At 70.2% G+C, this 55,848-nt stretch carries 51 protein-coding genes and 1 pseudogene (1 of these 52 only partly in view); 24 read left to right on the top strand and 28 right to left on the bottom strand.

What is annotated here, in order from left to right; all coding sequences use genetic code 11:
• Positions 1 to 886, bottom strand: the 5' portion of a protein-coding gene (locus O9280_RS13790) for a HAMP domain-containing sensor histidine kinase (RefSeq protein WP_298343915.1). The gene continues 422 nt to the left of window position 1, outside the view; only the first 886 of its 1,308 coding nucleotides appear in the window; the start codon lies at positions 884 to 886; the stop codon falls past the left edge of the window.
• Positions 883 to 1,596 (bottom strand): response regulator transcription factor, encoded by a 714-nt coding sequence (locus tag O9280_RS13785; RefSeq protein WP_298343912.1) that lies wholly within the window; start codon positions 1,594 to 1,596, stop codon positions 883 to 885. The genes O9280_RS13790 and O9280_RS13785 overlap by 4 nt, the downstream gene beginning before the upstream one ends.
• A 141-nt stretch (positions 1,597 to 1,737) precedes the next feature.
• Here O9280_RS13785 and O9280_RS13780 point away from each other — a divergent pair, with 141 nt between their 5' ends.
• Positions 1,738 to 2,076, top strand: a complete 339-nt coding sequence (locus tag O9280_RS13780) for a DMT family protein (protein ID WP_298343909.1) — start codon at positions 1,738 to 1,740, stop codon at positions 2,074 to 2,076.
• Between the two features lie 9 nt (positions 2,077 to 2,085).
• On the opposite strand, the gene O9280_RS13775 is transcribed toward O9280_RS13780, so the two are convergent.
• Together O9280_RS13775 and O9280_RS13770 are read right to left on the bottom strand one after the other, a co-directional pair.
• Positions 2,086 to 3,444 carry an MATE family efflux transporter gene (locus O9280_RS13775; RefSeq protein WP_298343906.1) on the bottom strand — a complete coding sequence of 453 codons (1,359 nt, stop codon included), beginning with the start codon at positions 3,442 to 3,444 and terminating at the stop codon, positions 2,086 to 2,088.
• A complete protein-coding gene (locus O9280_RS13770; protein ID WP_298343903.1) occupies positions 3,441 to 4,139 on the bottom strand; it encodes an SDR family NAD(P)-dependent oxidoreductase in 699 nt (232 codons plus the stop codon). The genes O9280_RS13775 and O9280_RS13770 overlap by 4 nt, the downstream gene beginning before the upstream one ends.
• Before the next feature lie 58 nt (positions 4,140 to 4,197).
• On the opposite strand from O9280_RS13770, the gene O9280_RS13765 reads away from it, so the two are divergent.
• Positions 4,198 to 4,779, top strand: coding sequence for a TetR/AcrR family transcriptional regulator (locus tag O9280_RS13765; RefSeq protein ID WP_298343900.1), 582 nt, complete (start codon positions 4,198 to 4,200; stop codon positions 4,777 to 4,779).
• Between the two features lie 6 nt (positions 4,780 to 4,785).
• Here O9280_RS13765 and O9280_RS13760 read toward each other — a convergent pair whose 3' ends face one another.
• From O9280_RS13760 to nudE, 5 genes are all read right to left on the bottom strand, one after another.
• The gene (locus O9280_RS13760) at positions 4,786 to 5,103 is read right to left on the bottom strand and encodes a DUF962 domain-containing protein (RefSeq protein ID WP_298343898.1); all 318 of its coding nucleotides are present in this window, start codon (positions 5,101 to 5,103) and stop codon (positions 4,786 to 4,788) included.
• A 64-nt stretch (positions 5,104 to 5,167) separates the two neighbouring features.
• The gene (locus O9280_RS13755) at positions 5,168 to 5,806 is read right to left on the bottom strand and encodes an HAD-IB family hydrolase (protein WP_298343895.1); all 639 of its coding nucleotides are present in this window, start codon (positions 5,804 to 5,806) and stop codon (positions 5,168 to 5,170) included.
• Complete coding sequence (mazG, locus tag O9280_RS13750; protein WP_298343999.1) at positions 5,803 to 6,630, bottom strand: nucleoside triphosphate pyrophosphohydrolase; 828 nt, start codon at positions 6,628 to 6,630, stop codon at positions 5,803 to 5,805. The genes O9280_RS13755 and mazG overlap by 4 nt, the downstream gene beginning before the upstream one ends.
• 1 nt (position 6,631) lies before the next feature.
• Positions 6,632 to 7,471: a 3'(2'),5'-bisphosphate nucleotidase CysQ gene (cysQ, locus tag O9280_RS13745; RefSeq protein WP_298343892.1), complete on the bottom strand. Its 840-nt coding sequence runs from the start codon at positions 7,469 to 7,471 to the stop codon at positions 6,632 to 6,634.
• Positions 7,468 to 8,025, bottom strand: coding sequence for an ADP compounds hydrolase NudE (gene nudE / locus O9280_RS13740; protein ID WP_298343889.1), 558 nt, complete (start codon positions 8,023 to 8,025; stop codon positions 7,468 to 7,470). The genes cysQ and nudE overlap by 4 nt, the downstream gene beginning before the upstream one ends.
• A 78-nt stretch (positions 8,026 to 8,103) precedes the next feature.
• Between nudE and O9280_RS13735 the strand changes: the two genes are divergently transcribed.
• Together O9280_RS13735 and O9280_RS13730 are read left to right on the top strand one after the other, a co-directional pair.
• Positions 8,104 to 9,486, top strand: a complete 1,383-nt coding sequence (locus O9280_RS13735) for an adenosylmethionine--8-amino-7-oxononanoate transaminase (protein WP_298343996.1) — start codon at positions 8,104 to 8,106, stop codon at positions 9,484 to 9,486.
• Entirely contained in the window at positions 9,477 to 10,214 is a 738-nt protein-coding gene (locus tag O9280_RS13730) for a 16S rRNA (uracil(1498)-N(3))-methyltransferase (RefSeq protein ID WP_298343884.1), read from the top strand. Before O9280_RS13735 ends, O9280_RS13730 begins: the two co-directional genes overlap by 10 nt.
• A 63-nt stretch (positions 10,215 to 10,277) precedes the next feature.
• Here the strand turns inward: O9280_RS13730 and O9280_RS13725 are convergent.
• Positions 10,278 to 11,357: pseudogene (locus O9280_RS13725) on the bottom strand (5-(carboxyamino)imidazole ribonucleotide synthase); the annotation flags it as partial.
• Entirely contained in the window at positions 11,354 to 11,869 is a 516-nt protein-coding gene (gene purE, locus O9280_RS13720; RefSeq protein WP_298343875.1) for a 5-(carboxyamino)imidazole ribonucleotide mutase, read from the bottom strand. The gene purE and the pseudogene O9280_RS13725, both read right to left, overlap by 4 nt.
• A 66-nt stretch (positions 11,870 to 11,935) precedes the next feature.
• Between purE and O9280_RS13715 the strand changes: the two genes are divergently transcribed.
• Together O9280_RS13715 and nadC are read left to right on the top strand one after the other, a co-directional pair.
• The gene (locus O9280_RS13715; protein WP_298343872.1) at positions 11,936 to 12,205 is read left to right on the top strand and encodes a Trm112 family protein; all 270 of its coding nucleotides are present in this window, start codon (positions 11,936 to 11,938) and stop codon (positions 12,203 to 12,205) included.
• Positions 12,205 to 13,068, top strand: coding sequence for a carboxylating nicotinate-nucleotide diphosphorylase (nadC, locus tag O9280_RS13710; protein ID WP_298343869.1), 864 nt, complete (start codon positions 12,205 to 12,207; stop codon positions 13,066 to 13,068). Before O9280_RS13715 ends, nadC begins: the two co-directional genes overlap by 1 nt.
• Here the strand turns inward: nadC and O9280_RS13705 are convergent.
• Entirely contained in the window at positions 13,040 to 13,867 is an 828-nt protein-coding gene (locus O9280_RS13705; RefSeq protein WP_298343866.1) for an FHA domain-containing protein, read from the bottom strand. The two genes, nadC and O9280_RS13705, sit on opposite strands and share 29 nt — an antisense overlap.
• Before the next feature lie 134 nt (positions 13,868 to 14,001).
• On the opposite strand from O9280_RS13705, the gene O9280_RS13700 reads away from it, so the two are divergent.
• A complete protein-coding gene (locus O9280_RS13700) occupies positions 14,002 to 14,340 on the top strand; it encodes a DUF3301 domain-containing protein (protein WP_298343863.1) in 339 nt (112 codons plus the stop codon).
• 19 nt (positions 14,341 to 14,359) lie between these two features.
• Here O9280_RS13700 and O9280_RS13695 read toward each other — a convergent pair whose 3' ends face one another.
• The 6 genes from O9280_RS13695 to O9280_RS13670 all read right to left on the bottom strand — a co-directional run bounded on the left by O9280_RS13695 (position 14,360) and on the right by O9280_RS13670 (position 19,313).
• Positions 14,360 to 14,761 (bottom strand): ClpXP protease specificity-enhancing factor, encoded by a 402-nt coding sequence (locus tag O9280_RS13695; RefSeq protein WP_297867129.1) that lies wholly within the window; start codon positions 14,759 to 14,761, stop codon positions 14,360 to 14,362.
• Between the two features lie 23 nt (positions 14,762 to 14,784).
• Positions 14,785 to 15,423 (bottom strand): glutathione S-transferase N-terminal domain-containing protein, encoded by a 639-nt coding sequence (locus O9280_RS13690; RefSeq protein ID WP_297867100.1) that lies wholly within the window; start codon positions 15,421 to 15,423, stop codon positions 14,785 to 14,787.
• A gap of 216 nt (positions 15,424 to 15,639) precedes the next feature.
• Positions 15,640 to 16,362, bottom strand: coding sequence for a cytochrome c1 (locus tag O9280_RS13685; RefSeq protein WP_298343859.1), 723 nt, complete (start codon positions 16,360 to 16,362; stop codon positions 15,640 to 15,642).
• Positions 16,355 to 17,605, bottom strand: a complete 1,251-nt coding sequence (locus tag O9280_RS13680) for a cytochrome bc complex cytochrome b subunit (protein WP_298343993.1) — start codon at positions 17,603 to 17,605, stop codon at positions 16,355 to 16,357. The genes O9280_RS13685 and O9280_RS13680 overlap by 8 nt, the downstream gene beginning before the upstream one ends.
• Positions 17,602 to 18,213 carry a ubiquinol-cytochrome c reductase iron-sulfur subunit gene (gene petA / locus O9280_RS13675; RefSeq protein WP_298343856.1) on the bottom strand — a complete coding sequence of 204 codons (612 nt, stop codon included), beginning with the start codon at positions 18,211 to 18,213 and terminating at the stop codon, positions 17,602 to 17,604. Before petA ends, O9280_RS13680 begins: the two co-directional genes overlap by 4 nt.
• Positions 18,214 to 18,335: 122 nt before the next feature.
• Positions 18,336 to 19,313, bottom strand: coding sequence for a lytic transglycosylase domain-containing protein (locus O9280_RS13670; RefSeq protein ID WP_298343853.1), 978 nt, complete (start codon positions 19,311 to 19,313; stop codon positions 18,336 to 18,338).
• Positions 19,314 to 19,385: 72 nt separating this feature from the next.
• On the opposite strand from O9280_RS13670, the gene miaB reads away from it, so the two are divergent.
• The 7 genes from miaB (at position 19,386) to corA (ending at position 26,028) form a co-directional block, all read left to right on the top strand.
• The gene (gene miaB, locus O9280_RS13665; RefSeq protein WP_298343850.1) at positions 19,386 to 20,729 is read left to right on the top strand and encodes a tRNA (N6-isopentenyl adenosine(37)-C2)-methylthiotransferase MiaB; all 1,344 of its coding nucleotides are present in this window, start codon (positions 19,386 to 19,388) and stop codon (positions 20,727 to 20,729) included.
• Positions 20,729 to 21,706, top strand: a complete 978-nt coding sequence (locus tag O9280_RS13660; protein WP_298343848.1) for a PhoH family protein — start codon at positions 20,729 to 20,731, stop codon at positions 21,704 to 21,706. Before miaB ends, O9280_RS13660 begins: the two co-directional genes overlap by 1 nt.
• The gene (locus tag O9280_RS13655) at positions 21,693 to 22,358 is read left to right on the top strand and encodes a haloacid dehalogenase-like hydrolase (RefSeq protein ID WP_298343845.1); all 666 of its coding nucleotides are present in this window, start codon (positions 21,693 to 21,695) and stop codon (positions 22,356 to 22,358) included. The genes O9280_RS13660 and O9280_RS13655 overlap by 14 nt, the downstream gene beginning before the upstream one ends.
• Positions 22,359 to 22,375: 17 nt before the next feature.
• Complete coding sequence (ybeY, locus tag O9280_RS13650) at positions 22,376 to 22,837, top strand: rRNA maturation RNase YbeY (RefSeq protein WP_298343841.1); 462 nt, start codon at positions 22,376 to 22,378, stop codon at positions 22,835 to 22,837.
• Positions 22,838 to 22,927: 90 nt separating this feature from the next.
• Positions 22,928 to 23,782 carry a transporter associated domain-containing protein gene (locus O9280_RS13645; RefSeq protein WP_298343838.1) on the top strand — a complete coding sequence of 285 codons (855 nt, stop codon included), beginning with the start codon at positions 22,928 to 22,930 and terminating at the stop codon, positions 23,780 to 23,782.
• Positions 23,766 to 25,007: a DUF4105 domain-containing protein gene (locus O9280_RS13640; protein ID WP_298343835.1), complete on the top strand. Its 1,242-nt coding sequence runs from the start codon at positions 23,766 to 23,768 to the stop codon at positions 25,005 to 25,007. The genes O9280_RS13645 and O9280_RS13640 overlap by 17 nt, the downstream gene beginning before the upstream one ends.
• Positions 25,008 to 25,014: 7 nt before the next feature.
• Positions 25,015 to 26,028, top strand: a complete 1,014-nt coding sequence (gene corA / locus O9280_RS13635) for a magnesium/cobalt transporter CorA (protein ID WP_298343833.1) — start codon at positions 25,015 to 25,017, stop codon at positions 26,026 to 26,028.
• 31 nt (positions 26,029 to 26,059) lie between these two features.
• Here corA and sufT read toward each other — a convergent pair whose 3' ends face one another.
• Positions 26,060 to 26,611 (bottom strand): putative Fe-S cluster assembly protein SufT, encoded by a 552-nt coding sequence (gene sufT / locus O9280_RS13630; protein WP_298343830.1) that lies wholly within the window; start codon positions 26,609 to 26,611, stop codon positions 26,060 to 26,062.
• 134 nt (positions 26,612 to 26,745) lie between these two features.
• Here sufT and O9280_RS13625 point away from each other — a divergent pair, with 134 nt between their 5' ends.
• Positions 26,746 to 27,177: a hypothetical protein gene (locus O9280_RS13625; protein WP_298343827.1), complete on the top strand. Its 432-nt coding sequence runs from the start codon at positions 26,746 to 26,748 to the stop codon at positions 27,175 to 27,177.
• Between the two features lie 19 nt (positions 27,178 to 27,196).
• On the opposite strand, the gene O9280_RS13620 is transcribed toward O9280_RS13625, so the two are convergent.
• Both O9280_RS13620 and O9280_RS13615 read right to left on the bottom strand, forming a co-directional pair.
• Positions 27,197 to 28,648 (bottom strand): NAD(P)(+) transhydrogenase (Re/Si-specific) subunit beta, encoded by a 1,452-nt coding sequence (locus O9280_RS13620; RefSeq protein WP_298343825.1) that lies wholly within the window; start codon positions 28,646 to 28,648, stop codon positions 27,197 to 27,199.
• Positions 28,648 to 28,935, bottom strand: coding sequence for an NAD(P) transhydrogenase subunit alpha (locus O9280_RS13615; protein ID WP_297867085.1), 288 nt, complete (start codon positions 28,933 to 28,935; stop codon positions 28,648 to 28,650). Before O9280_RS13615 ends, O9280_RS13620 begins: the two co-directional genes overlap by 1 nt.
• Before the next feature lie 348 nt (positions 28,936 to 29,283).
• On the opposite strand from O9280_RS13615, the gene O9280_RS13610 reads away from it, so the two are divergent.
• From O9280_RS13610 to O9280_RS13600, 3 genes are read left to right on the top strand one after another with little or no spacing between them, the layout of a single operon-like run.
• Positions 29,284 to 29,829: an RNA polymerase sigma factor gene (locus tag O9280_RS13610; protein ID WP_298343823.1), complete on the top strand. Its 546-nt coding sequence runs from the start codon at positions 29,284 to 29,286 to the stop codon at positions 29,827 to 29,829.
• A complete protein-coding gene (locus O9280_RS13605) occupies positions 29,826 to 30,302 on the top strand; it encodes a hypothetical protein (RefSeq protein WP_298343820.1) in 477 nt (158 codons plus the stop codon). Before O9280_RS13610 ends, O9280_RS13605 begins: the two co-directional genes overlap by 4 nt.
• The gene (locus tag O9280_RS13600; RefSeq protein WP_298343818.1) at positions 30,299 to 30,748 is read left to right on the top strand and encodes a DUF3106 domain-containing protein; all 450 of its coding nucleotides are present in this window, start codon (positions 30,299 to 30,301) and stop codon (positions 30,746 to 30,748) included. Before O9280_RS13605 ends, O9280_RS13600 begins: the two co-directional genes overlap by 4 nt.
• Positions 30,749 to 30,770: 22 nt before the next feature.
• Here O9280_RS13600 and O9280_RS13595 read toward each other — a convergent pair whose 3' ends face one another.
• Complete coding sequence (locus tag O9280_RS13595) at positions 30,771 to 31,868, bottom strand: NAD(P) transhydrogenase subunit alpha (RefSeq protein WP_298343815.1); 1,098 nt, start codon at positions 31,866 to 31,868, stop codon at positions 30,771 to 30,773.
• A gap of 59 nt (positions 31,869 to 31,927) precedes the next feature.
• Complete coding sequence (locus O9280_RS13590) at positions 31,928 to 34,180, bottom strand: DUF1631 family protein (RefSeq protein ID WP_298343812.1); 2,253 nt, start codon at positions 34,178 to 34,180, stop codon at positions 31,928 to 31,930.
• Positions 34,181 to 34,302: 122 nt separating this feature from the next.
• Between O9280_RS13590 and O9280_RS13585 the strand changes: the two genes are divergently transcribed.
• From O9280_RS13585 to O9280_RS13575, 3 genes are read left to right on the top strand one after another with little or no spacing between them, the layout of a single operon-like run.
• Positions 34,303 to 34,869 (top strand): nitroreductase, encoded by a 567-nt coding sequence (locus O9280_RS13585; RefSeq protein WP_298343809.1) that lies wholly within the window; start codon positions 34,303 to 34,305, stop codon positions 34,867 to 34,869.
• Positions 34,866 to 35,774 (top strand): 5'-3' exonuclease H3TH domain-containing protein, encoded by a 909-nt coding sequence (locus O9280_RS13580; RefSeq protein ID WP_298343806.1) that lies wholly within the window; start codon positions 34,866 to 34,868, stop codon positions 35,772 to 35,774. Before O9280_RS13585 ends, O9280_RS13580 begins: the two co-directional genes overlap by 4 nt.
• A gap of 10 nt (positions 35,775 to 35,784) precedes the next feature.
• Positions 35,785 to 36,339, top strand: coding sequence for an NUDIX hydrolase (locus tag O9280_RS13575; protein ID WP_298343803.1), 555 nt, complete (start codon positions 35,785 to 35,787; stop codon positions 36,337 to 36,339).
• 18 nt (positions 36,340 to 36,357) lie between these two features.
• Here the strand turns inward: O9280_RS13575 and pip are convergent, their stop codons facing one another.
• Positions 36,358 to 37,299: a prolyl aminopeptidase gene (gene pip, locus O9280_RS13570; RefSeq protein ID WP_298343800.1), complete on the bottom strand. Its 942-nt coding sequence runs from the start codon at positions 37,297 to 37,299 to the stop codon at positions 36,358 to 36,360.
• A gap of 126 nt (positions 37,300 to 37,425) precedes the next feature.
• Here pip and O9280_RS13565 point away from each other — a divergent pair, with 126 nt between their 5' ends.
• Complete coding sequence (locus O9280_RS13565; protein WP_298343990.1) at positions 37,426 to 38,049, top strand: HNH endonuclease; 624 nt, start codon at positions 37,426 to 37,428, stop codon at positions 38,047 to 38,049.
• Here O9280_RS13565 and O9280_RS13560 read toward each other — a convergent pair whose 3' ends face one another.
• The 3 genes from O9280_RS13560 to O9280_RS13550 are packed head-to-tail and all read right to left on the bottom strand — an operon-like array spanning position 38,050 to position 51,289.
• Positions 38,050 to 39,072: an OmpA family protein gene (locus O9280_RS13560; protein ID WP_298343796.1), complete on the bottom strand. Its 1,023-nt coding sequence runs from the start codon at positions 39,070 to 39,072 to the stop codon at positions 38,050 to 38,052.
• Positions 39,073 to 39,086: 14 nt separating this feature from the next.
• On the bottom strand, positions 39,087 to 42,434 hold the full coding sequence (locus O9280_RS13555; protein WP_298343793.1) for a hypothetical protein: 3,348 nt from the start codon (positions 42,432 to 42,434) through the stop codon (positions 39,087 to 39,089).
• A gap of 32 nt (positions 42,435 to 42,466) precedes the next feature.
• Positions 42,467 to 51,289 (bottom strand): SdrD B-like domain-containing protein, encoded by an 8,823-nt coding sequence (locus O9280_RS13550; protein WP_298343790.1) that lies wholly within the window; start codon positions 51,287 to 51,289, stop codon positions 42,467 to 42,469.
• Between the two features lie 198 nt (positions 51,290 to 51,487).
• Here O9280_RS13550 and O9280_RS13545 point away from each other — a divergent pair, with 198 nt between their 5' ends.
• Both O9280_RS13545 and dxs read left to right on the top strand, forming a co-directional pair.
• Positions 51,488 to 52,399 carry a hypothetical protein gene (locus tag O9280_RS13545; RefSeq protein WP_298343788.1) on the top strand — a complete coding sequence of 304 codons (912 nt, stop codon included), beginning with the start codon at positions 51,488 to 51,490 and terminating at the stop codon, positions 52,397 to 52,399.
• 130 nt (positions 52,400 to 52,529) lie between these two features.
• Entirely contained in the window at positions 52,530 to 54,431 is a 1,902-nt protein-coding gene (gene dxs, locus O9280_RS13540) for a 1-deoxy-D-xylulose-5-phosphate synthase (RefSeq protein WP_298343987.1), read from the top strand.
• A 19-nt stretch (positions 54,432 to 54,450) separates the two neighbouring features.
• Here dxs and O9280_RS13535 read toward each other — a convergent pair whose 3' ends face one another.
• The gene (locus O9280_RS13535; RefSeq protein ID WP_298343784.1) at positions 54,451 to 55,674 is read right to left on the bottom strand and encodes a cation:proton antiporter; all 1,224 of its coding nucleotides are present in this window, start codon (positions 55,672 to 55,674) and stop codon (positions 54,451 to 54,453) included.
• Positions 55,675 to 55,848 lie beyond the last annotated feature (174 nt).

Here is a 55,848-nt window from a genome sequence, read left to right as displayed (position 1 = left end):
CGATCTCGGAGGCCAGCAGCGGCTCCGGCGGCAGTCCGGTATCGCCGTCGCGGGCGAGGATCAGGAAGGCCTCGATCAGCGTCTCCATGTCGCGCACGGCGCCCTGGATGCGGTTCAGCGCCTTCTGCTGCCGCGGCGAGCAGATCGGGTCGGTCTGCATCATCTCGCTGGCCATGCGGATCACCGCCAGCGGCGTGCGCAGCTCATGCGAGGCGTCGCGGGTGAAGTTGCGCTCGCGATGCACCAGTTCCTCGATGCGCATGCCGAAATCATGCAGTGAGGAAGCCAGCACGAGGCTTTCGCCCTCCACGTCCACCGGCAGGTTCTCGGGCTTCAGCGCGCTGACTTCCGGATGCTTCGGGTCCCAGCGCTGCACCTGCGAGGCCAGCCAGATCACCGGCGACACCGCCCGCTTCGAGGCCCGATAGGTGCTCCACGCGATCACATAGACGACCACCAGCACCAGCGCCAGCGGCACCACGCCGAACCAGAACGCCAGCGCATCGACCTGCTCCTGCTTGAACAGCAGGTACAGGGTTCGGCCCTCGTGCTTTTCGACCAGCACCAGCGCGCCGCCCTGCGAGCGCGGCAGGCTGTGGTAGCCCTGCGGCAGCCCGTGCAGCGGCGCGGGCAGATCGGCCTTCGGACCGTCAGCATCGACGACGAAGCCGGTCATGTTGAAGGTGTCCGGCACCGCCGCGGCCGGATTGGCCTCGCTGCGCTTCCAGAAGTGCGAGGCCTCCTCGGTGAGCGCGCGCTGGATCAGCAGGTGCTTGAGCACCGCCGAGGCGCCGTACACACCGAGGACCGCCGCGAAGCTGATCGCGGCGGCCTGCAGGATGAAGGCGATCCAGATTTTTCGGCGGAGGCCGGTGGTGTCGGTCATGCCGCCGGTGCGGTGTCGAGGTCGGCGATACGGTAGCCGGCCGTCTGCACGGTGTGCAGCAGCTGCTTGTCGAACGGACGGTCGATGGCCTTGCGCAGGTTGTATAGGTGGCTGCGCAGGGTGTCGGAATCCGGCAGGCCGTCGCCCCAGATCTCGCGCTCGATGTCGCGGCGGGTCACCACGCGCGGCGATTCGCGCATCAGGATGGTGAGCAGGCGCAGGCCGATCGGCGAGAGCTGGATCTCCTTGCCGCCGCGGGTCACGCGCAGCGAGGCGGTGTCGAGGATCAGGTCGGCCACCTTCAGTACCTCGGCGCTCACCTGGCGGCGGTCGCGGCGGATCAGGGCGCGCAGGCGGGCCTCGAGCTCCTGGATGGCGAAGGGCTTGACGAGGTAGTCGTCGGCGCCGGCGTCGAGGCCGATCACCTTGTCCTGCAGGGTGTCGCGCGCGGTCAGCATCAGCACCGGGGTGCTCTTCTTCGCCTCGTTGCGCAGCTTGCGGCACAGCTCGATGCCGTCCATGCGGGGCAGCATCAGGTCGAGGACGATGACGTCGTAGCTGTTGTCGACGGCGAGGCGGTAGCCGTCGTGGCCGTCGCCGGCGTAGTCGACGCCGAAGCCGCGGGCTTCGAGGTACTCGCCCATCATCTCGGAAAGGTTGCGGTTGTCCTCGACGACGAGGATCAGTCCGGCGGGGTCGTCACGGCGCATGGTGGGCTCCTTCAGGAATGTGAAAGCTGTGTGTTCAGCTTTGTGAATTCACGCTGCCATTGAGCGCCCATGCGGGTGAGACGGGTGTGAACGGGGCGAGGGCGGCACACTCCTGCTTCGCCTGCCCGCCCGGAGTCCCCGATGTGGACCTACCTCGCCCCCATCCTGCTGCTGCTCGCCTCGAACGTGTTCATGACGATCGCTTGGTACGGGCACCTGAAGTTCAAGACCACCCCGTTGCTCACGGTGATCCTCGTCAGCTGGGGCATCGCCTTCTTCGAGTACTGCCTGCAGGTGCCGGCCAATCGCCTGGGCCACCAGGTCTACTCGGCGGCGCAGCTCAAGGGCCTGCAGGAAATCCTGACCCTGTCCGTCTTCGCCGCGTTCTCCATCAGCTATCTCGGCGAGGCGATCAAATGGAACCACATCGCCGCCTTCGTGCTGATCATCGCGGCGGCGTTCCTGCTGTTCCTGGAATGAGTCAGCCGCTCAGCCTGCCGCGTCGATGGTCGCCGGCGGCACCTTCGCGCGGCTGAGCCGGAAAAAGCGCCAGACCAGCGCCACGGCCGCCAAGGCGAGCCCCACGCCGAAGCCGGCCCAGATACCTGGCGCGCCCAGGTCGAACCCGAAGCCGAACAGGGCCGACAACGGGAGCGCGATCAGCCAGTAAGCCACCAGCGAGACGCGCGTCGGGAAGTCGTTGTCGAGCATGCCGCGCAGCGCCCCGAGGCTCACCGACTGCACGCCGTCCATCAGCTGGGTGAAGCCGAAGACGAAGAAGATCGCCGCGGCCGCGGCAATGACGGCGGGATCGTCGACGAACAGCCCGCCGATCCAGGCGCCCGCGAACAGGAACAGCAGGGCGAAACCGCCCATCCAGCCCGTCACCACCAGCAGCCCGGCCTGCCCGATCGCCGCCACGCGTGGCCATTGGCCGGCACCGATCACCTGCGCGATGCGGATGGTGACCGCACCCGCGACACCGAGCGGCAGCATGTAGAGCGTGCTGCCGACGGAAAGCGCGATCTGGTTGCCGGCCAGTGCCACCGCACCGAACAGGCCGATCAGCACGCCGGCCACGGCCACCGCGGCCCCTTCTAGGAAGAGCTGCACGGTCATCGGCCGACCTTCATTCCACTGCCGCGCCAGTTCGGCACGCTCGAAGCGACGCGGCCCCCACCAGGCGCGGAGCGACGGCAGATGGCGCACCACCACCCAACCGACCACCGCACCGATCGCCTGCGCCGCGAGGCTGGCGATGCCCGCGCCCGTCAACCCGAGGCGCGGAAAGCCCCAGTGGCCGTAGATGAGCAGCCAATTGAAGAACACGTTGAGCAGCGCAGGCAGCACGGTCACGGCCACGCTCAGCCACGGTCGGCCTGCCGCGTCGAGCAGGTTCTTGACGACCATCGCGTGCGTGAATGCGAGCATCGACGCGCTGAGGCACAGCCAATAGGGCCCGATCACGGCCAGCACCTCGTCCGGCTGCCCGGCGAAGGGCAGCACCAGCAGGCCCGCGGCCATCAGCAGCGCGCCCACGAGGCCACCAAGGCTGGCCAGCAGCGCGCCATGCCGAGCGATGTGTCCGATATCGCCGAGGTCGCCGCTGCCGAAACAGCGACCTGCGAACAGGCCGACCGGGCCGGCGAATCCGTAAAGGCCGGCATAGAAAATGATCGCCACCGAGGTGGTCAGCGAGACCGCCGCCAACGGCGTTGCGCCGAGCGGCCCAAGCATCGCGGTGTCGACCAGCGTGACTCCCGTCGATGCGACGAGGCCGGCAACCATCGGCGCGGCGAGCGCCGCGAGGGGGCCGATCTCAGCGAGCGCGCGACGCAGCGTGCTCATGCGCGTGCTGCCGGCTGCCGCTGGGCGAGCACGAGGCGAGCCGGCACGGTGTCGTGCGACAGCGCCAGCACGTAGTCAATCGTGCGGCAGACGTCGGCGAGCGGGATGGGCCGCTGCTTACCAAAGCGCCCTTCAACGATGTCCGCCTCGACCTCGTCGGTGCCGACGTTGGCCGGGTCGATGACGGTCACGCCGATTCCGAAGCGCGCCAGCGACGCGTCCATCGCCCGCGCAGCGCCATGGAAGCCCGCCTTCGACGCGGCGTTGGCAACCTCCGGATAGGCCCCCGGCGGGTCCAACCACGCCCCGAGCAGCACCACGCGCGGGGCGGGCGCACGCGACAGCGCCGGGGCGAGGGCTTGGGCCAGCAGGATCGGCGCGACGAGGTTGATGCCGATGACCGTGCGCGTTTCCTCGCGCGGCGAGGCCATGAAGTCGTAGTCGGCGGTGAACGCTCCCTGCTCCCACGCGCCGCCGAGGTACAGCAGGGCGTCGATCGCCCCCCCGCCGACGGCGCGCACGACGGCCTCGAGGCCCGCGTCCTCGAGCAAATCGGCGGCCACCCACTCGCCCGCCGCGGCCCGCCCACGCGAGACGGCCAGCACCCGATGGCCCTGCCACTCGAGATGGGCGGCCACCGCCGCACCGATACCCCGGCTGCCACCCACGACGACGATCGTATTTGTTCGCTCCACGACGACGCTCTCCGACTAACATACACATCGTATGCAAATACATGCATGGTGTATGTGAATGAGCCGCAACGCCGACCGCATCGCCCGGACCACCCGGGCCCTGCTCGACTCCGCCCGCCGCAGCTTCGCCACGCAGGGTTACGCGACGACTTCGATGGAGGCGCTGTGCGCCGAAGTCGGCCTGACGCGCGGTGCGCTGTACCACCACTTCGGCGGCAAGGAAGGGCTGCTGGAGGCCGTGGTCCGGGAGATCGACGTCGAGACGAACGCCCGTCTCGATGCGGCGTATGAGGCGGGACCGGGCGGATGGGCCGGCTTCCGCGAGTGCTGCCAGGCCTACCTCGACCTCGCCCTGGAGCCGGAGTACCAGCGGGTGATGCTGCGCGACGCGCCGGCTGTTCTCGGACAGCGCCATCGCGACATCGATGCCGCGGGCTCGCTGCAGCCGATCATCGATGGGTTGGCCGAGCTGATGGACGAAGGCGCCCTGCGCCGGACCGACCCCGAGGCGCTGGCGCGGATGCTCAACGGCGCGATGATCGACGCCGCGCTCTGGATCGCGACCCACGTCGACCCTCCTGCGGCACGGCAACGGGCCCGTGGGGTGCTCGACCGGCTGCTCGACGGCCTGCAGAACTGAGCGCGGTCAGAACGGGATCTTCCCGGTCAGCACGTCCTTGTACATGACCCAGTCGCCCATCAGCGAGTAGAGCGGGTGCTTGAACGTGGCCGGTTTGTTGTGCTCGAAGAAGAAGTGCCCCACCCATGCGAATCCATAGCCGCAGACGGGCACGGCGAACAACCACCACGGCGAGAGCACCTGAGCCAGCACGAGGCCGATCAGCACGAGGACAACGGTCGAGCCGATGACGTGCAGGCGTCGCGAGGTTCGATTGCTGTGCTCGCCGAGGTAGAACGGATAGAACTCGCGGAAGCTGGCGAAACCGGTCGTGGGTGTGGTCATGTCAGGTCTTGTCGGGAGGCGGCGCGCCGTCGAGGCTAAGGGTGGCGCGTCGAGGCGGCATGAATCAGCGCACTGCGTCGCCGTTCGGCCATGGTGCGCCGCGGTAGGTGGCGGTCGTCGCCATCGCCAGCATCGGCAGGTCTTCGACGGTGTCGCCATGCGCCTCGATGCCTTCGTGCGGCCACTCACCGACGAGGGCGCGGATGCGTTCCACCTTCGCTTCACCGGCGCACTGCGGCCCGGCGTATCGCCCAGTCAATCGGCCGGCGCGGCATTCGAGCGCCGAGGCCAGCAATTCGACGCCTTCGACCTCGCACCATGGCCGAAGCAGCGCGTCGAAGTTTCCGGAAACGACGATGACGCGATCGCCAGCGGCCCGGTGGGCCCGGAATATCGCCAGCATGTCGGGCCGCATCAGCACCGGGAACCGCTCGGCGGCAAAGGCATGGGCGAGCGCCTCGAAGTGGTCACGTGCCATACCGGAGAACGCGACGCGCACGATGGCAGCGCGCACCACGACGCCCGAGATCCAACCCACACGGTAGGCGAGCACCAACGGTGCGAGCAGCAGCCCGCCAAGACGAACGCGCCAAGGCGGTGCCGCGAAACGCACGAAGAGCGGGAAGGTCTCGACCGTGGTCAGCGTGCCATCGAAGTCGAACAGCACCAGCCGCGGCAGCGACGCGGCATCGCCCTCACTCACCCGCCGCGCTCGATGCGCTTGGCCTCGTTCCAAAGCGCACTCTGCTCCTCCAGCGACAGCGCACTGAACTCGCGGCCCTGCGCACGCGCCAGCGCTTCCATCTGGCGGAATCGGCGCTCGTACTTGGCATTCGCGCGGCGCAGCGCCGTACCCGGATCGACCTTGGCCTTGCGCGCGAGGTTCATCGCGACGAACAGCAGGTCGCCGATCTCGTCTTCCACCGCGTCCTGACGTTCCGGCGAAGGCGGCATCGCGAGCGCCTCGCGCACTTCCTCGAGCTCTTCCTCGAGCTTGGCGATCACCGGCGTGGCGTCCGGCCAGTCGTAGCCGACGTTGGCGCCGCGCTTCTGCAATTTGAGCGCGCGCTGCCATTCCGGCAGGGCCTTGGGCACGTCATCGAGCGCCGAGGGCGGCGCATGCATGTCACGCCGTTTCGCGGCGCGCTCCGCGGCCTTCATTTTTTCCCATGCCGCGGTCTGCGCATCGGCATCCTCGACGGAGGCGTCGCCGAACACGTGCGGGTGGCGGCGGATCATCTTGTCGTTGATGGCCGCGACAACGTCGGCGAAGCCGAAGGCACCGTGTTCGTTCGCCATCTGGGCATGGAAGACCACCTGCAGCAGCAGGTCGCCGAGTTCGTCCTTGAGGTCGCCGAGGTCGCCGCGATCGATGGCTTCCGCCACCTCGTAGGCTTCCTCGATGGTGTAGGTCGCGATGCTGGCGAAATCCTGCTTCACGTCCCAAGGGCAGCCGCGCTCGGGGTCGCGCAGCCGCGCCATCACCGCCAGCAGGGTCTCGATGCGCTCGCGCGGTGCGTCGCTCAGGTCACTCAAGCCAATCCCTCCAGGCCAGCCGCGCATCGGCCACCGCGATGAAGTCGCCGTTCAACAGGGTGTCGCGCTGGTTGTAGCGCAGCGCCCGGCCCTCGAGGTCGAGCACGGCACCCCCGACCGCCTCCACGAGGCACTGGCCCGCGGCGGTATCCCATTCGGAGGTGGGGCCGAAGCGCGGGTAGAGGTCGAGCCGGCCTTCGGCGAGCAGCCCGAACTTCAGCGCCGAGCCCATCGGCACGCGCTCCGCCTCCGGCAGGCGTTCCAGCAGGGCGGCGGTGCGCGGGTCGAGGTGCGAACGGCTGGCGGCAACGCGGAGCCCCACGCCGGCCTTCGCTTCAGGCGACGGCACGCGCGCTGCGAGCGCGATGTCATCGCCGCCGGCCTCCCGGCGCCACGCCCCCTGCCCCGCCAACGCCGACCAGGTCACGCCGGTCACCGGCGCATGCACGAGGCCGAGCACCGGCACGCCGTGTTCGACCAGGGCGATGCAGACGCAGAACTCGCCGTTCTTCTTGACGAACTCGCGGGTGCCGTCGAGCGGATCGACCAGCCACAGCCGCGGCCACGCGCGGCGCTCGGCCGGGTCCAGCGCGGCGGATTCCTCCGACAGCACCGGAATGTCCGGCGTCAGCGATTCAAGCCCGGCGACCAGCAAGCGATGTGAGGCGAGATCCGCCTCGGTCAGCGGCGAACGGTCGTCCTTGGCTTCGACGGCGAAATCACGCGCGTAGACGGCCATGATCGCGCGGCCCGCGGCCTCGGCCAGCGCGATGGCCGGTTCACGCAGCGCGGCGTAGCGCGCGGCTGCGCCCTCTCCGGCGGCCGCGCTCACGGCGCGGGCCTGCCACGGGCCAACCACTCGCGCACGAGGAACAGCGCGGCGATCGAGCGGCCCTCCGAGAACTCCTCGCGCAGCATCAGCTCGTGCAGGCGGTCGAAACGCCAGGGCACGACCTCCAGCGGCTCGGGCTCGTCGCCCTCGAGCTTTTCGGGGAACAGGCCTTCTGCGACCACCAGTTGGATCTCGTGGCTCATGTAGGTGGGCGCCAGCGTGATCGACTTCAGGTGCGTGAGCAGCTCGGCGCCGAAGCCGATCTCTTCGCGCATCTCGCGGGCGGCGGCCTCAAGCCCGCTCTCGCCGGCATCGATCTTGCCCTTGGGCAGGCCGAGCTCGTAGCGGTGCGTGCCGGTCCCGTACTCGCGGATGAGCAACACGGTCTCGGGGTCGGGGAGCGCGGCGATCATCACCGCGCCATGACCCTTCGATTTCAGCCGGTCGAAGCGGCGGCGTTCGCCGTTGCTGAACTCGAGGTCGACGCGTTCCAGGCGGTAGGCGCCGACATCGACCTCCTCGCGCCCGTGGATGGTGGGCAGGGGGCGGCTCATGGCCGGCCTCGCGCATGGACAGACTGGCGGCGGGTCACCATCATTCGCGGCATGACGCAGAACATTTCCATCGCGCCGATGCTAGCAGAGGCCGATGTCGAGGCCTTCCTCACCCGCGACCTCGCCGTCGTCTGGCACCCTTGCACGCAGATGCGCGAGCATCGCGGCGAACTGCCCCTGCTGCCGATCCGCCGCGGCCGCGGCGCCTGGCTGGAGGGCCTGGACGGGCAGCGCTGGCTGGACGGCATCTCCAGCTGGTGGACCAACCTGTTCGGCCACGCGCATCCGCACATCGCGCAGGCCATCGGCGCGCAAGCGGCCGAACTCGAGCACGTGATCTACGCCGGCTTCGCCCACGAACCCGGCCTGCGCCTCGCCGAGCGCCTGGTGGGCATCGCCCCGCGCAGCGCCACGCACGCGCCGCTCTCCCGCGTGTTCTACGGCGAGAACGGCAGCGCAGCGATCGAGATCGCGCTGAAGATGAGCTTCCACGCGCACCAGAACCGCGGCGACGGCCAGCGCACGCGCTTCGTCGCGCTGCAGAACGGCTACCACGGCGAGACGCTCGGCGCGCTGGCGATGAGCGACATCCCGCTCTACCGCCGCATCTACGCGCCCTTGCTGCTCGAACCGGTGTTCGCGCCTTCGCCCGACGCCTACCACGCCGAACCCGGAGAGTCGGCCGAGGCCTGCGCGCGACGCGCGGCCGCGGCCCTCGCGGTGTTGTTCGAGCGTGACGGGGCGACGATCAGCGCGCTGGTGCTGGAGCCGCTGGTGCAATGCGCCGGCGGCATGCGCATGCACCACCCGGCCTACCTTGCCGAGGCGCGCCGACTCTGCGACGCGCACGGCATCCACCTCATCGCCGACGAGATCGCGGTGGGCTTCGGCCGCACCGGCACGCTGTTCGCCTGCGAGCAGGCCGGCATCACCCCGGATTTCCTCTGCCTCTCCAAGGGCCTCTCGGGCGGCGCGCTGCCGCTGTCCGCGGTGCTCACCCACGACGGCATCTATGGGGCGTTCTGGAGCGAGGACCGCACCCGCGCCTTCCTGCATTCGCACAGCTTCGCCGGCAACCCGGTGGCCTGCGCCGCCGCCAACGCCACGCTCGATCTGTTCGAGAGCACCGGCGCCATCGCCGCCAACCGCGATACGGCCGCGAAGCTCGCCGCTGCCGCCTCGCGCTTCGCCGACCACCCGGCCGTGGGCGACCTGCGCCAGACCGGGATGATCCTCGCCTTCGAGCTGGTCGAGGATCGCGCCACCCGCCGCGAATACACCGACCATCCGCGCCAGCGCGCGCTGGCCGCCTACCGCGCCGGTCTCGACGCCGGCGCCGTGCTGCGCCCCTTGGGCAACGTGCTGTACTGGATGCCGCCCTACTGCATCGACGACGAGGCCATCGCCGTGCTCGACCGCGCCACCGCCGCCGCCATCGAGGCCTACGTCCGATGCGCGTGATCCGCTGCCACGTCGATGCTCCCCTGGCGGCGGATGCCGTGCTGCGGCTGCCCGAAGAGAAGAGCCTGCACCTGCTGCGCGTGCTCCGGCTTCGCGAGGGCGATGCAGTGACGCTGTTCAACGGCGACGGCCACGACTACGCCGCGCGCATCACCGGCAGCGAGAAGAGGGCGGTCGAGGTCACGGTCGGCGCGGTCGAGGCACGCCACAACGAATCACCGCTGGCCATCACCCTGCTTCAGGGCGTGGCCCGCGGCGACAAGATGGACATGATCCTGCAGAAGGCCACCGAACTCGGTGTTCAGGCCATCCAGCCGGTGATGACCGAACGCACCGAGGTGAAGCTCGATGCCGATCGCGCCGAACGCCGCATCGCGCACTGGCGTGGCGTGGTCGCCGCGGCCTGCGAGCAGAGCGGCCGGGCGCGCGTCCCCACCGTCGCCGAGCCGCGCGCGCTGCACGAGGCGCTGGCCGACCTGCCGGCCAACGCGCGGAAACTGATCCTCGATCCGCACCAGGGCCGCGCCCTGAAGGCCCTCGACCTGCAGCCGGCGCAGCCCGTCGTGCTGGTGATCGGCCCGGAAGGCGGGCTCGGCGAACGCGACCACCGCCTGCTGACGAAGGGCGGCTTCGAGGGCGTGCAGCTCGGCCCGCGCGTGCTGCGCACGGAAACCGCCGGGCTGGCCGTGCTGGCCGCCCTGCAGGCGCTTTACGGTGATTGGGCCTGAGGCCTAGCCGAGGCGGGAGATCGCGCCGCTGAATTCCTCGCGGCGCGAGAGCGCTTCGACGGCGCTCTCCAGTTCGCGTCGCAGCGTCGCGCGATCATCGGCGCGCAGCGTCGCGTGGCCGACCTTGCGGCCGTCGCGCGAGGTCTTGCCGTAGTCGTGCCAGTGCCCGGCAGGGCTGCGCAGCACCGGCGCGGCCTCCGGCATGGCACCGATCCAGTTCAGCATGACGCTGTGGCCCACGGCAGCCGTGCTGCCCAGCGGCAGGCCCAGCACGGCGCGCAGATGGTTCTCGAACTGCGAGGTCTCGGCGCCTTCGATGGTCCAATGGCCGGAGTTGTGCACGCGCGGCGCCATCTCGTTGGCGAGCAACTGCCCGTCGCGCACGAACAACTCCAGCGCGAACACGCCCACGTAGTCGAGCGCCTCGGCGACCTTCCGCGCGTAGGCCACCGCCTGCGGCTCCAGCGCAGCGCCCTCGGCGCAGGGCGCCATCGAGGCCGAGAGGATGCCGTCGCGGTGCCAGTTCTCGGTCAACGGCCAGGCGCGGAATTCGCCGTCGCGGCCGCGCACGGCGACCACCGAGACTTCGCGCTCGAAGGGCACGAAGGCTTCGAGGATCAGTCCCACTGTCGGCGCCTGCGGCCCCAGCGCGGCCCAAGCCGCCTCGAGATCCGCCGGCGTCTTCAGGCGGAACTGGCCCTTGCCGTCGTAGCCGAGGCGGCGCGTCTTCAGGATGCAGGGCAGGCCGATGCGCGCCACGGCCTCGTCGAGCCCGGAGCGCGTGTCGACGGCCGCGAAAGCCGGCGTGCCGATGCCGAGCTCGTTGAACAGGGTCTTTTCGGCGAGGCGGTCCTGCGCGATGCGCAACGCCCGCGGCGCCGGGAACACCGGGATGCGCGCGGCCAACCACTCCGCACTTTCAGCCGGGACGTTCTCGAAATCGAAGGTCGCCACGTCGACGCGCGAGGCGAACTCGGCGAGGGCTTTCTCGTCGCGCCAATCGCCGACCACCATGGGCACGAACTGGCCGGCGCAGGCGTCGGCGCTGGTGTCCATCGCGAGGAAGCGCAGGCCGAGCGGCGCGCCGGCCAGCGCCATCATCCGCGCCAATTGCCCGCCGCCGAGGATGCCGACCGTGGTCATGCGCGCGGGTCCGGCTTGGCCAGCACGGCCTCGGTCTGCTCGCGGCGGAAGCGTTCCAGCGCGGCGGCGACGTCGGCGTGGTCATGCGCGAGCATCGCCGCAGCGAACAGCGCGGCGTTCGCCGCACCGGCCTGGCCGATGGCGAAGGTGGCGACGGGAATGCCCGCCGGCATCTGCACGATCGACAGCAGGGAATCCAAGCCGTTGAGGGCCTTGCTCTGCACCGGCACGCCCAGCACCGGCACGGCGGTCTTCGCGGCGAGCATGCCGGGCAGATGGGCCGCGCCACCGGCGCCGGCGATGATCGCGCGCAGGCCGCGCGCTGCCGCGGTTTCGGCGTACTGGAACAGGAGATCCGGGGTGCGGTGCGCGCTCACCACCTGCACCTCGTGCGGCACGCCGAGACGGGTCAGGCGGTCGGCGGCGTGCTGCATCGTGTCCCAATCGGACGTCGAGCCCATCACGATGCCCACCTTCACGGCGGTTTCCCCCTGACCTGCACCCGTCGCCATGGCGAGCCTCTCCGGCAAAACCGTATTCTAGACGCATCTTCCGCAACCCTCAGCGCCCCGCCGCCCATGGATCGCAAGCTCCTCGACCTTCTGGTGTGCCCGGCCTCCCACCAGCCGCTGCATCGCCTCGAGTCCCCCCAGCGCGACGCGCTGAACGCCGCGATCACCCGCGGTGAACTGCTTCGCGGCGACGGCCGCACCGAAACGCGGTCCCTCGCCGATGCCCTCGCCAGCCGCGATGGCAAGCAGGTCTACCGCATCGACGACGGCATCCCGGTGCTGCTGGTCGAGGAGGCGCTGCAGACCGCCGGGGTCGACGGCCTCGCCGCGCGCTGATGGCGGCCGATCTCGCGCTGCCGCCACCGGAGGCCATCGAGGCCGCGGTGCGGGTCGCCCTCACCGAAGACCTTGGCGACGGTGACGCCACGGCGCAGCTGCTCGAGGATGTCCCGGCCACGGCGCACGTCGTCTGCAAGGAATCGGCGGTCATCGCCGGGGGGCCTTGGTTCGACGCCTGTTTCCGCGCGCTCGATCCGGCGATCCGCATCACCTGGCACGTCGGCGAAGGCCAGCGCGTCGAACCGGGCACCGTGCTCTGCACCCTCGAGGGCCGATCGCGCGCCATCGTCAGCGCGGAACGCAGCGCGCTGAACTTCCTGCAGACCCTCTCCGCGACCGCCACCACCACGGCGGCCTATGCGGCAGCGCTGGCGGGCACGCGCACGCGGGTGCTCGACACCCGCAAGACGCTGCCCGGACTGCGGCTGGCGCAGAAGTACGCGGTGCGTGCCGGGGGCGGCGTGAACCACCGCATCGGGCTGTTCGACGCGGTGATGCTCAAGGAGAACCACATCGCCGCGGCGGGCTCCATCGCGGCGGCCGTCGAGCGTGCCCGCACCCTGCATCCCACGCTGCCGCTGATCGTCGAGGTCGAATCGCTGGACGAGCTCGACCAGGCGCTGGCCACCGGCTGCACCCGCATCCTGATCGATGATTTCGACGACGCGATGATGCGCGAGGCCGTGCGTCGCGCCGCCGGCCGCATTCCGCTGGAGGTCTCGGGCAGCGTTTCGCTCGAACGGCTGCCGGCCATTGCCGCGACCGGCGTCGACTATGTGTCGGTCGGGGCGCTCACGAAGCACGTGCGCGCCGTCGACCTCTCGCTGCGGCTCAGCGCCCCAGCACCAGCCAGGCGATAACGGCCAGCGAAGCGACGATCACCACGCCGGCGATCGCCTTCATCAGCCCGGCATTGCCGCCGGGCGATGCGGCTTCCGCCGACGGCGGGGCCTTCTGCTGCATCTGCTGGATCTCCATGCCCGGCGCCACGAGGATCAGCCGCACCTGGTCGAGGCGCAGTTCGTCGCCCGGGTTCAACTGGCCGGCCTGCACCCGCTTGTTGTTGATGAAGGTGCCGTTCGACGAGCCGAGGTCTTCGACCTGCAGGCCCGAGGCATTCGGCTTCACCAGCGCATGGCGGCGCGAGATCTCCTCCACCGGGATCGCGATGTCGCACTCGGCGGAGCGGCCGATGGTCATCGGGCCGGTGACGCCGTACATCTTGCCGAAGGTGTTGCCGGAGACGCCGCGCAGCACGAACTTGGGCGCGGCCGCACGCACGCGCGTGGCACCGCTGTCCCCGTCGAGCGCCATCGCCTGTGCCGCCGCGACCACCGAAGGCGGCAACGGCGAGCTGCCGGCCACGGTCTTCGTGGGCTCGGTGGCGACGAACTTCGCCACCACCGCGCCGAAACCCACCTGGTCGCCGGTGCGAAGGGCCATCAGCTCCTTCACCGGCTTGCCGTTCACGGTGACGGCGCCTGCGCCTTCCGGCAGCTGCAGGTTGGCGCCGGTGCTGGTGATGTGGATCTCGAGGTGCCGGGGCAGGATGCCCGGCCCGCCGATCACCACGGCGCCTTCCGGATCACTGCCGATGCGGTTCACGCCCGTCGCCAGCAAGGCCGTGGCGTGCTCGCCGTTAGGAAAAACCAGCTTCATCCCTCTCCCCCGTGATTGGCTGGGACCGTGAAGGCACGGTCGCGGCGGACAGTGTGCGCGAGCGGGAAGGGCTTCGTCACCCTCCCCCGCCGGTCCGCCTTGCGTCGCGGCCGGTCCACCACCACATTGCGCGGATGGACCTGCTCAGCTTCGCCTTCCTCCTCACCGCCGTCGCCCTTGCCTGGAACTGGTGGGCCGACCGCCGCGCCGCCGATGCCGCCACCCGCGTCGCCCAGCGCGCCTGCCAACAGGCCGGCGTGATCTGGCTCGACCAGAACGTGCAGCGGGTGCGGAAGCGCCTCGCTCGCAACGATGAAGGCCGCCTAGGCTGGCAGCGCGACTTCGACTTCGAGTTCTCGGCGAGCGGCCAGGAGCGCCAGCTGGGCCGCGTGAGCCTGCTGGGCGAGCGTGTCGTCGGCCTGATCGGCCCGGACCGTCCGCCCCTCGTCTACGTGGGGCCCGGCGGCGTCTGAGCCCGAAGGGGCCGTCGCCCTACTTGATGATCCGCAGGTGGCCACCGCGCTTCGGCGGCTCGGGCGCAGGTCCGGACCCGTCGGTCGCGTCCTGCGGCGGCGCCACCTCGCCCTCGTCGGGCGGGAGGCCCATGCCCTGGCCGGTTTCCTGGGCGTAGACGGCGAGTACCGCCGACACCGGCACGATGACCGAATGGCTCACGCCACCGAAGCGCGCCATGAAGCTCACCTCGCGGTTGCCCAGCTGCAGGTGGGCCACGGCACGGCCGGCGACATTCAGCACCACGCGGCCGTCCTTCACGGCCGAGGGGGGCACCTGCAATCCGTCGTGCTGCGCATCCACCAGTAGGTAAGGCGTCATGCCGTTGTCGACGATCCACTCGTGCATCGCCCGCAGCAGGTAGGGGCGATTCGAGGTCATCAACGCCGGCGTGCCGCCCTCAGTCATGCGGGGATCTCGCGCAGCGCCTTTTCTTCCGGCGTGAGGCTCCGGATGAAGCCGGGGTTCCGGAAGATGCGCTGGCCGTAATCATCGATCGGCTTGGCTTCCTTCGGCAGCACGATCCCGAGCGACGGCAGGCGCCAGATGATCGGGGCCATCGCGCAGTCGGCGAGGCTCATTTCCGGGTTCAGGAAGAACTTCGAGGCCTTGAACAGCGGCAGGGCGGCCAGGACGAGGTCGCGCAGCTGCTTGCGGGCGTTGTCCGCCTGCGCCTTGCTGCCGGCCTGCTGGGCCGCCTGCACGTGCGGCACCCATTCGTGCTCGAGGCGAAGCATCGCCAGGCGCAACCGGGCCCGCGACAGCGGGTCGATCGGCATCAGCGGCGGGTGCGGGTAGCGCTCGTCGAGGTACTCGGTGACCACCGAGGCCGAATACAGCACCAGCTCGCGTTCCACCAAGGTGGGCACGGAGTGGTAAGGATTCAGGTCGATGAGGTCCTCCGGCGGATGTGCCGGATCGACGGGGACGAGGTCGTAATTGACCCCTTTCGCGGCCAGCACGAGTCGGACGCGGTGGCAGAGGACGCAATCCCTTGCGGAGAACAGGGTCAAGGTGTTGCGCAAACGCGGGCTTGCAGCCATCGGCACTTCCCTTCGACGCGGCCCTCGACCCCTCGCCGACGGCCCAACAATCCCTAACGTGCCGTAAATGGCCGGCGAACCGCAAGGGCCCGGGCCGCCCGCCCGGCCGGCGGCGCCCCCCCGCTCCCCGAAACGCAAAGGCCGCCCCGGGGGGCGGCCTTCACTCCGGCACCGGGCCGAGGCGCCATCACGCGGCGGCCCCGGACGGGTGGGACGTCAGTGCACGTCCTTCCAGTATTCCTGCTTCAGCAGGTAGGCGAGCAGCGTGAAGAACGACAGGAACAGGATCACCCACACGCCGAGGCTTTCGCGCTGGAGGCGCGCGGGCTCGCCGACGTAGGTCAGGAAGGCGGAGATATCGAGGATGGCCCGGTCGTACTCGGCCTCCGAGAGACGGCCGCGCTCGTGCTCCTGGATGACGAAACCTTCCTCGGTCTTGCGCTGCTTGCCCTGCAGCTCCCACAACACGTTCGGCATGCTGGCGTTGGCCAACACGGTGTTGTTCCAGCCCATGGGCCGGGCCTCGTCGACGTAGAAGGACTTCAGGAAGGTGTAGATCCAGTCTTCCTGGCCGATCTTGCCGCGGGCCGTGGTCGAGAGGTCCGGCGGGGCCTTGCCGAACCAGGCCTGGCCGTCGCCTTTGGCGAGGCCGGTCTTCATCACCTCGCCGATCTTGGCGTCGCCCTTGATCAGGAACTGCTCGACCTGCTCCGGGGTCAGCTCGAGGTCCTCGGCCAGCCGCGAATAGCGCATGTACTGCAGCGAATGGCAGGCGGCGCAGTAGTTCATGAACAGGCCGGCGCCACGCTGCAGCGAGGCCTTGTCCTGCAGGTCGATCTGGGCGTCCTCGAGGTGGACGTCGCCGGCGGCCGACACGAAGGCCGGGGCCACGAGCAGGACAGCCGCGGCGAAGAGGGCGGAAATGCGCGACTTAAGCATGCGAGGTCACCCGCTCCGGAACCGGCTTGGTTTTGTCGATGGAGGTCCAGATCGGCATCGTGAAGAAGAAGCCGAAGTAGAAGATCGTGCAGATGCGCGCGATGATCGTCTGCGTCTCGGAACCCGACTGCAGGCCCAGCCAGCCCAGCGTCACGAAGCAGATCGCGAAGAGCGAGATCATCATCTTGCTGATCCAGCCGCGGTAGCGGAAGGAACGGACCTTGCTGCGGTCCAGCCACGGCAGGAGGAAGAAGATGGTCGTGGCGCCGCCCATCACGATCACGCCGGCCAGGGTGTCCGGGATGGCGCGGAGCATCGCGTAGTAGGGCGTGAAGTACCACACCGGCTTGATGTGCGCCGGGGTGACCAGCGGGTTCGCTTCGTTGAAGTTGTCGAACTCCAGGAAGAGATCGCCGAAGGTCGGGGCGAAGAACAGGATGAAGCTGGCGATGATCAGGAAGACGCCGGCGCCCACCAGGTCCTTCACCGTGTAGTACGGGTGGAAGGGGATGCCGTCGAGCGGCTTGCCCGTGGCCTTGTCCTTCACCTTCTTGATGTCGACGCCGTCCGGGTTGTTCGAGCCGACCTCGTGAAGGGCGCCGAGGTGCAGCACCACCAGCAGCAGGATGACCAGCGGCAGGGCGATGACGTGCAGGGCGAAGAAGCGGTTCAGCGTCGCGTCGGAGACGAGGAAGTCACCGCGGATCAACTCCGTCAGGTCGCCGCCGATCACCGGGATCGCCGAGAACAGGTTGATGATCACCTGCGCACCCCAGTACGACATCTGGCCCCACGGCAGCACGTAGCCCAGGAAGGCTTCGGCCATCAGCGTGAGGAAGATCAACATGCCGAGCACCCAGACCAGCTCGCGCGGCTTCTGGTAAGAGCCGTAGATCATGGCCCGGAACATGTGCAGGTAGACGACGACGAAGAACAGCGAGGCGCCGGTGCTGTGCATGTAGCGCACCAGCCAGCCCCACTCCACGTCGCGCATGATGTACTCGACCGAGGCGAAGGCTTCCGTCGCGCTCGGCTTGTAGTGCATCGTCAGGAAGATGCCGGTGACGATCTGGTTGACCAGCACCAGCAGCGCCAGCGAACCAAAGAAGTACCAGAAGTTGAAGTTCTTCGGAGCGTAGTACTCCGACATGTGCTTCTTGTAGAACGGGATCAGGCTAGGGGTGCGCTGGTTGAACCAGTCCACCGCGCCGTTGAAAGCGCTCTCGATCTTGGCGTTCATCAGGCGGCTTCCTCCGGCGCGATGCCGACCACGACGCGGTTGGCATTGGCCTTGTCGAAATGGTACGGCGGCACTTCGAGGTTCGACGGGGCCGGGACGCCCGAGAAGACGCGGCCGGCGAGGTCGAAGCGCGAGTTGTGGCAGGGGCAGTAGAAGCCGCCCTTCCACTCGCTGTCGAAGGCCTGCGGCTGCAGCTCGGGCACGAACAGCGGCGAGCAGCCGAGGTGGGTGCAGATGCCGACGAGCACGCCGATCTCGGGCTTGATGGCCCGGGTCTCGTTCTTGGCGAAAGCCGGGGTCTGGTCGACGTTGTCCGACTTCGGATCGGCCAGGCGGTCGTCCAGCGTCGGCAGCGCGCTCAACTGCTCGCCGTTGCGCTTGAAGATCCAGACCGGCTTGCCGCGCCATTGGACGATCATGCGGGCACCCGGCTCGAGGTCGAGCTTGCTGATGTCCACTTCGACCGGCGCACCGGCCCCTTGCGCGCGAGCGCTGGGCTTCCAGGTGCTGAGGAAGGCATAACCGCCGGCGGCGGCGCCTGCGGCACCGACCACGGCGGTGGTCGCGGTCAGGAACCGACGACGCCCGTTGTTGACCCCTTCGTTGGCCATTCGGCTCTCCGAACTTCGCTGTACGTGAGGATGCGAAGGGCCCGATCGAGCCCTCGCAGCAAGGCCGAAGTGTAGCCGAACGCCCATTTGACCGACAACGCCGCCGGACGACGGCGCGAGGCCTAGGGGGCGCCTGCACCCGACATCGGAACCGCGACCGACCCGGCCGCCCCGAGGGCATCGCGATAGCGGGCGTGAAGGGTGGCCACGCGGCCCACGTAGCGCTGGGTCTCGTCGAAGGGCGGCACCCCGCCGTAGCGGTCGACATTGCCTTCACCGGCGTTGTAGCCGGCGGCTGCCAACGTGATGTTGTCGTCGAAGCGGTCGAGCAGCCAGGCCAGGTACTGCACGCCGCCGGCGATGTTCTGGGCCGGGTCGAAGGGGTCGGACACGTCGAAGCGGTCCGCCGTGGCGGGGATCAGCTGCATCAGACCCTGCGCCCCCTTGTGCGAGACGGCATTGGGGTTGAAGGCCGACTCGGCGTGGACGATGGCCCGCACCAGGGCTTCATCGACACCGAAGCGCGCCGCGGCAGCCCGGATCTCGGCCGCGTAAGCCGCGGTGTTCAGGCGGACGTTGGAGAAATCGACGCCCGGCAGGGTGCTGCAGGCGTAGCAGGTCTCCACGTAGGTGAAGAGCGTGCGCACCGAGGCCCCCGCGTTCTGCGGGCGCACGTTGGTGTAATGGGTGACGCCATCCTTCATGTAGGTGTAGACGGCGCCGCGGGTGACCCGCGCGCCGCGGGTGCTTCCGGCCGCGGGCGCCGGTGCGGCCCCCGGGCTGGCCAGGAACTCGACGCGGCGGGCCGGGTTGGCCGCGGGAGCGGGAGCGTCTGGGCCCGGCGAAGCAGCCGCCGGCGTGGGCGTGGGTCTGGGCGCGATGGCGGGACGGGGATCCGGGCGGTAGTTGGCGGCCACCGTGCAGGTCATCCCGGACTGCCGGCGGCTGCCGTAGTGGGAGATGCCGTCCGGGCCAACGCAACGGTAGAGCGTTCCGGCCTGCGCTTCGGGCGCACCGCCCCCGGCGATCGCCAGCGCAAGCGCCACCCACCCGGCAAGGGCGGCGGTCGATGCGGGCTTCAGGACGCGGCGGGGACGCATGGCGCGCAGTGTCCCCCAGCAGGGCCGGGCGTACAATCCGCGCCCCATCCACCGGAACGGAGTACCCACCGTATGCCCGGCAAGCTCTTCATCAAGACCCACGGCTGCCAGATGAACGAGTACGACTCGACCAAGATGGTCGACGTGCTCGCCGCCGAACACGGCCTCGAACTGACCGAGAACGAGGCGGAAGCCGACGTCATCCTGGTCAACACCTGCTCGATCCGCGAGAAGGCGCAGGAAAAGGTGTTCTCCCAGCTCGGCCGCTGGAAGGAGCTGAAGAAGAACAACCCGAACCTCGTGATCGGCGTCGGCGGCTGCGTGGCCTCGCAGGAAGGCGAGGCGATCATCAAGCGCGCGCCCTTCGTGGATGTGGTGTTCGGCCCGCAGACCCTGCACCGGCTGCCCGAGCTGATCGACGCCAAGCGCGAGACCGGCAAGCCGCAGGTGGACATCTCGTTCCCGGAGATCGAGAAGTTCGACAAGCTGCCCGAGCCGCGCGCCGACGGCCCGACCGCCTTCGTCTCGATCATGGAAGGCTGCAGCAAGTACTGCGCCTTCTGCGTGGTGCCCTACACACGCGGCGAGGAAGTGAGCCGGCCGTTCGAGGACGTGCTGGTGGAAGTGGCCCAGCTCGCCGACCAGGGCGTGCGCGAAGTCACCCTGCTCGGCCAGAACGTCAACGCCTACCGCGGCGCGACGGACGACGGCGGCACCGCCGACCTCGCCGACCTGATCCGCGCCATCGCCGAATTCGAGGGCATCGGCCGCATCCGCTTCACCACGTCGCATCCGATGGAGTTCACCGATTCGCTGGTGGAGGCCTACCGCGACGTGCCGAAGCTGGCCTCCTTCCTGCACCTGCCGGTGCAGTCGGGCTCAGACCGCGTGCTCACCGCGATGAAGCGCAACCACACGGTGCTGGAGTTCAAGGCCAAGATCCGCAAGCTGCGCGAGGCGCGGCCCGACATCTGCCTGAGCTCGGACTTCATCGTCGGCTTCCCCGGCGAGACCGACCGCGACTTCGAGCAGACGATGAAGCTGATCGAGGACATCGGTTTCGACCAGAGCTTCTCCTTCATTTACAGCAAGCGCCCTGGTACGCCGGCGGCGAACCTGCCGGACGACACGAGCTCGGAGGTGAAGAGCGCGCGCCTGACCCGGCTGCAGGAAACGATCACCGCCAACGCACGGAAGATCTCGCATGCCATGGTCGGCAGCGTGCAGACGGTGCTGGTGGAAGGCCCGTCGAAGAAGAATCCGAATGAAGTGACGGGCCGCACCGAGAACATGCGCTTCGTGAACTTCGCCGGCCCGCAGCGCTTGGTTGGCCAATTCGTGGACGTGGAAATCACCGAGGCGCTGAGCAACTCGCTGCGCGGCCGCATCGTCACCCGCGAGACGGTGGCCGCCTGATGGCCGACGCCGCTGCGCCGCGCGACTTCACGCTCGAACCCGAGGACGGCGAGCGGCTGGCCAACCTCGCCGGTCCGCTCGACGCGCACTTGCGGCAGATCGAGCTGCGGCTGGGCGTGCAGGTGGCCAACCGCGGCGGCGTGTTCCGCGTGACGGGGCCGGAGAAAGCCACCACCGTCGCCGAGCGCCTGCTGCGCCAGCTCTGGGCGGATACCGAGACCGAAGTGCTGACGCCGGAAGCCATCCACCTGCGCCTCGGCGCGGATGAGGAATCGGCCGTCGAACGCGACCTCGGCTTCGCGCCGCAGGACGTAGCCATCAAGGTCAAGCGCGGGACGATCCGGGGCCGCGGTGCCAACCAGGCGGCCTACCTGCACGCGATCGCCACGCACGACATCAACTTCGGCATCGGCCCGGCCGGTACCGGCAAGACCTACCTCGCCGTGGCCAGCGCCGTCGAAGCGCTCAGCGATTCGCGCGTGCAGCGCATCCTGCTGGTGCGCCCGGCGGTGGAGGCCGGCGAGAAGCTCGGCTTCCTGCCGGGTGATCTCTCGCAAAAGGTCGATCCCTACCTGCGCCCGCTCTACGACGCGCTGTACGAGATGCTCGGCACCGAGAAGGTGGCCAAGCTGATGGAGCGCAACGTCATCGAGGTCGCACCGCTGGCCTACATGCGCGGCCGCACGCTCAACGACGCCTTCGTGATCCTCGACGAGGCGCAGAACACCACCGTCGAACAAATGAAGATGTTCCTGACCCGCATCGGCTTCGGCACGACCGCGGTGATCACGGGCGACCTCTCGCAGATCGACCTGCCCAAGCACCAGAAGAGCGGCCTGCGCGACGCGGTCGAGGTGCTGAAGGGCGTGGAGGGCATCAGCTTCCAGTTCTTCGAAGCGAAGGACGTGGTGCGCCATCCGCTGGTGGCCAAGATCGTCCGCGCCTACGACCGCCGCGACGCCGATGCCGCCGGCTGAGGTCGTCGTTTACGACTTCGACGGCACCCTCGTCGAAGGCGACATCGGCGCGGCCTTCATCCACCACCTGCTGCAAGGCTGGCGGCGTGCGCTGGTGCTGCCGTTCGCGCCCTTGGGCTTCGTGCTGATGCGCTTCGAGGCGACGCGACGCGCTGGTGTTTCGCTGTTCCTGTTCTTCGGGGCGCTGGGGCGGAACGTCGGCACCATCGAAGCGCTGGCCGAGCGCTTCGCCGAAACGCGCCCGATGCGTCCCCGCGAACGCGAGCTCGCGTGGGTGCGCGCGGATGTCCGGGACGGGCATCGGGTGGTCGTGGCGACGGGCGCGTTCGAGCCGCTGGCGCGGGTGGCCCTGCGACGCCTCGGCGTCTATCCCGGCGTGACCCTCGTCGCCTCGCGACTGCGCCCGCGTTGGGGCAGCGCCGGCGTGGCACGCCATTGCACCGGCGAAGCGAAACTGCGCGCCCTCGCCGAAGAGGGCTTTCCTCCGCCCTACGTCCGCGCCGTCTCCGATGCCGCGATCGACCTGCCCCTGCTGCGCGCCGCCCATGAGGCGGTGCTGGTGAACGCCTCCGCCCGCTGCCGCTCGATCGTCCGCCAGGCGCTGGGTGCGCGCCTCGTCGATGCCGATCTGACCGCCTTGCCCCTGCCCTGAAGACTTCCGAGGCCGCCATGCCCGCCACGACCGTCCATGTCAGCTACGCCCTCCCGCGCAAGGGCCTGCCCGCCGCCGCCAGCGTCCGCCGCTGGGTCGAGGCCGCGCTGGCCGGCCAGCGCCGGGCCATCGAGCTGGCGGTGCGCTATGTCGATTCCGACGAGGGCCGCGCGCTGAACCGCGACTACCGCGGCAAGGACTACGCGACCAACGTGCTGAGTTTCCCGGTCGAGCTGCCGCCGGGCGTGCGCTCGCCGCTGCTTGGCGACCTCGTCATCTGCGCGCCGGTCGTCGCGCTGGAGGCCCTCGGGCAGGACAAGCCCCTCGCCCACCACCATGCCCACCTCGTGGTGCATGGCGTGCTGCACCTGCTCGGCATGGACCACGAGCACTCCGAGGCCGACGCCGAGGCCATGGAAGCCCGCGAGCGCACCATCCTCGGCCGCCTCGGCATCCCCGACCCCTACGCCGAGCGCTGAGGGGGCCGGCGGCCCTCGACCGGGCCCGTCACGGCCATCGGCTACACTCCGGTGTTCGCGCTCCCCGTCGGGGGCAATGCACCGAAACGAATGTCCGAGGACGACTCCAGTCCCCTGCCCGAGAAGCGCTCCTGGCTCGAACGCCTGTCGCATGCCTTCTCGGGTGAACCCGAAACCCGCGAGGACCTCCTGGAGATCCTCCGCGACGCCCGCAGCAACCGGCTGATCGAAGGCGACACGCTGAGCATGCTGGAAGGCGCGCTCAGCGTTTCGACGATGACCGTGGCCGACGTCATGGTGCCCCGCGCCCAGATGGTCTCGCTGCCGGTCGACGGCAAGCTTCTCGACCTGATGAAGCACGTCGTCGAGAGCGGCCATTCCCGCTTCCCGGTGCACGGCGAGGACCGCGACGAGATCCTCGGCATCCTGCTCGCCAAGGACCTGCTGCGCGGCATCGTCGCCGACAACGCCGTGCAGGACGTCCGCGAACTGCTGCGCCCGGCCCTGCTGATCCCCGACAGCAAGCGGCTGAACGTGCTGCTGCGGGAGTTCCGCGCTTCGCGCAACCACATGGCGATCGTGGTGGATGAACATGGCGGTGTCGCGGGACTCATCACCATCGAGGACGTGCTCGAGGAGATCGTCGGCGAGATCGACGACGAGCACGATGACGCGGCGGACGCCTCGACCAGCATCGCCGCCGAGTCGGACGGCCAGTTCGTCGTCGAGGCGCTGACGCCGATCGACGAGTTCAACGAGCGCTTCGGTGCCGAGTTCCCGGACGACGAGTTCGACACCATCGGCGGCCTCGTCGTTGCCGGCATCGGCCACCTGCCGGAGCCGGGCGAAGCTTTCGAGAGCGGCCGCTTCCACTTCACCGTGGTCGATGCCGACCAGCGCCGCGTGCACAGCCTGCGCGTGAGGCTCCATGACGGCATCCACTGAGGCCCGCTCCGCGGCCACGCCGCTCACGCGGCGCTTGGCGGCTCGGAGCGTCGTGGCCTGGGTGCTCGTGGTGCTTGCCCTGTTCGCCGGCGCCGCCCTCGGCGCCCCGCGTGTCGGCGTGCTGACGATGGCGCCCGGCGAGGTGTTCTTCGAGCGCTTCGGCCACAACGCCATCGTCATCGATCCGCAGGACGGCCGCGAACCCACCAGCTACAACTTCGGCTACTTCGACCCGGGCGAGCCGGATTTCCTCGCCCGCTTCGTCGCCGGCACGATGCGCTACCGCCTCGTCGCCCTTCCGCTCGAGGCCGACCTCGCGCAGTACCGCGCGAGCGGCCGCGGCGTCTCGGTGCAGTGGCTCGATCTCGACGCCACGGAAGCCGGCGCGCTGGCAGCGATGCTCGAAGTGAACGCGCGGCCCGAGAACGCCGTTTACGACTACCGCTACTTCACCGACAACTGTTCGACGCGCGTGCGCGATGCGCTCGACGCCGCGCTGGGCGGCCTGCTGAAGCGCACGCTCACGGCCAGCTCCGAGGGCAACTCGCATCGCAGCGAGGCCGTGCGCCTGGCCTCGCCGGCAGCGTGGATGGGCACGGGCTTCCACCTTGGACTCGCCGCGAAGGCCGACCGCCCGCTGTCGCGCTGGGACGAAGCCTTCATCCCCATGCGGCTCGCCGACAGCCTGCGCACGTTGAAGCGCGCCGACGGCCGCGCGATCGTGGCCTTGGAAGCCGAGGTGTTGCCGCATCGCCTCGCGCCAGAACCGGCCGAGATGCCGCAGCTGGGTTTCGAAGCGGCGGTGGCGGGGTTCGCGTTGGCCTTCGGCCTGCTGTGGCTCGGCCGGCGTGCGCCGCGTGCGGTGGCCGCCTTCGCCGGCGGCTTCTGGCTGTTGGCGGGCCTGGCCGGCACGACGATGCTGTTCCTGTGGTTCGGCAGCGGCCACGACTTCGCCTGGGGCAACGAGAACCTGTTCCTGCTCTCGCCGCTGGCGTGGCTGCTGCTGCCCGGCGCGGTCCGCGCGATGCGCGGCCGACCGCCGGGCCGGTTGTTCGGGGTGGTCATCGTTCTGGTGTTGGCTTTGGCGGCCGCCGGCGCCTTCCTCAAGCTGATGCCCTTCATGAAGCAGGCGAACGTCGAGTGGGTGGTGCTGCTGCTGCCGCTGCACTGGGCGCTGGCACGGCATTTCCGCCAGCTTGCCGCCACGGCGACGGCGGGCCGATGATGCGGGCATGAGCCCCGTCATCCCCGTTCATCCGCAAACGCGCGCCGACATGGTGCGCGCCTGCATCCACTACCGCGACGGCCGCAAGGTCGCCGACCTTGAGCTGGATGCGATCTCCGACGTGCTCGAGGTCGATGACGGCAGCTTCGTCTGGGTGGGGCTCTACGAGCCCGACGAGGAGCTGCTGCACAAGCTGCAGGAGGAGTTCAGCCTCCACCCGCTGGCGGTCGAGGACGCCCTGAAGGCGCACCAGCGACCGAAGATCGAGCCCTACGGCGATGCGCTGTTCATCGTCATGCACACTGCGCAGGCAAGCGCGAATTGCGACATCGGCGTCGGCGAGACCCACGTGTTCTTCGGGCCGCGCTACCTGATCACGGTGCGCCACGGTGCCTCCCTGCCCTACGCCGCGGCGCGCGAACGCGCCGAGCAGAACCCGGAGCTGTTCCGCCTTGGGCCCGGCTACGGGCTGTATGCGGTGCTCGACTACGCCGTCGACAACTACTTCCCGATCGTCGAGCAGTACCGCCAGGAGCTGGAGACGATCGAGGCCGACATCTTCGACCAGCATTTCAAGCGCGACACCATCCGCCGGCTCTACGACCTGAAGCGCGACCTGACGACGCTGCGCCTTGCCGTTTCGCCGCTGAACGACGTGTTGGCCCAACTGACGCGCTTCTACCCGCACCTGGTGCGCGACGAACTGCAGGTCTACTTCCGCGATGTGCAGGACCACGTGGCCCGCGTGGCGGAAGCCACCGACACCATGCGCGAGATGCTCACCGCGGCGATGTCGGTGAACCTGTCGCTGGTGGCCGCCGAGCAGGGCGAAGTGGTGAAGCGCCTCGCCGGCTGGGCCGCGCTGCTGGCCGTGCCCACCCTGGTCGCCAGCTGGTATGGCATGAACTTCGATTTCATGCCGGAGACGAAGGCGCGTTTCGGCTACCCGATCCTCGTCGGCGGCCTCGTCATCGCCGTACTGGTGCTTTACCGAGTGCTGAAGAAGGCGCGCTGGCTGTAGTCGGCGGTTCGAGCCACCCGCAGGCCGTGCGTCACAGCATCCCGGTTTCGAGCTTCGCGGCTTCCGACATCATCGACTGGTTCCACGGCGGGTCGAACACGAGTTCGACATCGGCCTCGGCCACCGTGGGGATGCGCTCGACCTTGCTGCGCACGTCGTCGACGAGGATGTCGCCCATGCCGCAGGCGGGCGCCGTCAGCGTCATGCGCACGTCGACCTTGCGTTCACCGTCGTCGCGACGGCCGAGCTCCACCGTGTAGACGAGACCGAGTTCAACGATATTCACCGGGATCTCGGGGTCGAAGCAGGTCCGCAGTTGCTCCCACACGAGCTTCTCGACCTCGTCGTCGCCGGCATCCTCGGACAGCGCGAGGGCTTCCGGAGCTTCCTTGCCGATCGCATCGGCATCCTCACCGGCGATGCGGAACAGGTTGCCTTCGACGAACACCGTGAACGAGCCGCCGAGCGCCTGCGTGATGTAGCCGACGCTGCCTGCCGGCAAAGTGACGCGCTCGCCCTGGGGCACCAGAACAACGGTGCAATCACGGGAGAAGCTGACGGGTTCGCTGGAGCGGCTGTACATCGGCGGGAATCAGGACCAAATCGGGGCTAATTCTACCGGGCCGGCGGGAATCGGCGCGAGGGCACCGCGAAGACACGGCGCGACCCCTGCCATGCCGCTACGCTGCGCGGCCCTGCCCTCTCCGGTCGTCCCGCTTGAACACCGCTGCTGCCCGCACGCCCCGCCCCCTGCCCAGCCGCCACGGATGGGCGGGCCTCGCCCTCGCGCTGGCCTTGCCGCTGATGGTGGCGCTGTGGGGCGCGGCGGCGCTTTGGCTGGACGCGCCCGCCGCGTGGATGGCCGTGATCGTGGCGGCGGATGCCAGCGTGCTGCTGTCCTTGCTGCGGGTGCCGGCCGGCCGGGGGCGCGCCGCGTGGGCACTGGCCTTCCTCGCCCTCGCCACCGCCGCCAGCCTGTGGCTGATGGCCGCCGGCGTGGTCGGCCCGGCCTTCGGCCTGCTGCCCTGGGAGTCGGCACTGCGCTTGGGGCCGGTGCTGTTCGGCGTGATCGCCGAGCCCTGGATGGGGCTCGGCAACCTCGCGTGGCTGGCCGCTGCCGTGGCGCTGACGCTGTGGTGCAACCGCTGATCGCGCGCGACGCGGCGGCTCAATGGCCGCCGTCGAGTTCCTTCATGCCGCCGATCAGCTTGGCGATCGCACCGCTCGCATCGCCGTAAAGCATGCGCGCGTTGTCGGCGTAGAACAGGGCGTTCTCGATGCCAGCGAAGCCGGTGCCCTTGCCGCGCTTCACGACGATCACGTTGCGCGCCAGCGAGACGTCGAGGATCGGCATGCCGTAGATCGGCGAAGCCGGGTCGGTCTTGGCGACCGGGTTCACCACGTCGTTGGCGCCGATCACCAAGGCCACGTCGGTGATCGGGAACTCCGGGTTGATGTCGTCCATGTCGGCGATGATGTCGTAGGGCACGCCGGCCTCGGCGAGCAGCACGTTCATGTGGCCGGGCATGCGGCCCGCGACCGGATGGATGGCGAACTTCACCTGCACGCCGCGCTTCTGCAGCGCCTGCGTGAGTTCCCACACCTTGTGCTGCGCCTGCGCCACGGCCATGCCGTAGCCCGGCACGATCACCACGCGCTCGGCGTAGGCCATCATCGCCGCGACATCGCTGGCCTCGATGGGCTTCTGCGAACCGCTGATCGCCTGCGCCTCGCCGGTCGCGCCGAAGCTGCCGAACAGCACGCTGCCGAGCGAACGGTTCATCGCCTTGGCCATCAGCTGCGTGAGCAGCATGCCGGCCGCGCCGACCACCATGCCGGCGATCATCAGCGCCTCGTTCTGCAGCACATAGCCTTCGAAGGCGACGGCCAGGCCGGTGAGCGCGTTGTACAGCGAGATCACCACCGGCATGTCGGCGCCGCCGATCGGCAGCGTCATCGCGATGCCGACGATCAGGGCCAGCGCGAAGAAGATCGCGATGACGAGGATCGCCGGCGACGGCTGCAGCACGAGCAGCACGCCGCTCAGCACCGCGCCCGCCATAAGCGCGGCATTGACCATCTGCTGCGCCGGGAAGGTGTAGCGCTTGTCCATGCGGCCGTCGAGCTTGGCCCAGGCGATCACCGAGCCCGAGAACGAGATCGCGCCGATCAGCGCACCGACGACCGCGAGCACCGTCATCGTCGGGCTCAGGCAGGCGTGGTCCGCCATCGACGTGGCGTCGCAGGTACCGGTGTGGCTCGAGGCACTGACCAGCGCCGCGGCGCCAATGGCCGCCGCCGAACCGCCGCCCATGCCGTTGAAGATGGCGACCATCTGCGGCATGTCGGTGAGCGGCACACGCTTGCCCCAGACCCAGAACACGGCGCTCAGCACCAGCGCCAGCACCATCAGGCCGAGGTTGATCGGATCGACGCCGTGCGAGCCCCAGGTGGTGGGCGCGACGAAGGTGACCAGCGTGGCGAGCACCATGCCGACGCCGGCCCACTGGATGCCGCGCCGCGCGGTCACCGGCGAGGACATGCGCTTGAGGCCGACGATGAAGAGCACCGCGGCGATGAAGTAGCTGGCCTTGGCCAGCAGGTCGAGCAGGTTGTCCATTACGCGCCTCCCTTGCTCGACTTGAACATCTCGAGCATGCGCTCGGTCACCACGTAGCCGCCGACGGCATTGCCGGCGCCCAGCAGCACGGCGAGGAAGCCGATCACGCGCTCGGTGGTGGTGTCGGCATGGGCCAGCGCGACCATGGCGCCGACGACGACGATGCCGTGGACGAAGTTCGATCCCGACATCAGCGGCGTGTGCAGGATCACCGGCACCCGCGAAATGATTTCGTGGCCGCAAAACGCGGCCAGCATGACGATGTACAGCGCGACGAACCCGTCCATCCGTTTCCCCATGTGGCGAGCCCGATGGGCTCCTGTCCCCGGCCCCATCTTAACCACGGGATGAACATCACCTGCGAGCGGTCAACGCGCGGGGATGGCATGGCGTTATGGCGGGCACGGCAACCGCCGTCATCCCGGAGCCCCGTCATGCGCCATCCCGCCCCCTCCCACCGCTTCGCCCGCCTCGCCCTCGCGGACGCCCGCGGCGACCGGCTGGAGCGCCGGGCCGACCGGATCGGCCAGCGCCGCCAAGGCCGGCGCGGCTGATCTTTCCGTCCTCCCGCCCGTCAACCGATCCGGAACTGCTGCGTTATCGTCCCCATGGATGGCCACGGACCCGCACGCCCCTTGAGCCCGAACGCGGCCCCGCCGGAGATGGCGCTCGACGGCTTCCTCGCCAGCGTCGAGCGCCGCGCGTTCCGGATGGCCGAGCTGGCGCTCGGGCACCGCGAGGACGCGCTCGACGCCGTGCAGGACGCGATGATCGCCTTCCTCGGCTACCGCGACCGTCCGCAATCGGAGTGGCCGGCGCTGTTCTTCAGCGTGCTGCGCAGCCGGATCACCGACCGGCACCGCCGCAACACCGTGCGCCGCCGCGTGCTCGCCGTCTTCGGCGTGCGCGACGAGGAGGACGCCGAGGACCCGATGGCCCAGTTGGCGGACACTGCCCCCGGGCCGGCCGAAGCCGACGAGCGGCAGCGCGCCTGGAAGGCGCTGGGCCAGGCCCTGCGCGCCTTGCCGCGGCGCCAGCGCGAAGCCTTCCTGCTGCGCGAGTTGCAGGGCCTGTCCGGCGCCGAGACCGCCGCCGCGATGGGCTGTTCCGAGGGTTCGGTGAAGACCCACCTGTTCCGCGCGCAGGCCGCGCTGCGGACCCAACTGGACGATTGGCGATGAACACCCCCGACGACGGCCGCCTCCAGCGCGCCCGTGCCCTTTTCGATGCCCAGGTCGACGCCCTCGATGGCGCCACGGCCACCGCGTTGCGCGCCCGGCGTCGCGAAGCGATCGCGACGATGCCCACGCGGCATCGGCGGGCCTGGTGGTGGCCGGCCAGCGGCATCGCCACCGCGGCGCTCGCCGTGGTGCTGTGGTTGCCGCGAACCGATGGGCCTGCTGCCGACGTGGCGTCACCGCCGATGTCGGACGGCATGGCCGCCTCCACCCCGGCGACCGACCCGCCCGTCGACCCCACCGCGTCGCTGCCGCTCGACGCCGAGGCCGCGCGCTTCGCCGACACCGCCTTGGCCGAACTCGAGGACGACGCGGAGTTCTACGCCTGGATCGCCACCGTGCCCGACGACACGGGCAGCCCCAATGACACCCCGGCCCTGCTCGATGCAGAGCCGAATGAAGGACTCACGCTATGAACCGTCCCCTCGCCCTCGCCCTCGTCCTGATGATCCTCGCTTCCAGCACCGCGGCCGTGGCCTCGGCGCAGGCCGCTGCCGCGCGTTCGTGGGAGTCGCTCTCCGAGGCCGACCGTGCTGCGCTGATCGAGCCGACACGGGAACGCTGGGAGCGCGCGACGCCCGAGCAGCAGCAGCGCTACCTCGATCGCGCCCGCTTCTGGGCCAGCCTCACGCCGGAACAGAAACGGCTGGCCCGGGCCGGCGCCGAACGCTACCAACAGGCGAATGCCGAACAACGCGGCAGGCTCCGCGAGATTTGGCGTCGCTTCCAGACCCTTCCGCCGGGCGAACGCGAGGCCGCGCGCCGCACCTGGGAGTCGCTGAGTCCGCCGCAGCGTCGCGCCTGGCTGGAAGCCGGCGGGCCCGGCGTCGCGCCTCCGCCCACCGACGACCCGCCGCGCTGAGCGGCGGGCCTGCGTCCGCCCCTCAGGCCGTCGCGGCGGCCGGGGCGCGCACCCAGCAGCTCTTCTCGATCAGCTCGTCGTTCCAGTCGAGCGTGATCGCGCCGTCCTTCAGGAACAGGCTGACGAAGTTCAGCAGGTTGCGGGCGTACATCTCGCTGGCATGCACGGCGCCGCTGCTGGCGAGATTGAGCGGGCCAGCGACGGTGACGCCGCCGTGCTGCACGTTCTCGCCGGGCGTCGTTAGCTCGCAGTTGCCGCCGGTCTCGGCGGCGAGGTCGACCACCACGCTGCCCGGCTTCATGCCGGCCACCATGGCCGCGGTGATGATCTTCGGCGCGGCGCGGCCCGGCACGGCGGCCGTGCACACCACCACGTCGATGCCCTTCAGGTGGTCGGCGAGGCGCTGCTGCTGCAGCGCGCGCTCCTCGGCGCTGAGCTCGCGCGCGTAGCCGCCGCTGCCGGCCGCCGACACGCCGAGGTCGAGGAACTTGCCGCCGAGCGATTCGATCTGTTCGCGCGTCTCGGGACGCACATCGAAACCCTCCACCTGGGCACCGAGCCGGCGCGCCGTGGCGATGGCCTGCAGGCCGGCCACGCCGGCGCCGACGACCAGCACCTTCGACGGGCGGATCGTGCCCGCCGCGGTGCTCAGCATCGGGAAGAAACGCGGCGCGAGCTGCGCGCCGAGCAGCACGGCCTTGTAGCCGGCCATGCCGGCCTGCGAACTCAGCACGTCCATGGCCTGCGCGCGCGTGGTGCGCGGCAGCTTCTCCATGGCGAAGGCGGTGGCGCCGCGCGAGGCCAGCGCAGCCTCGCGATCACCGGGCGCGTGGGCGGCCAGCATGCCGACGATGACGGCGCCGGGCTTCAGCTTCGACAGGGTGGCGGCATCGGGCGACTGCACGCAGAGCAGCAGGTCGGCCTCGGCAAGCGCGGCCGCGCCATCGGCGCCTCCGGCCGCCTCATAGGCGGCATCGGGGAATCCGGCGTCGGCGCCGGCGTCACGGGCGATACGCACCTGCGCGCCGAGGGCGGCGAGCTTCTTGGCCGTTTCGGGGGTGATCGCGACGCGGCGTTCGCCAGCGGCGGTTTCCTTCAGGCAGACCACGGTGACCGGCATCGGCGCGTCCTCGAATAGGGAGCCCCGATGCTAGCCCACGGTTCAGGCGCTGTCGTGCCTCAGGCGATGTCCTGCTTCAGCCGGCCGACCATGCGCTGCAGGGCGTCCTCGAAGGCGCCACCCTGCGCGTCGCGCAACTGGAGCTTCCCGAGCTTCTTCAAGGCGCTCAGTTCCTCGACCGAGGCGACCAGCATGCGGACGCCGCGGCGGTTCACGAACATCAGGCGGTTCGAGATGGGCGAGATCCAAGCCAGCTTGGCCGGGGCCAGCTTCTCGTCTTCGCCGGCCAGGCTGATCCAGTCGCCGACCTTGAGGTCGCGGAGCTGGGCGAGGTCGTCCGGACCGAAGTCCGGAACGGCATCGGTGCCGCCGACGATCTTCAGGCGCGGCTGGGGCGGCAGCGGCGGCGGCTCCGGAGCGACGCGGAGCACCGCGGCGGCCTGCTGCGCGGCCACGGCGTCGCCGCGGCGCTGGGCTTCGACGCCGTCGGCGATGGCCTTGATCACGGCATCGGCGGCATCGCCATGCACGCCCGAGCTGCCGAGCACGACGACGAGGTCGGCACTCAAGCCCTGCATGGCCGTCGGGATGCTGATGCCCGCGGCCTTGCCGCCCGGCAGCAGGTCGAGCAGCTTGTCGGCCAGCGACAGGGCCGCCGACCAAGCGACCGATTCGGTGCCTTCGCGCAACGCGACGAGCGAAAGATGGTGCGACCAGCTGCGTGCGAGGAACTCGCGCAGCGCCGCCGGCACCTTGCGGCCGTCGACGCGGTTCGACACTTCGCCACCGGCCTGCACGCGGGCGTGCTCAAGGCGCTCCTGCCCGCGCTGCGCCTCGGCGGCGCGCTTCTCGGCCAGCTCGACGCGCTTCTGGTGCTGCTCGAGGAAGCCGCGCAGCTCGGATTCGAGCGTCTCGAAGATGGCGACGTCTTCGTTGAAATCCCCCACGAGGGTGTCGACCACCTGCTCGGCCTTGCCGAGCATCTCGCGCTCGTGCGCGCTCTGCCCGCCGTTGCCCTCGCAGGCTTCGGTGACGGCGTTGAGCAGGCGGCGCGCCGGGTGCGTGCGGTACATGAACATCTGGCGGTCGAGCAAGGCCACCTTGACGTAGGGCACGACGAGGCGGCTCACGAGGTTGCGCGCGCGCTGCTCGAAATCGTGCTCGTCGAACAGCACGTCGAAGAGCATGCCGACGAGGTCGACCGCGTCCTCCTCGTCCGGGCTGATGCGCACCTGCTCGGGCGACAGGCCGATGCGGCGGGCGCTTTCGAGCAGGTCGCGCTTCAAGAGGACCGACAGCGAAGCCTCGTGGCGCTCCATGGTCTCGAGCACGGAGGGCGGCACTTCGGTCTGCATCAGCGAGAGCACCGAGAGCATCTCGGTGGTCTGCAGGGCGCGACGTTCGGGCAGGCCATGACCCACGGCGCCGGTGGCCGGGCCGCCGGACTGCTGCGGGCGCAGGGCGCGGAGCATCTCCCGCAGCAGGCTGAAGACGTTGGCGTCCTCCTGCGACGTCGGCGCTGCATGGCCGTGGCCGTAGCCGTGTCCATGACCGTGGCCTTGCGCATAGCCCCCGGCGTCGTGCTCGGAAGACGTCGTCGCAGCGCCGGAATTCGGCGGCGGCGGCGCACTGCCGGGGCGCGCCGCTCCACCGCCCGGACGCATCGAGGCGCCGGGACCGATGCCCTGGCGCGGCACGAGGCCAGCCGCCATGAAACGCTGCATCAGCGGATCGAGCACTTCGTTGAAGCGGGCCAGCAGCTCGCGCTCGTAGTACTTGTAGAGCACCACCTGCAGCATGTTCGGCAGGTCGATGCCCTGGACCGCGCGATGCAAGGCGTGGCCGAAGTTCAGCGGGCTGAGCGGGTTCTGGCGCGGCGCGAGCGACTCAACGCCCATGATCTTCGCCAGCGCCTTGGCCAGCGCGTCCAGCGAGTGGCCGTGGGCACGCTGCAGCGCCTCCACGATGAGGTCGGAGGCGAGCTGCTGCTCGAGCTCCTGCTCTTCCACCAGGCTGAGGCGGAGACCATCGGCGGAGCCCTGCTTCGGTTCGATCAGCTCGTCGAACAGGGCCTCGTACTGGCGGGCGAACTGGCGCTCGATGGTGGCGCGCGTGCTGCGCAGGGTGTTCATCGCTTCGAGGCGCGGCGAGCGCGCGAACGGATCGGCGCCTTCACCTTCCTTCTGCGCGAGGTCGAACATCCAGTCGTCGGCCTTGCCCAGCACCGCGTGCACGAGCGACGACAGCTGCTCCACCACCGAGCGGCGGGTGTAGCGCAGCAGTTCGTCGTAGGTGGGCGGTCGGGAACTCACGGGCGTCATCGTCGGATGGGGCTTGGGGGGGCTTTTGAGGATAGTGGGGGTGTTAACACTTGCAAACCGTGACGGCCCCTGCAGTTGGGCGCTGCCGGACGGCGCCTCGTTACAATCGGAGCATGGACCTTTTCACCGCCTTGATGCAGCGCCGCTCCACCCCCAGCCGCCAGCTTGGCGCCCCTGGGCCCGACGCCACCCAGCGCCGCGCCCTGTTCGAAGCCGCGATGCGCGTGCCCGACCACGGCAAGCTCGCGCCCTGGCGCTTCCTGACCATCGAGGGGGACGCCCGGCACCGCCTCGGCGAACGCCTCGCTACCCGCGCGAAGGCGCTCGACCCCAACGCCCCGCAGGCCGCCATCGACAAGGACCGACAGCGGTTCAGCTTCGCGCCGCTGATCGTCGCCGTCATCGGCACTCCGGTCGAAGGCCACAAGGTGCCGGTGGTCGAGCAGCTCATGTCTGGCGGGGCCGTGTGCTTCGCGCTGCTGCAGGCCGCGCAGGGCCTCGGCTTCGGCGCGCAGTGGCTGACCGGCTGGGCCGCCTACGACCGCGAGATCCTCGACGGGCTGGGGCTCGCTCCACACGAACAGCTGCTGGGCTTCATCCATATCGGCACGGCGCAGGGCGAGGCCCCCGAGCGCCTTCGCCCTTCGCTCGACGCGAAACTGACGGAATGGTCGCCGTGACGGCTCCCGCGGCGAACGCCGTGCACCTCGTCGATTCGAGCCTGTACGTGTTCCGTGCGTGGCACGGCACCCCGATCGATGCGAGCGACGAGGACGGCTGGCCCGTCAACGCGGTGCACGGCTTCGCGCGCTTCCTCTGCGAGCTGATCGAGCGCACGCGCGCGGAGCGCTTGGCGCTGGCCTTCGACGAAGCGCTGGATTCCTGCTTCCGCAATGCGATCTACCCGGCCTACAAGGCGCATCGCGATCCGGCGCCCGAAGAGTTGAAGCGCCAGTTCGCGCATTGCAAGGCGCTCGGCGAGGCGATGGGCCTACCGGTGCTCGCCCACATCGAGTACGAGGCCGACGACCTGATCGGCACCGCGGCCGCGCAGGCGCGTCGCGACGGCCACGCCGTGGTGATCGTCTCGGCCGACAAGGACATGGCGCAGCTGCTCGACGAGGGCGACTGGCAGTGGGATTTCGCCCGCAACGAGCGCTGGGACTGCGCCGGCGTGAAGCCGCGCTACGGCATCCACGCGCACCAGGTGGCGGATTACCTCGGCCTCACCGGCGATGCCAGCGACAACATCCCCGGCGTGCCCGGCGTGGGGCCGAAGACCGCCGCCACCCTGCTCGCGATCTACGGGTCGATGGATGCCCTGCTCGACAAGCTCGACGAAGTGCCGCTGCTGAAGCTGCGCGGTGCCGCCCAGCACGCGGTGCGGTTGCGCGAACACCGCGAGTCGGCCCTACTCTCGCGCCGGCTAGCCACCATCGTCCGCGACGCGCCGCTGCCCGGCGACTTCGATGCGGCACGACGGCGCGCGCCAGATGGCGAGGCGATCGACCGGCTGTGCGAGCGCCTGCGCATCGGCCCGATGACCCGCCGCCGCCTGCAGGACGCCGCGAGGATGCCGACTTGAAAGGAGCGCCATGAACCCGAAGCACGAAGGCCCGGCGCAGGTCGCCTGGGAAGGCCGCTGGCTGCGCATCCGCACGCGCGGTACGTGGGAATACGCGGAACGGACGCACGCCGAGGGCAAGGCGGTGATCATCGTCGCCGTCACGCCGGAGCGAAAACTGCTGTTCGTCGAGCAGTTCCGCGTACCGCTGCAGCAGCGCACCATCGAAATGCCCGCCGGCCTCGTCGGCGACAACCTCGGCGAGGACACGCTGGAGTCCGCCGCGGCCCGCGAGCTGCTGGAGGAAACCGGCTGGCAGGCCAGCCACGTCGAGGTGCTGATGGAAGGCCCGACCAGCTCCGGCATGAGCACCGAAATCATCGCCTTCTGCCGCGCCACCGGGCTCACCCGCGTGCATGCAGGCGGCGGCGACGAGACCGAGGACATCACCGTGCATGAAGTGCCGGTGGACGAGGCCGCACGCTGGCTCACCGCGAAGATGGCCGAGGGCTACGCCATGGACCCGAAGCTGTGGGCGGGGCTGTGGTTCGTCGAGCGCAATCCGGATGGCAGCCGCGCCGGCTGAGCCGGCGCCGACCACCCCTCAGCGGTACGCGTTCGTGGCATCGACCAGCAGGCTCGCGATCTCCGGTTCGAAGGCCGAATGCCCGGACGTCGGCGCGATGTGCAGCGTCGCTTCCGGCCAGGCCTTCTTGAGGTCCCAGGCGTTCTGCACCGGGCAGACCACGTCGTAGCGGCCGTGCACGATGGTGCCGGGGATGTGGCGGATGCGGTGCGCATCGCGCAGCAGCTGGTCGTCGTGCTCGAAGAAGCCGCCGTTGACGAAGTAGTGCGACTCGATGCGGGCGAAGGCCAGCGCGAAGGCCTCCTCCTCGTGGCCGGACATGAAGTCCGGGTCCTGGCGCAGGAAACTGGTGGCGGCTTCCCAGACGCTCCAGCGCCGGGCGGCAGCGAGGCGCACGGCCGGGTCCTCGTGCGTGAGGCGACGGTGGTAGGCCGAGATCAGGTCGCCGTGTTCGACGGCGGGAATGCCATCGAGGTAGTGCTGCCACGCATCCGGGAACAGGCGCGAGGCGCCCTCCTGGTAGAACCACTCCAGCTCCCAGCGGCGCAGCATGAAGATGCCGCGCAACACGAGTTCGGTGACGCGCTCGGGGTGCGTTTCCGCGTAGGCCAGGGCAAGCGTCGAGCCCCAGCTGCCGCCGAAGGCCTGCCAGCGCTCGATGCCGAGGTGGGTGCGCAGCGCTTCGATGTCGGCGACGAGGGCCGGCGTGGTGTTGTCGACGAGGTCGGCATGCGGCGTCGAGCGGCCCGCACCACGCTGGTCGAACAGCACGATGCGGTAGTGCTTCGGGTCGTGGAAGCGGCGCATCTTCGGGCCACAGCCGGCACCGGGGCCGCCGTGCAGCATCACCACGGGCTTGCCCTTCGGGTTGCCGCACTGCTCGTAGTACAGCCGATGGCGCGCGTCGACCTGCAACGTGCCGGTGTCGAAGGGTTCGATGTCGGGGTACAGGGCGGCCATGCGTCACTCCGGTTCGGGCCGCCAAGGATAAGGGCCGTCGCCCTTCGCGCGCGTGCTTGAACTGTCACGCAGGGCGCGTATGCTCAGGCGTCAATGGAGCCCGCCTCGCCGCATCAGGCCGTCGTGCTGGCCAGGGTCGAGAGCACCCCGGCACGGGGTTCTGCCCCCCAGCGTTTCCCGGCCGGCCCAGCCCCCCGCCTCCTCAGTCTCGACGCCCACGGCCGCATCCTGAACTGGATGACCTGGCAGGACGCCGCTTGCCTGTACGCCCGCGGCGCGGTGGCCTGGACGCTGGGCGATCCCTGCCTGCAAGTGCGTGGCGGCGTGAACCGCTGGACCGGGCGGCAGAGCGTGCTCGACATCGCACCGATCATCGCCGCCAAGGGCCATGCCAACGCCCGCGTGCCCGAACCCACCCCGGCGCTGACGAACACCGCGCTGTTCGCGCGCGACCAGTGGATCTGCCTTTACTGCGGCGGCGACGGCCGCAGGCTGCCGCTGACCCGCGACCATGTCATCCCGAGTTCGAAGGGCGGCAAGGACGTCTGGGAAAACGTCGTGGCCGCCTGCATCCACTGCAATTCGAAGAAGGGCGGCCGCACGCCGCAGCAAGCCGGCATGCCGCTGCTGGCCGTGCCGTTCCGGCCGAGCTGGGTCGAGCACCTGATCCTCTCGAACCGCCACATCCTGGCCGACCAGATGGCCTTCCTGACGGCGCACCTGCCGAAGCGGGCGCGCCCTCAGGGCTGATCAGTCCGCGGCGTGCTCGCGCGGCGTGCCGGTGATGGTCACTTCGACGCGGCGGTTCGGCTGCAAGCATTCGGTGAGCGCGCGGGTGGCGACGTCGCCGCCCGGGCAGTCCTTCACCGGCACGGCTTCGCCGCGGCCGATGGCCGTGATCTCGGCCGCGATGCCCTTGCCCTGCAGGTAGGCCTTCACCGTGTCGGCGCGGGCCTGCGAAAGACGATCGTTGTAGGCCTCGCTGCCGAGGCGATCGGTGTGGCCGACGAGCGCGATCGACTCGACGCTCGCATACGCGTCGCCGAGTTTTGCGGCGAGGGCGTCGAGCTCGGCGCGACCCTGCGGCAGCAGGTCGGCCTCGGCGCTGCGATCGAAGCGGAACAGCGCGCTGGCGTTGAGCACGATGCGCTCCACGCGCACCGGCGCGACCGGCGCGACCGGCGCGACCGGCGGCGTTAGGCAGGCCTCGGCGGCGGCCGTCGCCTGGGCGAGGTTCTCCTCGGCGATCTGCACGTAGGGCTTGGCGTGGCGCCACTGCTGCTGGTTGTACTCGTTGCCGGCATGCACGAGTTCGACTTCGCCGCAGGCGACGAGCTGCTGGGCGCAGCGGAAGCCGGTGTTCTGCTTCAGCGCGCCGAAGCGCTCCCACAGATCGGGGCGCAAGCGGGCGGCGTCGTTGACGAGCGGCGTGTCCATCGGCAGCGGCTCGGCCTTGGCTTCCATCGCGACGACGAGCTTCACCGACTCGTCGAGGGCGGCCTGGGTGAAATCGCTGCGGTCGTTTCGCGTGTATTCGTGGAAGCTCACGTCGAGCCAGCACTGCGCCTTCGACAGGTGGTAGTCGCGCACCGGGCGGCCACCCTCGTTCAGGGCATGGATCCGCTGCTGCACGCCGGCATAGGCGCCGTGGTCGGCATGGATGGCGGCATCGCTGGTGCGCTCGCCTTCGGGGCGCAGCGCGACGTCGGCGGCGAAGGCGCTACCGGCGAGCGACAGCACGGCGGCGATGGCGGTGGGGAGGATCAGGCGCATCGTGGGGTCCTTGGTCAGTCGCGGTCCGACGCGTAGGGGTCGGCCATGAACAGGGTTTCGTCGAACTTGAAGCGCAGGCGGAGGTAGAAACCGTCCTGCGTGTATTCGTAGCGGGCGAGGTCGGGGTCGCCTTCGAAGCCGGCCCAGTTGTAGCCGACGGACAGCCACAGGTTCTGGCGCAGCAGGCGGCCGACTTCGAGGCCGTAGGCGTACTGGTTCGCGCCGTCCTCGCCACGGAAGGTGGCGCCGAGCAGACCGAGGTCCCAGTTCTCGGTGACGTCGTAGACCACGCGGCCCGAGGCCAGCCAGGCGTTGAAGTCGTCATCGACGACGCGGCCGTCCGGGCTGGTGAAGCGGTCGTCCTGCCACTTCGCGGCCAGCCGGCCGGTGAGCCACCACGGTCGGCTCGGGTGCCAGTCGGCGTGCGTCGAGACGATGTGCGCGCGGCTGCGGACGCTGTCGCGCGGGGCACCGCCAAGCACCGGCGGCAGGCCGATGCCCGTCGCCACGCCGAGGCCGCTGTCGTCGTCCTCGAGCTTGTACTCGTAGCGGGCCAGCGCGTTGACGCGGTTGGTGTCGGTGTCGCGGTAGGCCAGGCCGACCTGGGTGCGGTTCTGTAGCACGTCGCCGCGCGCCGCGTAGTCGGTGCGCAGGAAGTAGTTGCGCGCGAGCAGGGTCCAATCGCGATCGATCTTGCGGCCGACGCTGAGCTGCCAGAGGCCGGTGTCGAAGGCTTCGTCGCCCGGCGTGCGCGCGCTGTCGTCGGTGCGCCGCAGTTCGACGCGGGTGGCCGCGCGCCAGAGCTCGCTGGCCGTCCAGTCGAGGCCGAACGCGGCACCGGTGGCATCGCCGGTAAGGCCGTCGATGACGTTGACGTGCTCGAACGCGGTGGTGAGGCGCAAGCCCTCGCGGATCTCCCACAGATTGCGGATGCCGTTGGCGGCCTGCACATCGCGGCCGGCGATGGCGTCGCGCAGCCGGTACTCGTTGAACAGCTGGGTGTCGCGCAGCACGGTGGAATCGACGCCGAACACGAAGGTGTCGGCACGACGGCCCGCGGTGCTCACGCCGTACAGGCCGGAGAGGCCGGTCTGCCGCTCGGCGCGGGCGTAGAGGCGCTGGCGCTCGCGCCACTGGTAGTCGACACCGAGGGCCACGCGCTCGCGGTCCTCGCCGGCGACATCGGCTTCGACTTCGCCGCCCACCATCAGGCGCTGGCTGGCCTGCCAGCCGGCACCGAGGCGCAGGGTGGTGCTGTCGAGGCGCGTGCCGATCGGCAGTTCGGAGAGCGGCGCCTGGCCGACGCCGTTCCAGATCAGCGGCACGCCGGTCTGCGGATCGAGCGGCTGCTGGCCGAAGCCGAGCGCGCCGCCGGCGCTGCCGGTCGCCACGCTGCCGCCAAGGCCGAAGCGGTCGCCGAAGGGCGTGGCCGTGCTCCACGGCGAGTAGCGGCCGACGGTCTCGCGCAGCTTGCGCAGGCCGAGGTCGAGCGTGAGGCGTTCGGTGGCCTGCCAGCGCGCGCCGAGGTTGGCCCCTTCGCGCTCGCCGCCGTCGACGTTGCGATCGACGCTGCGCAAGGCTTCGAGATAGAGATCGACGCGCTCGGTCAGGGCGTAGCCCAGGTCGAGCGAAGCCTCGCCGCGGCCGCCGTACAGGGGCGAGGCCGGGTTGTTGAACTGGGGGTCCGACGCACCGGCGAACAGGCGGGCGTCGAAGCGCTCGCCGTCGTGGTCGAGTTCGACGCGCCAGGCGTCGCCCTCGATGCGGCCACTCACGCCCTGCAGCGCGGGCGAAGCGAACTGGTTGATCGGATTGGTGTTGACCTCGCCGCGGCTGCGCGCGACTTCCGCCACGAGCCGCGTGTTCTCACCGAGCTGCACGCCGGCGTTGAGGCTGCCGAGGTCGCTTTCAGCGAAGGGGTTGCGGTCGTCGACGAGGCTGCCGCCGAGCTCGACGCGCTCGCCCAGCTTCACCTGCGCGTCCGCACCGGCGACCCAGAACGCTTCCGTGCCCTGGTCGACCTCGTAGGTGACGCGCAGCGACACCGGGTTGAGGTCGCTGTCGAAGGCGGGAAGGAACTGGTTCAGCAGGATGCGGCCGGAGAACACTTCGAAGCTGTAGTCGACGAAGCGCAGCAGCGGACGCACGCTGAGGATGCGCGAGGGCTGGTTGCGGTCGCGCACCACCACCTCGACGCGCTCGCTGCCCTCGTAGACGGCGTTGTTGCGCAGGCCGTAGGGGCCGCTGCCCTGGCTGGGGAACTCCTCGATCACCTGGCGCAGGTCATCGTGCATCGCGAACACGTTGCCGCGCACGCGCGGCGTGTCGACGTGCCAGTTCAGCCCCGTGGCGCTGCGGTTGTAGAGGCCGAGGCTGCGCTGCGCGAGCGGACCCTGCCCCGCGCCCAGCGGCGCCATCGCCGGCTGGCCGTCGGTGGTCTGGAAATCGCCGTACAGCAGGTAGCTGCGGCCCTTGTCGACGCGCAGGTACAGGCGGTCGGCGCTGCGGGCGTCGAAGCCGAGCAGCGAGCTGTCGCCGTAGACCGGGTAGTACTCGTCCGGGCGGATGTCGCGGAGCAGGCGCGCCCGCGTGTCCTTGTCGGAATCGAAGGCCGCCGTCAGCAGGTATTCGCCCTTCACCCGGCCCTTCAGGAAGAACGCGGTGCGCAGGGCGGCGTTGGCCTTGCCGCCATTGAAGTCGCGCTCCCAGCGGCGGATCTCGCGCTCGAAGCCGTCATCGCTGCGCGCCGGCTGCACCACGTTCGCGCCGTCACGGAAGCGCACGACCGCATCGACGAAGCCCGTGGCGAGCATCTCGCGCATTTCGGGCACATAGCTGACGACACCCTGCGCGGTCGCCTTGCCGGCGGTCACGCGCAGGAGCACGTCCTGCGGGGCGTGCGGGGCCAGCAACTGGAACTCGGCGACGCCGTCGACGACCTTCAGCTGCACGCCGGGCGTGGCCCGGTCGGCATCGCGACGGCCCGGGCCGCCTTCGTCCGTGCTCGCGCCATCCAGCAGCACGCGGCCACCGCTGTGCTCGATGGTCGCGAAGCGCTCGCCACGCAGCGGCTGGCCATCGGTGCCGAGCAAGCGCACGCGCACCGTCGTCGCGGTCTGGCCGTCGGCAGGCAGATGGTTGGCGTCGAGTTCGACGACGAGGTTGTCGATGTCGCGCTGCGTCGCATCGATGGCGCGCGGCGACGCATCGCTGCTCGCTGGCGACTGCGGGTACAGCGCGGCGCCCTCGCCCAGCACCGGCGTGAAGCGCTGCGGCGCGGTGGCGGCCGTGGCGCCGCCGACGAGGGCCAGGGCGATGCCGAAGGCCAGCGCATGGCGGGCGCGGGGGAGTGTGGAAACCATCGTGTCGCTACCGGAAGAGTGCGGGCGGCGCATCACAGGGCGCCTCCGTCGTTGCGGGCGCGCGGCTGTTCGGCCGGCTGGTTCGCGCCGTCGGTGGCCTGCTGGGGGGCGGCGGCGGGCTTGCTCTCGAAGCGCAGGCCGGGCTGGGCCGGCTCGCTCTCGGGCGCACGCACTTCGCCATTGCCGCGACGCGCGCGCACCTGCTCCAGCACGCGGTTCGAGCAGCTGCCTTCGATGAAGTCGGCGCGATGCAGCTCGCCGTTCTTCAGGTCGAGGAACAGGCTGTTCGCATCACCGAGGTTGCGGTTGCTGCTGGTCGTCAGCACGGCGCCGCGGGGCAGTGTCGATCCGTCGACCTTCAGCGTGGCGCTGCGCGGCTCGATGCCGCAATAGCTGTACTTGCCCTCGACGTCGGTGATGGCGAAGGTGCCGTCGCTGAAGTACAGGCGCACGCCCGGGATGCCGAGCTCCTCCTCACCCTGCAGCGAATCGCGGTCGCAGTCGACGAAGACCTTGCCGAGCACGCAGGCCTCGCTGGCGAACACGCCACCGGTGACGCGCACGCGGTACTGCGCTTCGTTCGAAACGATGCTGCCACCCACCGGCACCAGGGTGCCGGGCACCAGGCAGCCCGCGGTGATACCGCAGCCCACGGCGGTGGCGCGGTTCACGCCGTCGCCCTGCTGGCTGCCCACGCCGACGCGCACGCGATAGGTGACGACGCGCTGGCCGCCGGCCGGGATCGACCCGACGCTGAAGCCGAGGCGCGGGCCGGGTGCGCCGACCGGATCGGCGGCGGCGACGCCGTCGACGCGCGCGGTGCCGGCGATGTAGGTGAAGCCCGGCGGCAGCACGTCGAGCACCGAGAGCTGCGGCAGCGCCGCACCGGCGGTCTGGCGCACGGTGAGCGTGTACAGCACGGTGTCGCCGACCTCGGCGATCTGGCGGTCACCGCTCTTGCTGATCGACAGGCCCGGCGCGACGCGCGGGTCGAGCGGCAGGTGGTTGTGGACGATGTTCGGCGCGGCCGAACCGCTCGAGACCACCAGCCAGTACTGCGTGCCCGTGCCCGGAACCACCGTCGGCGCGGTGGCCTGCGGTTGCACGTAGAACGTGTTGGTCGGCCCACCCGGCGGATTGAGCGTGCCGGCCTGCGGCGGGATCAGCGTCGAGACGAAGGTGTGCGTTGGCGGCGGCGTGACCGTGAGCTGGAACGTGCAGCGCGCGGGCGCCGTCGGCGCGAACAGGAACTGGTAGAAGCCGTCCGCGCCCACCGTAATGGCGATGCTGCTGCCGCTGATGCGGTAGCCGCCGCCGGCCGCGTTGAGCAGCTGCGTGGCCGGGTCGAAGCCGGCACAGGTGCCGACGGGCGCCAGCGTGACCACCGAGCCGGGCACCGGCTGGCGGGTCACGGCGTCGTAGACGACACCGCTGGGATCGACCGGCAGGCTCTGTTCGACGAGCTCGCGGCCCGGGGCGAGCACCACTTCGATCTCGGTGATGCCGGCCTCGTTGCGGCGCACGCAGGAGCTCTGCGTGCCGCCGGCGATGGCGCCATCACGGTCGCAACGCGCCGGCGAGTTCGGCGTGGTTTCACCGTTCACCGGGAAACCCCACAGCACGCCGCCGGGCTCGCGGAAGCGCACCACGTAGGCGATGCCCGGCACGAGGTCGGCGAAGCGGTAGCGACCGTCCGGGCCGGTGGCCTGGGTGGCGATGACGCGGCTGGTGGCCGGGTCGACGAGTTCCACCGTCCAACCCTGCAGCGGGCGGTCACCGCCATCTCGGAGCGCGATGCTGCTGCCGATGTCGTACCAGACCGAGCCCGAAAGCGCGGCCGACTGCACGATCACCGTCGGCGTGCGGCAGGCGTTCTGCGTGATCGCCGGATCGCAGACCGGCAGCTGGCCCACGTTGCCATCGAAGGCGTCGCGCTCGGCCACGCTGGGGCGGCGGAACTCGGGTTCGCCGCCGCCACTCACCAGCACCGCGTTGTTCAGCGTGGTGCCGTTGGCGACGTCCGCACCGACCCGCACGGGCACGGTGATGGCGTTCGCGCTGGTCGACGCGGCACCGATGACGGTGCTGCTGCGGCATTCGAAGCGCTCGTCGTTCGCCACGCCGCTGCAGGTCCAGCCCGTGCCGGTCGGCGCCGCGGTCAGCCGCAGGCCGGTGGGCAGGCGATCGCGCACGAGGATCTCGCCCACGGTCGGACGCTGGCCCTGGTTGCGCACGCGGATGGTGTAGCTGCCCGCGGCATTGGTGGCGAAGCGCGTCGGCGTGGCCGACTTGCTCACCACGACGTCCGGCGACGGCGGGCCTTCCTCGCGCGGGGCGCTGAGGCAGTCGGCCGTGGCGGCCGGGTAAGCGACGACGCGGGTGATGGTGAACGCGACCGCAGCCTTCGGCGAGGCGGGCTCGCTGGCACCGGTGTTGAACTGCACCGCCGCTTCGAAGGTGGCGTTCGGGCGAACACCGGTGAAGCCGTCGTCGCCCGCCACCCAACGGCCCTCGGGCGAAACCACCCACGCCGGCCAGTCGGTGGTCACGCCGTTGGCATCGAGTACCACGCCCGGCCACGGCAGTTCGCCCTGCAGGGCCTGGCCGTCGAGCTGGATCGGCGGCGACAGCGCGCTGTCGTTGCCATTGCGCCAGCGCAGCTGCAGGCTGCCCGGCACGATGAAGTCGCCAGTGACGCGGTAGCGAAGGAAGGGCGTGTCGGCGCGGCAGAACGGCGTCGCCTCGAGCTCCACGGCCGGCAGCTCGCCGAAGTTGTTTTCCACCGAGGCCACGCCTGCACCGAGCACGATGCCGGTGATGGCGCTCGGCGTCGTCGACACCGCGGATGCCGTGCCGCCGGTGCTGCCCGCGACAGTGCGCCCGTTCACGGTGCCCGTCGGCTGCGTCGGCTCCGTCACCGTGTAGGTGCCCGGCAGCAGGCCGTCGAAGGCGTAGCGGCCGTCCGCACCCGTCGTCACGCTGCGATTCACCGCTGCGCCGTTCGCGTCGATGCCGGTCAGCACCACGGTCACGCCGGAAAGGAAGGTCTCGCCGGCATCGATGACACCGTCGTTGTCGCGGTCGAGCCACACGCGGCCGGCGATCGACGCGTTGTTCGGGATCTCGCCGAAGTGGTTGTCGTTCGAGGCGCTGCCCGGCGTCGTCAGCACGATCGGGGTGATCGCACTCGGCGTCGTGGCCGGCCCGGTGGCCGTGCCGCCCGCGCTGCCCGGCGTGGTGATGCCGTTGGCGGTGTTCGCCGGCTGCGCCGGCTGCGTCAGGGTGTAGATGCCCGGACGCAGGTCGGTGGCTTCGAAGCGACCCTGGGCGTCGGTCGTCACGTCGCGCGAGACCGGCTGGCCGAGGTCGTTGGTGCCGGTGATGCGGATCACCTGCGTGGCGATGCCGCCCTCACCGGCATCGATGACGCCGTCGTTGTCGTTGTCGAAGTACACGCGGCCGCGGATCGCAACCGGCAGGGTCTCGGAGAAATCGTTGGCGGTCGACACCACGCCCGCGCCCAGCGTGATCGCGCTGATCGTGCTCGGCGTGCTGCCCGCTGCCGAGGCCGTGCCGCCCGCGCTGCCAGCGAAGGTGCGCGCGTCGAGCGTGCCGGTGGGCTGCGTCGGTTCCGTCACCACGTAGGTGCCGGCGAGCAGGTCGTCGAAGCGGTAGGTGCCATCGACCAGCGTCGTGGCCGAGCGCGAGACCGCGCCGTTGGCGTCGGTGCCCGTGAGCTGGATCACCACGCCGGCCAGCGGGCCTTCGCCCGGGTCGCGCACGCCGTCGTTGTCGGCATCGAGCCACACGCTGCCGGCCAGCGCGCCGAGGCGCTCGCCGAAGTTGTTGCCGGTCGAACCGGTGGTCGCGAGGTTGGTCAGCGTGATCGTGCCGCCCGGGTTCTGCGTGCCATTGCCGTAGCCGGTGGGCTGGGTTTCGACGACGCGATAGTTCTGGCCGGCCACGAGGTTGTCGAAGCGGTAGCCGCCGTCCGCACCGGTGGTCTGCGTCAGGGGCGCCGGATCATCGCCATTGCCGAACACGCCGTCGGCACCCGCGCCATCGAGGCGCACGGTCACGCCCTGCAGGCCGCCGTTCGGCCGCGAGTTGACGGTGCCGGCATCGGCTCCGCCGTTGTCGAAGCTGCCGTTGTCGTTGCGGTCGAGGTAGACGAAGCCGCTGATGCCGGTCGATGAGTTGAAGACCTCGCCGAAGTTGAAGACCGTGCCGTCCGCGCCGGACGAGAGGTCGATGCCGGTGATGCGGTCGGTGCCCGCCGTCGGGGTGTCGCCCGCTGCCGCGCAGCCGACGCAGGCCGCGCCGCCGACGAGGCCGGGGTTCACCGCGGTCGGACGGTTGATATAGGTGCCCGCCGGGCCCGGCAGCGGCTGCTCGAGCACGTAGGTGGCGAGCGGATCGAGGCCGAGCGCACCGAGGTCGAACTGGTAGGCGCCGGTGCCGTCGGTGGTGGCCGTGGCCAGCACCGTCGCGCCCGCGGCATCGAGCAGGCGCACGGTGGCGCCGCTGATGGCGGGGTCGGTGCCCGCATCACGCACGTTGTTGAAGTTGCCGTCGACGTAGACGAAGCCGCGCAGCAGCGGCTGGCGCACTTCGGGGAAGTGGTAGCGCACGCCGGCCTCGTCGGTGCCGACGACCACGCCGGTGTAGGCCGAGTTGCCGGCCAGCGCCGGGCGCTGGTAGGCCGGGGTGCCCGCCGTCAGCGAGGGGCCGGTGGCCGTGCCGAAGGCCGGCGGATCGACCGGACCGTTGGCGAAGCCCGCCGGCTGCGTCTGCGTGACGGTGTAGCCCGCCGCGTCGGACGGCGCGAGGTTCGCGAACAGGTAGTTGCCGCTCGCGTCGGTGGTGGCGGTGACGCCCGAGAGCACGTTGCCGTAGGCGTCGGTGCCGGTGAGCGTCAGCGTCACGCCGGCGATGCGCGGCTCGGTGCCGGCGGCCTGCGGCGTGCCGCCGTTCGCGCCGGCGCGGTCGCGGTCCTGGAACACGGTACCGGCGAGCGTCGCGCGGGTCACGTCGGTGTCGCGCGTCGTGCCGTTGTTGCCCGGGGTGGGGTCGATCTGCTCGGTGGCAATCGCGGCGCCGTTGGTCACCGTCGTGCGGGTGCCCGTCGCCGCCGGCGGGTAGGCCACCCACTCGGCCGGGATGATCACGCGCACGCGGCCGGGGGTGCCGGTGAGGAAGGTCAGGTCGCCGACGTTGCAGGTGAAGGTCTGCGAGCCCGACGCCACGGTGAAGGGGATGGCCGCCGGCGGCGCGCAGGTTCCACTGCCGTTGGCGTCCGGGAAGGCGCCGGCGAGCGTGTCGCCAACCTTCTGCCAGGTGGCCGGGCCGGTGACGCGCAAGCCGATGGGCAGGCTGTCGGTGACGACGGTGCCGGTGCCGTTCAGCGGATTGGTGCCGGAACGATCGCGCGACAGCGACAGGCCGGGCCCGTTGTTCCTGCCTTCGACGACATAGAAGAAGGGCTGGCGCAGCGTCACGCTCGGCGTGTTCGCCGGCAGGGCCACCGTCGGGTCGGCGCTCGGTGCCGTCAGCACGGCGAACTTCGTCACCGACAGGTCGGCGCGCGAGCGGATCGTCGTGTCCTCGGCATCGGTGTTGTTGCTGAGGTCGGTGTCGGTCTCCGCGGCCACGGCCGTGGCGGTGTTCGACAGCGTGTCGCCGGTGCCGTTCGGTGCGGACTCGTACTGGAACGCGAGGAACAGCTCGGCCACCTGGTTCACGCCGACGACACCATCGACGTTCGGGGTGAAGCCGGCACCCGGCATCACGCAGGTGAAGCCCATCGCAACGCCCGTGCTCGGGTTCACACCGACGTTCTGCGTGCATCGGGCCGGGACGAACGGCCCGGAGGACGACGTGGAGGCACCGAGGTAGCGCAGCGTCTTGCCGGCCGGCGGCGTGATGGTGTCGGTGATCGACACGCTGCTGGCCACCGAAGGGCCGAGGTTGCGCACCGAGACCCGGTAGGTGATCAGGTTGTTGCTGAAATCGCTGGGATCGAAGCCGACCGGATCGACGAGATCGGTCTTGTTCGTCAGCAAGTTGATCTGGTCGGCCGTCAGCGTCAGCGTCTCGCTACGCTCGTCGTCCGCCGCACCCGTCACGCTGTTGTATTCCCAGGCGCCCTGCGCATCGCTGCCGCTCGAGCTGCCGCTGCCGAAGGTGAAGTCGCCCACCGCGGTGTACGGGCCAGCAGCGCCGAAATTCGGGCGCAGGGTGATCTGCAGGTTCTGGCCGTTCTGGTTCGCCATGTCCAGCGCGCCGCAGGTCACGGTGATCGTGCTGGCCACGCCGGTGGAGTTCGCATACGAAGTGCCACCCGCGCCAGCCGCCGTCGTCACCCCCGGACCGGTGGCCACGTTGCAGGCGGTGGCGCCGCTGTTGGCGAGGTTCGTCAGCACGAAGCCGGTGTCGTTGGCCGGCAGGCCGATGGTGGCGCGATACACCACGCCGCGGGCCACGGAAGGCCCGGCATTGAGGTAGTCGATGCGGAAGGTCGAGTTCACGCCGACCTGGCCGGTGGTGCTGGGCGTCACGACGTTGGCCGTGGTGCGCACGTTGGACACGCGCTCCACCGTGACGTGGTCTTCGGCCGTGTTGTCGGAGAAGTCGCCGTCGCCGACCGCGCCGGCCACCGTGCGGTCGACCGCGACCACCGCCGTGTTGCAGAACGCGTTCGGCTGGGTGGCGCCATTGCAGGTGGCGTTGTTGCCCGCGCTGTCGTTGAGCGGGCGCTGCACGGTGATGCCGATGGTCGCGCTGGCGCCTGAGGCGAGGGAGGTGGCGTTGGAGCGGCAGGTGGCCGTGCCACCCGCCATCGCGCAGCTCCAGCCCGGCGCGCCGGCGAGGTCGAAGCTCGGGGCTGGCGTCGTCGGCGTGCTGGTGCGGAAGCCCGGCAGCGGGTCGGTGATGACCACGCCCGTCGTCGCGTCCGGGCCGGTGTTGGTCACCGTCAACGTGTAGGTGACGCTGGATTCGCTGGTCGAAACGACCTTGTCGCCCCCGGTCGGGGTCGACGTCACCTTGGCGAGCACCAGGTCGGCGCTCTGCGTGGTCGCCGTGGTGCCACTGCCCGGGCCGGCGCAGTCATTGCTGGTGTTCGGGTCGAGGTCCGGGCCGGGCGTCACCGGCTCGGCGCTGCCGCCGCTGCCGCCGACGCAGGCGGTGTTGACGATGTCGGTGTCCGCGGCGACGGCTTCGGTGGTGATCACCAGCGCGTTGCCGCCATTGAGCGTGGTGCCCACACCCACCGGGTAGGTGCCGGTGTAGGTACAGGTCACGACCTGGGGCGCGCCAGCGGCGGCGCAGCTCCACGGACCGCTGGACGAAACGAAGCTCTCGCTGGCTTCGAGCGCGTCGGTGAGGACGAGGTTCGAGCTGACCACCTGCGGGCCGTTGTTGCGGACGACGATCGTCGAATTGACGCGCGAGGCCGCGCCGGCGCCGATCGTGACGATGCTGCGGTCACGCGACTTGCTGGTGATCTGCAGGTCGGCACCGTCGGGCAGCACGGTCAGGTTCACGCTGCCGCTGTTGTTCGGCAGGTTCGGGTCCGGCGTGGCCGAGGTGATGGTGCCGGTGTTGGTGAACACCTGGCCGGTGCCGGGCACGCCCGTCGCCGTCGTTGCGGTGAACACGATGTTGTCGGTGGCGCCCACCGGCACGCTGGCGCGCGTGCAGTCGAGCTGGCTGTTGCCCGCGCCGGAGAACGCGCAGACCCAGTTCGGGCTGGAGGTGATAGCGACGCCGCTGAAACCGGCGGGCAGCGTGTCGCTGACCACGGCCGAGGTCAGCACGCTCGGGCCGGCGTTGCGCGGCCGCAGGGTGAAGGTGACGGTGCTGCCTTCCACGACCGGCGTCGCCGAGACCAGTTTGGTGATGCTGGCGTCCGCACCCGGATTCACCGCGGTGTTCGCGATGGCGGTGTTGTTGTTCGGGTCGAAATCGGGCGTGGCGCCGCCGCCAATGGTGTCGACCACCGCGCTGTTCGCCACGCTGCCCGAGCCGACGTTAACCGTGGCCTGGTAGGTGAACGAGGCCGACGCGCCATTCGCCAGCGTGGCGGCACGGGTGGCCGTCAGCACGCCGCTGACATGCGAGAAGATCCAGCCGGCGCCGGTTGCGCTGCTGGCCACATAGGTCGTCGAACTCGACAGCGTGTCGCGCACGCGGACGCCAACCGCGTCGTTCGGGCCGTTGTTGGTGACGTTGATCGTGTAGGTGATGCGGTCGCCACCGTTCACCGGGTCCGGGCTGTCCGTCTTGGTGATGGCGAGGTCGGCACCGTTGGTGACCGTGGTGGCCTGCGAGCTGTTGTTGTTCGCGGTGTTGGTGTCGGTGCCGAAGAAGGGGTCGCCACCCGCGAGCGGCAGGGCCGAGGCCGGCGGCACACCCACGCCGATCGCGCCGCGCAGCGTGACGGTGCCCGCGACGGTGGTCTGGAAGCGCAGCTGGAAATCGACGGGGCTGCCCGGCGTCGGCGCGGCCAGCGTGCCCACCAGGGTCCCGTGGGTGCAGACCACCTGGGCCGGCAGACCAACGCGAAGGCTGCAGTTGCCCGGCAGCGACACCGGCGTCGTGCCCACGGGCACGTCGAACACGGTCTGCACGTTGGCGATGCTGTCCGCCGCGCTGTTCTCGATCCGCACGTCGTAGACGATCGTGCCGCCGGCCGGGGTCGGGTCCGAGCCGGACGGGGCCGGGCTCTGGTCGTCGCGGATGAAGGCGAACTGCAGGTCGTAGGCAACGGCGGGCGAAGCGGCCAGGGCGGCAATCAGGACGAGAGACAGCGCGCGAGCGACGCGGCCGAAGACGGCCACGAGAGAAACGGGCATGGAGGACACCGGACGGTCACCGCGGGACGAGTGCCGTGCTGAGTATGGGGAGCCCCCCCGGTGAAGGCAATTAAACACCTGTGAACCGTCAATCCACCTGAAAAATCGATTGCCGTCACGGTTCATGGGCCGTTCGTTCGTTGCCCCCGCAGGGCTGCCCTCGGGATACTCCCGGGCAGCTTCCTCACGGAAACCGCCATGCCCCGACTCAGCTTTTCCGGCTTCGACCGCGCCGACGAGGCCAATGCGCGCGCGCTGTTCGAGCGCCTGCACCTGGGCGACTGGGCGCTGTCCGACGAAGCGGGCGCCGACGCCGTCCTGATCGACCTCGACTCGATGTACGGCCAGATGGCGTGGATGAAGGGCTTCGACGCCGGGAAGGTCACTATCGGCCTCACCCAGGCCCTGCGCGCCGACACCACCCACCGCATCGACGCGCCATTGAGCGCCGAGGCCTTGCAGGCCGTGCTGGCCGCCATCGCCGGGGGCCACCCGGCCGCCGCAGCCACGGTCGAAGCGGAGGTGCACGAGCCCACGGCCGCCGCCGCGACGTCATTGGCGTCGGTGTCGCCGCCGGTCGCGACCACCACCCCCGAGGCCCCGGTCGTCATGGCGCCGATGCCGGCGAACCGGTTGGCCGCGCGCCTCGCCCGCGCCACCGGCCCCTTCGCCGTGCAGTTCGGCGACCTCCCGCGCCTCGTGATCGACCCCGCCTCGCAGCAGTTCGCGCCAGGGAAATCACTGAAAGCCCTGATCGACTACGGCCACGCTGAAATCGCGGCCGAGTCGGTCGAAGCGCTGGACCCGGAAACCGCGGCCACGGCTCTGCGCCAGGCCGGCGACCCACAACCCTTGTCGCGCCTGACCTGGCTGCTGGCCCTCGGCGGTGGCGGCGGACGGCTGCAGGACCACGCCCCGGGCACCCGCTTCCAACTGGGGAAATGGCCACAGGCGGAACGCGAGTTCCCGAAGCACTTCCGCATCGCCACGGTGATGCTGAAGGCCCCGGCGACGCTCACCGAGATCGCCAGCGCCTCCGGGGCGAGCGAGGCCGACGTGGCCGATTACATTAATGCCGCCCTCGCCGTCGGCCACGCCAACGCGGCGTGAGCCGGGCCGAAGACCGGCGCCGCGCGCCCTGACGGCGCCCCCGCCGGCCTGAATCCCGCCCCATCGTCGGCTTGCCCCCCCTCCCCCCGCGGGCGGACAATTCGCGACCGAATTGTTGCCGATGCCTGCGATGGACCCCCAGCGCTACCCGCGCCTCTCCCGCATCACCCTGCCCGCCGACCTGCGCCAGTTCCCCGAAGCGGAGCTGCCCGCCGTCGCCGACGAGCTGCGCGCCTATCTCATCGAATCGGTCGGCCAGAGCGGCGGACACTTCGGCGCCGGGCTTGGTGTCATCGAACTCACCGTCGCCCTGCATTGGCTCTACGACACGCCGAACGACCGCCTGGTGTGGGACGTCGGCCACCAGACCTACCCGCACAAGATCCTCACCGGTCGCGGTGAACGCATCACCAGCGTGAAGAAGAAGGGCGGCGTCGCGCCGTTCCCGAAGCGCAGCGAATCGGTCTACGACACCTTTGGCGTGGGCCACAGCAGCACCAGCATCTCGGCCGCGCTCGGCATGGCCACGGCCCTGCAGCGTGCCGGCGACGCGCGCAAGGTCGTCGCGGTGATCGGCGACGGCGCGATGACGGCCGGCATGGCCTATGAGGCCCTGAACCACGCCGGCGGCATGGACCCGGAACCCGATGTGCTGGTGGTGCTCAACGACAACCGGATGTCGATCTCCGAGAACGTCGGCGGCCTGACCAAGATGCTCGGCAAGCTGATGTCCTCGAACACGCTGAACGCGGTTCGCGAGGGCGGCAAGAAGATCCTCGGCGACAAGCGCAAGAGCCCCGCGGCGCGCTTCATGAAGCGCTGGGAAGAGCACGCCAAGGGCATGTTCGTGCCCTCGACGCTGTTCGAGGAAATGGGCTTCCACTACACCGGCCCGATCGACGGCCACGACCTGCCGGCGATGCTGCAGGCGATGAAGCTGCTGAAGGGCAAGAAGGGCCCGCAGCTGCTCCACGTCATCACCACCAAGGGCAAGGGCTACGAGCGCGCCGAAGGCGACCAGATCGGCTACCACGCCGTCTCGCCCTTCGACCCGGACCTCGGCGTGGTCAGCAAGGGCGGCGCCAAGAAGCAGACCTACACCGACATCTTCAGCGACTGGCTCTGCGATGCCGCGGCCGCCGAACCCAAGCTGCTCGGCATCACGCCGGCGATGCGCGAAGGCTCGGGCCTGGTGCGCTTCAGCAAGGAGTACCCGGAACGCTACTTCGACGTCGCGATCGCCGAGCAGCACGCGGTCACCCTCGCCGCCGGCATGGCCTGCGAAGGCGCAAAGCCGGTGGTGGCGATCTATTCCACCTTCCTGCAGCGCGGCTACGACCAGCTGGTGCACGACGTCGCCACGCAGAAGCTCGACGTGCTGTTCGCCATCGACCGCGGCGGCGTGGTCGGCCCGGACGGCGCCACGCACGCCGGCAACCTCGATCTGTCCTTCCTGCGCTGCGTGCCGCATATGGTGGTGATGGCCCCGGCCGACGAGGCCGAATGCCGCGCCATGCTGACAACCGGCCTGCGCCATGAGGGCCCGGCCGCGGTGCGCTACCCGCGCGGCACCGGCCCCGGCGTGGCCGTGCCCACGACGCTCGACACGCTGCCGATCGGCAAGGCCGAGGTGCGCCGCAAGGGCAAGGGCGTCGCCCTGCTGGCCTTTGGCGCCCTGGTGCCCGTCGCCGAACAGGTCGGCGCGGAGCTCGGCCTCACGGTGGTGAACATGCGCTTCGTGAAGCCACTCGACCGCGAGCTGTTGCTCGAGCTCGCCGCCACCCACGAGGGCTTCGTCACCCTCGAAGACAACGTGGTCATGGGCGGCGCGGGCTCGGCGGTGCTGGAGCTGTTCGCGCAGGAAGGCGTCATGAAGCCCACCCTGCTGCTCGGCTTGCCCGACCGCTTCCAGGACCACGCCGCGCGCGAGGAGCTGCTGGCCGAAGCCGGCCTCGACGCCGCGGCGATCCGCGCCACCGTGCTGAAGCGCTGGCCGGCGCTGGCCACGCCCGAGCTGAAAGCCGCGGGCTGAGCCCCGCGGGTCCGCCGGCTCAGTGCCCGGCGGACTTCATCGCGTCAGGAATCCCAGCGGCGCCGTAGCGCCGCCGCACCATCGGGATCGTCAGCATCGTGCTGGCCACCGCCATCAGCAGCAGCGCAGTGAAGGCATCGGCCGAAATGATGCCTTTATCGAGAAGGATGGTCGCGAAGATGATCTCGATCAGCGCCTTGGTCTGCAGCAGCCAGCCGATCAGGTAGGCCTCGCCGGGCTTCCAGCCGAGGATCTTCGCGGCGATGGTGATGCCGAGGCGCTTGCCCAGCACCGAGGCGACCAGCATCACGCCCGCGGCGATGAACACGGCGCTGCCGCCGGCGTCCCACTCGGTGCGCAGGCCGGTGCTGAGGAAGAACACCGGCATCATGAAGACCAGCACGGTGTTGCGGACGAGATCGAAGCGCTCTTCCGCGAACCAGTGGCGGTCGATGATGACGCCGGCAAGGAAGGCACCGACCATGAAGTGCAGGCCCGCCGCATCCGAGCCCAGCGCGCAGGCCAGCAGCCACATCAGGCCCAGCGCCCAGCGGTCGAATTCGCCCACGCGCGCAAGGCCGCGACGCACGAGCGGCGCCAACACCGCAAAGGCGGCGAGGAAACCGATCTGGTGCAGCAGGCGGTCGCCGTCGACGAGGATAAGGGCCAGCACGATCCAGATCGCGATGTCATCGAGGCTGGCGTAGCGCAGGACGCGCTGCCCAAGCGGCGTGCGCAGGATGCCGAGCTTTTCCATCAGCAGCATCAGGATCGGCAGCGCGGTGACCGCCGCGCCCATGCCCAGTGCCGCGACGAATTGCAGTTCGCTGGCCTTCGGCCCGAGCAGGCCGGGCATCCACTGCAGCAGCGCCCAGGCCGCGGCGGCACCGACCAGCAGCGGCATCACCATCGCCAGCCCGGCGGTGACCGCCGTTTCGCGGCGACCAGCCCAGGCCGAGCGCAGATCCAGCTCGATACCGGCCAGCCACAGGAAGATGATCACCGCCCACCACGCGAGGCCGTTGAGGTTGGCCACCACGATCGGCTGGAACAGCTGTTGATGGATCTCGGGGAAGGCCGCCCCCGCCACGCCCGGCCCCAGCAGGATGCCGGCGACGATCTGCACCACCACCAGCGGCGCGATGTCCTCGGTGCGCGCGAGGCGCCACACGAGCCACGGCAGGGCGAAGATGCCGAGCATCACCATCAGGAAGGCGGTCTTGGGGTGGATCAGCTCGGCCATGGTGCAGTGGAGGGTCCTTGGAGAGGCGCCATCCTAGGGAAGGTCTGAACAATCCGCCGAACCCTCGTGATTCCGCGGCTTGAAGGCCGAAATCGCGTCAATCCGGTCGGAATTCCACGTTTTGCCGCGCCGCCAGACGGGTTTCCCCGTCCAGCGGACGCAGTTATCCCGCCG

This window comes from Silanimonas sp., from assembly GCF_027531545.1.
Classification (GTDB): Bacteria; Pseudomonadota; Gammaproteobacteria; order Xanthomonadales; family Xanthomonadaceae; genus Silanimonas.
This window is presented reverse-complemented; position numbering and strand designations above follow the sequence as displayed.

Excerpts from the sequence above, each read along its gene's own strand:
- O9280_RS13660 (WP_298343848.1), top strand. The coding sequence starts at position 20,729 with ATGGCCGACGCCGCTGCGCCGCGCGACTTCACGCTCGAACCCGAGGAC.
- pip (WP_298343800.1), bottom strand. The coding sequence starts at position 37,299 with ATGGCCGCCCTGTACCCCGACATCGAACCCTTCGACACCGGCACGTTG.
- O9280_RS13765 (WP_298343900.1), top strand. The coding sequence starts at position 4,198 with ATGAGCCGCAACGCCGACCGCATCGCCCGGACCACCCGGGCCCTGCTC.
- dxs (WP_298343987.1), top strand. The coding sequence starts at position 52,530 with ATGGACCCCCAGCGCTACCCGCGCCTCTCCCGCATCACCCTGCCCGCC.
- O9280_RS13655 (WP_298343845.1), top strand. The coding sequence starts at position 21,693 with ATGCCGCCGGCTGAGGTCGTCGTTTACGACTTCGACGGCACCCTCGTC.
- petA (WP_298343856.1), bottom strand. The coding sequence starts at position 18,213 with ATGGCCAACGAAGGGGTCAACAACGGGCGTCGTCGGTTCCTGACCGCG.
- O9280_RS13605 (WP_298343820.1), top strand. The coding sequence starts at position 29,826 with ATGAACACCCCCGACGACGGCCGCCTCCAGCGCGCCCGTGCCCTTTTC.
- O9280_RS13695 (WP_297867129.1), bottom strand. The coding sequence starts at position 14,761 with ATGACCTCGAATCGCCCCTACCTGCTGCGGGCGATGCACGAGTGGATC.
- O9280_RS13555 (WP_298343793.1), bottom strand. The coding sequence starts at position 42,434 with ATGGTTTCCACACTCCCCCGCGCCCGCCATGCGCTGGCCTTCGGCATC.
- O9280_RS13535 (WP_298343784.1), bottom strand. The coding sequence starts at position 55,674 with ATGGCCGAGCTGATCCACCCCAAGACCGCCTTCCTGATGGTGATGCTC.
- sufT (WP_298343830.1), bottom strand. The coding sequence starts at position 26,611 with ATGTACAGCCGCTCCAGCGAACCCGTCAGCTTCTCCCGTGATTGCACC.
- O9280_RS13700 (WP_298343863.1), top strand. The coding sequence starts at position 14,002 with ATGGACCTGCTCAGCTTCGCCTTCCTCCTCACCGCCGTCGCCCTTGCC.
- O9280_RS13785 (WP_298343912.1), bottom strand. The coding sequence starts at position 1,596 with ATGCGCCGTGACGACCCCGCCGGACTGATCCTCGTCGTCGAGGACAAC.
- corA (WP_298343833.1), top strand. The coding sequence starts at position 25,015 with ATGAGCCCCGTCATCCCCGTTCATCCGCAAACGCGCGCCGACATGGTG.
- O9280_RS13775 (WP_298343906.1), bottom strand. The coding sequence starts at position 3,444 with ATGAGCACGCTGCGTCGCGCGCTCGCTGAGATCGGCCCCCTCGCGGCG.
- O9280_RS13715 (WP_298343872.1), top strand. The coding sequence starts at position 11,936 with ATGGATCGCAAGCTCCTCGACCTTCTGGTGTGCCCGGCCTCCCACCAG.
- O9280_RS13585 (WP_298343809.1), top strand. The coding sequence starts at position 34,303 with ATGGACCTTTTCACCGCCTTGATGCAGCGCCGCTCCACCCCCAGCCGC.
- O9280_RS13645 (WP_298343838.1), top strand. The coding sequence starts at position 22,928 with ATGTCCGAGGACGACTCCAGTCCCCTGCCCGAGAAGCGCTCCTGGCTC.
- O9280_RS13670 (WP_298343853.1), bottom strand. The coding sequence starts at position 19,313 with ATGCGTCCCCGCCGCGTCCTGAAGCCCGCATCGACCGCCGCCCTTGCC.
- O9280_RS13545 (WP_298343788.1), top strand. The coding sequence starts at position 51,488 with ATGCCCCGACTCAGCTTTTCCGGCTTCGACCGCGCCGACGAGGCCAAT.
- O9280_RS13780 (WP_298343909.1), top strand. The coding sequence starts at position 1,738 with ATGTGGACCTACCTCGCCCCCATCCTGCTGCTGCTCGCCTCGAACGTG.
- O9280_RS13730 (WP_298343884.1), top strand. The coding sequence starts at position 9,477 with ATGCGCGTGATCCGCTGCCACGTCGATGCTCCCCTGGCGGCGGATGCC.
- O9280_RS13640 (WP_298343835.1), top strand. The coding sequence starts at position 23,766 with ATGACGGCATCCACTGAGGCCCGCTCCGCGGCCACGCCGCTCACGCGG.
- O9280_RS13690 (WP_297867100.1), bottom strand. The coding sequence starts at position 15,423 with ATGGCTGCAAGCCCGCGTTTGCGCAACACCTTGACCCTGTTCTCCGCA.
- O9280_RS13685 (WP_298343859.1), bottom strand. The coding sequence starts at position 16,362 with ATGCTTAAGTCGCGCATTTCCGCCCTCTTCGCCGCGGCTGTCCTGCTC.
- O9280_RS13735 (WP_298343996.1), top strand. The coding sequence starts at position 8,104 with ATGCTAGCAGAGGCCGATGTCGAGGCCTTCCTCACCCGCGACCTCGCC.
- O9280_RS13760 (WP_298343898.1), bottom strand. The coding sequence starts at position 5,103 with ATGACCACACCCACGACCGGTTTCGCCAGCTTCCGCGAGTTCTATCCG.
- O9280_RS13620 (WP_298343825.1), bottom strand. The coding sequence starts at position 28,648 with ATGGACAACCTGCTCGACCTGCTGGCCAAGGCCAGCTACTTCATCGCC.
- purE (WP_298343875.1), bottom strand. The coding sequence starts at position 11,869 with ATGGCGACGGGTGCAGGTCAGGGGGAAACCGCCGTGAAGGTGGGCATC.
- O9280_RS13550 (WP_298343790.1), bottom strand. The coding sequence starts at position 51,289 with ATGCCCGTTTCTCTCGTGGCCGTCTTCGGCCGCGTCGCTCGCGCGCTG.
- O9280_RS13600 (WP_298343818.1), top strand. The coding sequence starts at position 30,299 with ATGAACCGTCCCCTCGCCCTCGCCCTCGTCCTGATGATCCTCGCTTCC.
- O9280_RS13595 (WP_298343815.1), bottom strand. The coding sequence starts at position 31,868 with ATGCCGGTCACCGTGGTCTGCCTGAAGGAAACCGCCGCTGGCGAACGC.
- miaB (WP_298343850.1), top strand. The coding sequence starts at position 19,386 with ATGCCCGGCAAGCTCTTCATCAAGACCCACGGCTGCCAGATGAACGAG.
- O9280_RS13575 (WP_298343803.1), top strand. The coding sequence starts at position 35,785 with ATGAACCCGAAGCACGAAGGCCCGGCGCAGGTCGCCTGGGAAGGCCGC.
- O9280_RS13560 (WP_298343796.1), bottom strand. The coding sequence starts at position 39,072 with ATGCGCCTGATCCTCCCCACCGCCATCGCCGCCGTGCTGTCGCTCGCC.
- O9280_RS13705 (WP_298343866.1), bottom strand. The coding sequence starts at position 13,867 with ATGAAGCTGGTTTTTCCTAACGGCGAGCACGCCACGGCCTTGCTGGCG.
- nudE (WP_298343889.1), bottom strand. The coding sequence starts at position 8,025 with ATGAGCCGCCCCCTGCCCACCATCCACGGGCGCGAGGAGGTCGATGTC.
- nadC (WP_298343869.1), top strand. The coding sequence starts at position 12,205 with ATGGCGGCCGATCTCGCGCTGCCGCCACCGGAGGCCATCGAGGCCGCG.
- ybeY (WP_298343841.1), top strand. The coding sequence starts at position 22,376 with ATGCCCGCCACGACCGTCCATGTCAGCTACGCCCTCCCGCGCAAGGGC.
- O9280_RS13615 (WP_297867085.1), bottom strand. The coding sequence starts at position 28,935 with ATGGACGGGTTCGTCGCGCTGTACATCGTCATGCTGGCCGCGTTTTGC.